Origin of the sequence: Pseudomonas koreensis (assembly GCF_012986595.1) — a bacterium.
Lineage (GTDB): Bacteria > Pseudomonadota > Gammaproteobacteria > Pseudomonadales > Pseudomonadaceae > Aquipseudomonas > Aquipseudomonas koreensis.
This window is the reverse complement of the sequence record NZ_JAAQYM010000001.1, coordinates 284,229-340,797: the sequence shown is the minus strand read 5'-3', so window position 1 is coordinate 340,797 and position 56,569 is coordinate 284,229. Positions and strand designations below refer to the sequence as shown.

The window sequence follows — 56,569 nt, the reverse complement described above, 5'->3', positions numbered from 1 at the left end:
GTCCTTCGGCGGTTTTTTGCTGGCGATGTTCGTCGCGTGGGCGGCGCAGCTCGCCGGACTGCACTATTTGCTGGGCATCGGCGCCGTGGCGCTGATCATTCCGGCGTTCACCTTTGTGCTGCATAACTTCTGGACGTATCGATGACGGGTTCGAACAAGCATCCGGCCTTGGCGCTGTTGCCAATCCTGTTGGGCGCGCTGGCGTTTTTTCTGGTGGTTGGCCCGCGTGCTCTCGACCCGCAAAACATTGCCTGGCTCAAGGACGGTGATCCGGCGACGCATTACCTGGGCTGGGTATTCTTTCGCCATTCACCCTGGACCTTTCCCCTCGGGCTGAACCCGTCCTATGGGATGGAACTGGGCAGTTCGATCATTTTTTCCGACTCCAACCCGCTGCTGGCGCTGCTGTTCAAACCGTTCAGCGCGTGGCTGCCGGAGCCGTTTCAGTACTTCGGAATGTGGTTGTTGCTGTGTTTCGTTCTGCAGGCCTGGTTTGCCTGGAAGCTGCTCGGCCTGATCACCGACAACCCCGTGTTGCGCCTGCTCGGCGCCGGGCTCCTGGTGTTTTCGCCGCCGATGTTTCTGCGTACCGGCGGGCATCTTTCGCTGGTCGGGCACTTCCTGATTCTCGCGGCGCTGTATCTGGCATTGCATCCGGCATTGCAGCGCCGACGTCTGGCGTGGGGTGCATTGCTCGCCGTGACGGCACTGGTTCACGCTTACCTGTTGGGCATGGTGGCGCTGATCTGGGTGGCGGATCTGTTCGGCAAGTTGTGGGCTGGCAAACTTAGTCGCCGTCAGGTGCTGATCGAGCTGGGCGGTTTGTTCGCGCTGGTGAGCGTGTGCTGCTGGCAGGCGGGTTATTTCAGTATTACCGATGGCGCGGCGGGCGGCGGTTTCGGTTTTTATCGAATGAACCTGCTGTCTCTGGTGGATGCAGACGGCTGGTCGTTTGTCTTGCCGGGCATCCCCAAGGGCGCCGGCGATTACGAAGGCTTCAACTACCTGGGGCTGGGTGTCCTGTTGCTGGTGCCATTGGCGGCAATCGCCTGGTACAGAAGTGGTATCTCGTTGAAGGCGTTGTTGTGCAGTCGCCCGTTCTTGTTGTTGGCGTTCATCGGATTGACGCTGTTCGCCCTGTCGAATCAGATCGGTTTCGGCCTGCAGACATTCGGCTACCCGCTGCCAAAATTCGCCCTGCGTGTGGCGAGTATTTTTCGTGCTTCAGGACGCATGTTCTGGCCGGTGTTTTACGCCATCGTGATTTTGCTCACTTATTTGGTGGTGCGCGGTTATCGCCCGCGTATCGCCATGGGCCTGCTGGCGCTGGCGCTGGTGGTGCAAGTCAGCGATACCCGGATTGCCTGGGCCGGCTTGAAAACCGCGAAAATGGTCCCGGAAGCTGCCGCCTGGGTCAGCCCGATGCATGATCCGTTCTGGGACAGTGCAGCGGCGCATTACAAGAGCATCCGTGCCGTGACACCGAAAAATCAGCCGGATCAGTGGCAGGCAATCGCCGATTTCGCCGCCACCCACGGGCTGAAAACCGACGCGGCTTACCTGGGGCGCACAAGCCCCAAAGCGCAGGACAAGCTGCTGCGCACCACGCAAAGCCAGCTCGCCAACGGGCAGTACGATACCGATTCGCTGTACATCCTCGATGACGACGCGCTGGACCAGGCGGTGAAGAGCGTTCACAGCGATACCGATCTTTTGACCCGAGTCGACGACTTTGTCGTCTTGGCGCCGGGCTGGAAACGCTGTGATCAATGCCTGACGATGGTCGACCAGGGCCGGAAGATGTCGACGATACCTTTGAGCCAGCCGGGGCTGGTGCAGACGTTCAATCGCAGCACTCGACAAATGGTCAAGGGTTGGTCTCTGCCGGAAGCCTGGGGTACGTGGAGTGAAGGGCAGGACGCGGAACTGTTGCTGCGCGTCGCTCCCGGCGCGCGTGCGATCGTGATCGATGCCTTGGCGTTTGCCATGCCGCCGAACCTCAGTCAGCGGGTGATCGTCAGCATCAATGGCGTGGAGGCGTATTCGTCGCGTCTGACCCAGGTGCAGGGCAATCGGCTGGACATTCCGCTCAGTGCGGCGCAGGCCGCCGAGGAGTATCTGCATATCCGTCTGCACCTGCCTGATGCCGTCAGCCCGAAACAACTCGGTTTCAATGACGATGCGCGTGTCATGGGGCTGGGCTTGAAAACCCTGACGGTGCAGTGAAATTGTCGAACAAACGGCCAATCGTCTGATAGACGCCAGTCCCCAGGACTTCATACACTGCCGGCAGTCTGGGGATCGGGGGCAATGGATGAATCGAAATGAACTACGCAAGGCCGACATCAACCTGATGGTGGTGTTCGAAACCTTGATGCTCGAACGCAACGTGACCCGGGCGGCGGAGAAGCTGTTTCTCGGCCAGCCGACCATCAGCTCGGCGCTCAATCGCTTGCGCGCGATGTTCAATGATCCGCTGTTCATCCGCGTCGGCCATCGCATGGAGCCAACCGCCCGCGCCGAGGAATTGTTCAAATACTTGTCGCCGGCCCTCGACTCGTTGTCGGTGGCCCTGAGCCTGACCCACGATTTCGACCCGGCCGTGAGCAACATGACGTTTCGCATCGGCCTGTCCGATGACGTCGAATTCGGCCTGTTGCCACCGCTGTTACGGGCGCTGCGCCAAGAGGCTCCGAGCGTGGTGTTCGTGGTGCAGCACGTCGATTACTGGCGAATCCCCGATCTGCTGGCCGCTGGCGACATCACCGTCGGCATCAGCCAGACCCGAGGTTTGCCGGCCAATGCCAAGCGCAAACTGCTGCGGCATATTCAGCCGAGCATCCTGCGCGCCGACGCCTCGGATTCACCGCTGACCCTCGATGAATACTGCTCACGACCGCACGTGCTGGTGTCCCACACCGCCAACATCAGCGGTTACGCCGATGAATGGCTGGCGGAAATCGGCCGCACCCGCCATGTGGTGCTGTCGGTGCCGCAATACAGCGCATTGCCGGCGTTGCTTGCGGGCACCGACCTGATCGCCAGCCTGCCGGACTACACCGCCGAAGCCATGGCCGCTTCTGGCCGGCTGTTCAAGGAACCGTTCCCGTTCAAGACCCCGATGCTGGATCTGTCGATGGTCTGGCTCAGCCATGTCGACAGCGATCCGGCCGAGCGCTGGCTGCGTTCGCGGCTGGAGGCGTTCATGAGTGAACGGCCACTGACCGCGCCCTGATGCCCAACACCAATCTCCTGTAGGCGTGAGCCTGCAAGGGTGTTGCGTTCATCTTCTCCGCCTGCTTTGCTCAATGGCAATGACCCCGGCGGAGACCTGTCCGATGAGCATTTCCCGTTCGTTGCTGCGTGGGCGCGGCAGTCTCGACAGTGGCAAGGTTGGCATGGTCGAGCTGTTTTTCGACCTGGTGTTCGTGTTCGCCGTGACCCAGTTATCGCATTCGCTGCTCGCACATTTGTCGATTCTGGGCGCCGTGCAGGTGGCTTTGCTGATGGTCGCGGTGTGGTGGGTGTGGATCTTCACCTCGTGGATCACCAACTGGCTCGACCCGGAAAAACTGCCGATCCGCCTGGGCTTGTTCGCGCTGATGATCGCCGGCCTGTTGTTGTCGTCATCGATCCCCAAGGCTTTCACCGAGCGCGGGTTGATGTTTGCCTCGGCGTTCGTGTTCATGCAGGTCGGGCGCACGCTGTTCGCGATCTGGGCGGTGCGCGGCGAATCGCTGAGCATGACCCGCAATTTCCAGCGCATCCTGGCGTGGCTGATGTTCTCCGGAGTGTTCTGGATCACCGGGGCATTTCTCGACGGGCAGCAGCGACTGTGGTGTTGGGCGCTGGCGCTGTTGATCGAGCTGGTGTCACCTTCGCTGTATTTCTGGGTGCCGGGGCTGGGGCGTTCGTCGCTAAGCGACTGGAACGTCGAAGGCAATCACATGGCCGAGCGCTGCGCATTGTTCGTGATCATCGCCCTCGGAGAATCGTTGCTGGTCACCGGGGCGACGTTCGCCGAGCTGACACTGAGCGTGACCGCGGTCATCGCCTTTCTGGGGGCAGTGCTGGGCAGCATCGGCATGTGGTGGGTGTATTTCGACAGCGGTGCCGAGCGTGCGCATCACCGCATTGCGCATTCGAGCGATCCCGGGCGGCAGGCGCGGATTGCCTACACCTACCTGCACGTGCTGATCGTCGCCGGGGTGATTGTCAGCGCAGTAGCTGACGAACTGGTGCTGGTGCACCCGGACCACGCCACCGATGCCGGCATTCTGGTGATCGTGGGCGGACCCTGGCTGTTCCTGTTGGGCAATGCGCTGTTCAAGTGGGTCATGTCCGACCGACCGCTGCCGCCGTTGTCGCATGTGGCGGGGCTGGTGTTGCTCACACTGGCGCTGCCATTGGCGTTGAATCACTGGTTTTCGGCGCTGATGCTCGGGGTGCTGACCACGGCGATCGTGGTGCTGGTGGCGCTCTGGGAAACCTTGTCTGTGCGTCAGACGTTAACCTCGACAGCGTCAGAAAAACCCGCAGGAGAGTAGGCCGATGCTGTGGTATACGTACGACTTTTCTGCCGACTGACTGGAGCACCCCATGCCACACCTGCACATGGAATACACCGCCAACCTGCCGCAGTTGAACGCCGACGTGGCGTTGATCCGGCTCAACAATACCCTGGTGGGTTCCGGTCAGTTCGCGGCGGAGTTCGACATCAAGAGCCGGGCGGTGAAGGTCGAGAACTTCAAGGTCGGTACCGGGATGGGCGAGCGCGGCTTCGTCCACGTGAAGCTGGCGCTGCTCAGCGGTCGTTCGCCACAGATCAAGAAGCAGCTCTCGGAGAGCCTGCTGGCGGTGCTGCAGGAGCTGTGCGAGTGGCCGGCCGGGGTTGAAGTGCAGTTGTGCGTGGAGTTGCTCGATATCGACCGCGATTCCTACACCAAGACTGCCATCGGCGTGTAGGACTCAGGCGGCTGCCAGCTCACTGCACACCTTGATCACCTGTTCGCGCAGCCAGAGGTTGGCGCTGTCCTGATCGGCGGCCTGGCTCCACTGCATATCGAGGGTGAACCCCGGCAAGCCGTTCGGCGCTTCGCAGTGGTTGAACACCGCATCGTTGGTCAGCAGACGCTGGATGCGCCGGGGCAGGGTGAGGATGAAGTCGGTGCCAGTGATCATTTTCAGCGCCGCGCTGTAGCTGTTGGAGCGCGCAACGATCTGCCGTTTCTGCGCCTGACGCGCCAGCCAGCCGTCGACCATGTTGGTGGTGGAGGTCCACGGGGTCGGGAACACGTGCCGCCGTTCGGTGAAGGCCTGCAGACTCAGGCGCGGTTCCAGCGGCGTGGCGCGTTTGTCGAAGACACAGACCAGGTCGTCCTCCAGCAGCATCCGCGACTTGAGGTCGGTGTGGCTGCGGTGGAAGTTGGGGCCGAAACAGATCACCAGGTCGAGGCTGCCGTCGCGCAGCTCGTCGGCGGGGACGTCGGTCTCGAACTTGTGCATGTTGACCATCACCGGCAAATCGTCGAAGTCAAACCGCTTCAACAGACGCGGCAACACCAGTTGCTCGAAATATTCCGGAGCACAGATATTGAAGGTCACGGCTTGTTGGGTCGGATCGAACGTCGGGGCGCCGGCGTGGCACAGGTTGATGCTTTCGAGGATTTTCTGCACGTGGCCGTACATGGTGCCGGCCTTGTAGGTGGGGCGCATGCCCGTGCGGGTGTTGATGAACAGTTCGTCTTCGAAACTGGTGCGCAATTTTTTCAGGCAGTAACTGACGGTGGACTGGCTGACGCACAACGTCTCCGAGACGTCCGTGACGCTGCTTTGCTCATACACGGCGATAAACACCATGAGGTCCTGCATGTCGAGCTTTCGAAGCAAGTTACTGTTCAGCATCCGTTCCGTCTCGCTGTGCTCCTTGCGCTGAATCCGCGCAAACGTGTGCGCATGATCGTAGCGGAACGATGGTGCCAGGACAAAGCCCTGTAGGACGATTCAATGTCGGTTGTGGGACAGAAACTTTTAGCAACACGACGTCGCGAAATAAACCGGACAAAGATGGCAAGAGGCCTCTAGCCCGGCGATGACATTTGGGTTCAGCGAATGTATCGGGCGTACTGCCGTGGGTCGAAGCGCAACACCATCAACAACATCACGACCATCACTGCCGTCAGCGACCACCAGGCCCATTCGAAGCTGCCGAGGCGGTCGCGGAGGATGCCCGCCAGCAGCGGCGAAAGCCCGGCGATCAAATAGCCGATGCCTTGCACGAAGGCGGTCAGGCTTCCGGCGCGCTGTGGGTTGTCGAGGTGATCGAGCGAGACGATCAGGCTCATCGGGAACAGCCCGCCAATGCCCAGCCCCAGCAGGCATGGCCACAGCAGGCTCAGGTGTTGTGGGCTGAGGATCAGTCCGCAGAAACCGGCAATGATCAGCAACAGCAACGTTGCCAGAATCACCCGACGATCACGGCTGCGGTTGGCGATCGCCGGCGTCAGCAACCCGGAAATCACCTCCATGGCCGTCAGAAAACCCAACAGCAGGCCGGCGTGCTGTTCGCTCCAGCCTTGTTCCACGTAGTACGGCGCCAGCCAGGCGAGCACACAGGTGTAGGACGCCGTGCCCAAGCCGAAGAAGATGGCGAGCAGCCAGGCGCGGGAATTGCCGAAGAATGATGGTTTTCCTGTCGGCGTGTTCGGTTTGGATGACGCGGCCGGTTGTGTCCACCAGACCAGCAACGCGAGCACGGCCAGCCCCGCCCAGATTGCCAGCCCGATGCGCCAGCTACCGGTCTGCACCCCCACCAGCGGCGCAAACGAGGCGGCCAGCGCGGCGCCGCCCATGATCGAGGTCACATACAAACCCATGCACAGCGCCACGTTGTCGGGGAAGCGTGACTTGATCAGCACCGGCATCAACGCCTGAATCAGGGCGATGCCCATCCCGGCCAGCACCGCGCTGCCAATCAATTGCGCTGCCGAATCGAGCCACAGCCGCGACAGCGTGGCCAACCCGATAATCAGCAGCGACAGGATTACCGTGCGCTGCTCGCCCAGACGCCGACTGATACCAAGGCCGAAAAACATCGCCAGCCCCATTGCCATCACCGGCAGCATGGTCAGCAGCGAAGCCAGGCTGAAACTCAACGGAATGTCAGCGCGTATGGCCGACAGCAAGGGGCCGACGGCGGCCATGGCGGGGCGCAGATTGAGCGCGACGAGCATGATGCCGAGCATCAGCCAGGCAGCGGGGCGAGCGGGGGCGCGAACGTTTTCCATCAGCAGACTCTGGATTGCGGAGGCTGTTGATTAGGCGGCGCAGCGCAAGTATCGGCAAATCAGATTTCCCCAGTGCTATTTAAAAACTAAATAACACTCTCCCCTGTGTAGGAGCTGCCGCAGGCTGCGATCTTTTGATCTTGTTTTTAAAAACCAACGTCAAAAGATCGCAGCCTGCGGCAGCTCCTACACAGGTCACCCGGATTAATCTTGCCAATCTCGCTGTAAGACTATTCTTTCTCTCAGGCAGGACATTTCGTTACAGCTCTGGCCCAGCGCAGGCGCGTAAAACCCCGGCGGCGATATATACTGCGCGCCATTCTTCAAGGGAGAGCCGTGTGGCCATCGATATTCACTGGATTCGCGACAACGAAAGCCTCGCGCAGTTTTGCGCCGAGTGGCAGCAGCTGCCGTTCGTTGCCCTCGACACCGAATTCATGCGGGTCGACACCTTCTACCCGATTGCCGGCCTGTTGCAGGTTGGCGACGGCAAGCGCGCCTACCTGATCGACCCGCTGACCATCGACGCCTGGCAACCGCTGGCGGCGTTGCTGGAAAACCCGGCGGTGCTCAAAGTCCTGCACGCCTGCAGCGAAGACCTCGAAGTGCTGTTGCGCCTGACCGGCAGCCTGCCGGCGCCACTGTTCGACACGCAACTGGCGGCGGCCTACCTGAACCTTGGGTTCTCGATGGGCTACTCGCGGCTGGTGCAGGAAGTGCTGGGCATTGAACTGCCCAAGGGCGAAACCCGTTCCGACTGGTTGCAGCGCCCGCTGTCCGACACGCAGATCAGCTACGCCGCTGAAGATGCGGTGCATCTGGCGGAGGTTTTCGTCCAGCTGCGGCCGAAACTGTCCGACGATAAGTTCGCCTGGGTGCTGGAGGACGGCGCCGAACTGGTGGCCAACCTGCGCCGCGAGACCGACCCGTACGAGGTCTATCGCGAGGCCAAACTGGCGTGGAAACTGTCCCGCGCGCAACTCGCGGTATTGCGCGAGCTGTGCGCCTGGCGCGAGCGAGAAGCCCGCGCGCGCAATCTGCCGCGCAACCGCATCGTCCGTGAGCATTCGCTGTGGCCGCTGGCCCGCACCCAACCGGACAACCTCGCCGCGCTGGGCAAGATCGAAGACATGCACCCGCGTACCGTGCGTCAGGACGGCCAATTTCTGCTTGATCTGATCAAGCGCTCTGGCAGTGTGGGGCCTGATCAATGGCCGCCGGCGGTGCCGGAGCCTCTGCCGGTCGAAGCCGCCGCGCTGATCAAACAACTGCGCGCCCTCGGTCAGGTCGAGGCCGAACGCCTGGGCATTGCGCCGGAACTGATGCTGCGCAAGAAAACCCTCGAAGCCCTGGTCAAAAGCGGCTTCCCCGAGGGTCCTTATCAATTGCCTGAGTCGCTGCGTGGCTGGCGCCGCGAACTCATGGGCCAGAAGCTGCTCGACAGCCTGGCCACCGCCGGAGAACAGCCTTGAAACGTATTTGCTCCATTTACCAAAGCTCGAAGCGAAGCGGGATGTACCTTTATGTGCTCAAGAGCGATGCTCTGGAGCGCGTGCCCGAACCACTGATGCTGGCGTTCGGCAAGCCGAAACATTCCTTCGATCTGGTCCTCTCGCCCGAGCGCAAGCTGGCCAGCGAGGACATCGTCGTGGTCCTGGAAAACCTCGACAAGCAGGGCTATCACCTGCAGATGCCGCCGGCCGAGGACGAGTACATCGAACACTTGCCCGAAGAGTTGCTGCGACGCAACGACCCGGTCTGATCTGCGAGGCCCTGTTCTGGGCCTCTTGCCACCCTGGAACTGATTTTACGGCGACGACCGCCACGAAGGAGCGCGACTCCTTCGGCGGTTGCCTGCACGGTTTGCGAAAGGTTTGAAGATGCGCGTTCTGATTGCTGAACACGACCACGCGGTGTACGCCCGGCTGCTGCGTCAGGCGGCCCCCGAACTTGAAGTATTGACCAGTGGCGACTCTGCCGAACTGGCCCGTCAGGCGGCCGATTGCCCGGTGTGGCTGGGGCAGCCGGACCTGCTGGCGACCCTGTTGCGTCAGGGCCATCAACCGCAATGGCTGCAATCGACCTGGGCCGGCATCACGCCGTTGCTCGCCGACGGTTTGCGCCGCGATTACCGCCTGACCCGCGCGGTGGGCATCTTCGGTCAGGTGATGGCCGAATACGTGCTGACCTACATGCTCGGCCACGAACGTGAAGTGCTGGCGCGGCTGGTCAGCCAGGTCGAGCGCAAGTGGGACAACCGCACCGGTCAGAGTCTGGTCGGGCGCAAGGTGCTGATCGTCGGCACTGGCGATATCGGCCAGAGCGTGGCGCAGTTCCTGTTGCCGTTCGGCGTCGAGCTGTACGGCATCGCCAGCAGCGCGCGCGAGCAGGCGCCGTTCGTCGAGGTCGGTGCGATGGCCGATCTGCCACGGCTGGTAGGCGAGGTCGATTACGTGGTCAACCTGCTGCCGAACACCGCGCACACCCACGATATCTACGACGCGGCGCTGTTCAAGCAATTCAAGCCGACCGGGTTGTTCATCAACGTCGGGCGCGGCGTGGCGGTGGTCGATGCGGATCTGGTGGAAGCTTTGAAGGAAGGCCATCTGGCCGGTGCGGTGATCGACGTCTGCCGTCAGGAGCCGTTGCCACAACGCCATCCATTCTGGACCGCCTGGGGCTTGCTGCTGACCGGGCACAGCTCGGCACCGACGTCGCCGGCGTTGATGGTGCAGTTGTTCGTCGAGAACCTTAAGGCGTATCAGGCGGGAGAGGCGTTGCGCGGGGAAGTGGATTTCGCACGCGGGTATTGAGAGTTCCCCAAAAGATCGCAGCCTGCGGCAGCTCCTACAGAGATCAATGTAGGAGCTGCCGAAGGCTGCGATCTTTTGCTTTTAAAGAGTGAAGCTGCCTTCAGCCGCCAGCTCGCTCAGCGGACGACGCGGGCTTGGCGCTTCACGGGCCTGCAGGTACTCGGCCAGAGTGGCTTTGTCACCCAGCTTGCCGACCGCGACCGCCGCGTGCAGCGCATAACCTTCAGGAATGTTCAGCTCTTTGCGGGTCAGCTCCTGATCGAAACCGGCCATGCCGTGGGTGTGCCAGCCGCTGATGCTCGCCTGCAGCGCCAGATGGCCCCAGGCCGAACCGGTGTCGAAGGTGTGCCACAGCGCCGGGGTTTCTTCGCTGGCGCCGGGGGCGGTGAAGGTGGTTTTCGAAATCACGATCACCAGCGCCGAGGCGTGTTGCGCCCAGCTGCGGTTGAATTCATTCAGCAGGCCAAGAAAGCGCTCCCAGTTCGGCGTGTCGCGACGCGCATAGAGAAAACGCCACGGCTGCGAGTTATAGGCCGACGGTGCCCAGCGTGCGGCTTCGAAGAAGCTCAGCAGGGTTTCTTCCGGGATCGCTTCGCCGGTGAAGGCGCGGGGCGACCAGCGATCGGTGAATTGCGGGTGAATGGCGTAATCGGCAACGCGAGGGTTGGCACTCATCGAAAGATTCCTGGCTGTGTTTGAGTCATGATTTCGTGGCAAAACCCTACTGGGCGGCGATTCGCCTGACAAGCGGGATTTACCGACAGTCGCCAACGCTTGGCCCACAAGGCCTTGGGCACTAGACTGGCGGCCTTTTCACCACCTGATGTTGATGCTTGAGCCATGGCCGCCAAAGTCGAACCGTTCTGGAAACGCAAAACCCTCGATCAACTGGATCACGAGGAATGGGAATCGCTGTGCGACGGCTGCGGTCTGTGCTGCCTGCAGAAACTCGAAGATGAAGAAGACAACAGCGTCTATTACACACGCATCGCCTGCAAACTGCTGGACCTGAAAACCTGTCAGTGCAGCGACTACCCGAACCGCATCCAGTTTGTCCCGGACTGCATCCAGCTCACCCCGGGCCAGGCCGAAGAATTCAAATGGCTGCCGCCGACCTGCGGTTACCGACTGGTCAGCGAAGGTAAAGATCTGCCGTTGTGGCACCACCTGGTGTGCGGCGACCGTGACGCCGTGCACCACGAACGGATTTCCCAGTCCGGGCGCATGCTTGCCGAAGGCAGCGTGCCGGAGGACGACTGGGAAGATCACCTGATTTTCCGCGCAGGCTAACCAATAAATCTGTGGCGAGGGAGCTTGTCGGATCGCCGCACCGTCCCGCTTGAGTGCGCAGCACTCACAAAATAGTTCTGACTGCCACAAGGAGTGTTTATGGCTGTGGGATTGCGGCGAACGCTGGGCGTTGGTCTGCTGGCGCTAAGCGCGCCAGTATGGGCGGCGAAGAAAGTCGATCTGGATTACCACGTGCGTCTGTTGCCGCAAAGCGATCAGGCCGAAGTGCGCCTGACCCTGGCCCAAGGCGAGGTGGTGCGCAGTCTCGATTTTGACCTCGGTGACGGCAGCCATTACAGCGACTTCAAGGCCGACGGCCAATGGCTGCTGACCCCGGGCAAAAACGCACGGGGCGTCTGGCGCCCGACCAGTGACAAGGCCAGCCTGACTTACCGCGTGCGTATCAGCCACGGGCGCAAGAACGGCAGTTTCGACACGCGCATGACCCCGAGCTGGGCACTGCTGCGCGGCGATGATCTGGTGCCGCCGGCCAAGCTCGATCAGCAGGATGGCGTCGAGCTGGTGTCACGCCTTCAATTCGAGTTGCCCAACGGCTGGAAAAGCGTCGAAACCGCCTGGCCGCGTATCGGCAAGAACACATTCCGCATCGACAACCCTTCACGCCTGTTCGATCGCCCGACCGGCTGGATGCTCGCCGGCCACCTCGGCAGTCGCCGCACGCGTCTGGGCGAAACCGAAGTCACCGTGGCTTCGCCGCAAGGGCAGGGCATGCACCGCATGGATGTGCTGACCTTGCTGACGTTCGTCTGGCCGCAGGTGCAAGCAGTCTATCCCCGGCATCCGAAAAAACTGCTGATCGTCGGCGCCAACGACCCGATGTGGCGCGGCAGCCTCGGTGCCCACGAATCGATCTACCTCAACACGCGCCTGCCACTGGTCAGCGAGAGCGGCAGCAGTGCGCTGGTACGCGAACTGGCGCAGGTGTTCGGGCGCATCAACGACGCGCAGCGCAGCGACTGGATCAGCGAAGGGTTTGCCGAGTACTACGCAATCGAACTGGTGCGCCGCGCCGGCGGCATGGGCGATGAGCGGTATCAGGCGTTGCAGGCGAAGTTGACCAAGGACAGTCAGAAGGTGACGACGTTGCGCGGCGAGCAGATCAGCTCAGCGCAGTTGTCAAAAGCGGTGATGGTGCTGCAGGAGCTGGATCGCGAGATTCGCCTGAAGACGCGCAACAAGCGCTCGCTGGATGATGTGTTGCGCGGGGCGATGCATTTGGGGACGGTGAGTACCAAGGAGTTTGTGCAACTGGCCGAGAGTGTTCTTGGCGAGTCCTCCAAAGTCCTTGATACCGCGTTACTACAGTAAAGATCAAAAGATCGCAGCCTTCGGCAGCTCCTACATGTGGAATGCGTTTTCCCTGTAGGAGCTGCCGAAGGCTGCGATCTTTTGCTTTTAAACCATCAAACCCCGGCTTTAGGCGATTTCACTGAATCATTGCCGGTCACCGTCGCGCTGCGGGTCGCCGCCTCGGCATTGGCTTTCAGCTGGCTCAGCTCTTCACCGGCACGTTCGATCTTGGCCCGCACGTTGTTCATGTCCTGGCGGCTTTTCTCCAGCAGGCTTTTCACCGAGCTGTGCCCGGTGATGCCGCGAGCCATCGCCACGCCGCCGATCGCCACCTGAATCAGACCGAACACACCGCCACGGCGCAGGCCCTTGCCGACCATGATCACGCCACCGGCCAGCGAGCCGATGCGCTCCCAGCCTTCGACGTTCTGCTCGGGGTGGCTCTGAAACGGGGTGGATTCGATACGTTGGACACGTTTGAGTTCGGTCATGATCTGTCTCCCAGGCATTGTGCAATAGATAGATAAGCTGACTGCCGCAGCGGCCAGCTCGTTCCATCGGATGTGCGACGTTTCAGCGGAATTTCGGCCCGGAACGAGTGTTCAGGCCCTTGGCCATGCGGTCGTAGAGCACGACGTTGACCGTGGCGGCGAGGTTCATGCAGCCGGTGGTCGGGATGTACACGACGTCTTCGCACCAGTCGCGGATCTCTTTGTCCAGCGAACCGTCTTCCGGGCCGAAGATGTACAGCGCGCGGTCCGGGTGGGTGTATTCAGGCAGCGGGCGGGCGCCTTCGACCAGTTCCACGGCGACCGGTACGCAGTTGAGCGGGAGGATCTTTTTCAGGTCGTCGATGCCGATCAGCGGGATGTCGTAGTGCACGCGCTTGGTGTCCGTGACGAAATCGGCGGCGCGTTCATAACGCTTGCCGGTGTAGAACACCGACGCCACGCCGTAACAGCCTGCAGCGCGCATCACCGAACCGACGTTCTCCGGTGACTTGGGGTTGTACAAACCAATGCAGCTGTAACGTTTGTCTGCCACGAGCGGGGTGCCTTCGGGAAAAAGAGGGCGATTATACGGGGATAAGATCAAAAGATCGCAGCCTTCGGCAGCTCCTGCAGTTGAATGGCGTACACCCTGTAGGAGCTGCCGAAGGCTGCGATCTTTTGCTTTTAATCTTCTTTCTTCATCAACCCGGCCAGGGCGGCAAACGGGTTATGCGTCGCCTTGGCAATCTTCGGCGTGCTCAGCGAGCCGTCGTCGAAGTATTGCTGGTCGGTGTAGCGCGAGTGTTCGTTGTCGTGGCAGTACAGGCACAACAGCTCCCAGTTCGAGCCGTCCTGCGGGTTGTTGTCGTGGTTGTGGTCGCGGTGGTGCACGGTCAGTTCGCTCAGGCGCTTGCCGGAGAACTCACGGGCGCAGCGGCCACACACGTGCGGGTACATCTTCAGGGCCTTGTCGCGGTAGCCCATTTCCTTGTCGCGCTGGTTGTCGGCAAGGATGCGATCGAGCTTCGACGTGTTGGTCGGGGTGGACGAACTCATGGGTTCACCTTTGTAAAAAAGACTAATGACGGTTATGACGCCAGTTTAGCTCAGCCCTTGAGCTTCTCGGCAATCCAGATCGTGTGGCGAGTGCCCTTGTTGCCGTGGGCGAAGACCTGGACTTCTTCGGCCTTGAAACCGGCCTTCTTCAATTTGTCGGAAAACTGCCGGTCAGCGCTGGCCGACCATACGGCGAGTACGCCTTTAGGGCGCAGGGCCTTGGCGCAGGCATTGAGCCCGGCGGCGGAATACAGCCAGCTGTTGGCCTTCTGGGTCAGGCCTTCGGGGCCGTTGTCGACGTCGAGCATGATTGCGTCGAAGCCGTTCGGCTCGCTTTGCAGGACCTTGGCCACGTCGTCCTGACGGATCACCGTGCGCGGATCGAGCAAGGGGCGCCCGGACTTTTCACCCAGCGGGCCACGGTTCCATTCGACGACGCCCGGCACCAGTTCGGCGACCACCACTTCGGCGCTTTTGCCCAGATGCTTGAGCGCCGAGGCGAGGGTGAAACCCATGCCCAGACCGCCGATCAGCACCCGCGAATTTGGCCGGCCGGCGACCTTGCGGCAGGGAATCTCGGCCAGCGCATCTTCGGAACCGTGCATGCGTGTGTTCATCAATTGCCCGCCGTCGCCGCCCTGGATCTTGATGACGAAATCCTCGCCATACTCGAACAGGCACAGGGCGCCACCGTTGTCAGGGATCGGCGTGGTGTCGAGCAGAACGAAACGTTTCATGGAAATCTCTACAAGGGGGAAGGCAAGCAGGCCCGTTGGGAGTAGCCTGAGCGCAGACTAGAGGCCAAACGGAGCCCTTGATGAAGCGCACCATTCTAACGGTCATTGCCCTGGCCGCGCTCTCGATTACTGCAGTGCAGGCGCAACAGACCATTCCGGTCAGCCCGACGCCGCAACCCGGATCGCCCGGTACCGCTACGCCAACGCCGTATCCGCAAATCACCCCGATCAGCGTGCCGAAGGCCGGCGCGGGCAGCGGCAGTCCGCCGCTGGTGCCGATCGAAATGCCCAGCCCGCCGAGCAAGGATCAACCGGTGCCGGGTATCGAACCGAGCGGCACCAAGGTCAAGTCCCCCGGCGGCTAGATCTGCTGCGCCGCCAGTTGGCCGTCGGCCATGCGCAGGCGTTTGGACAGGGACACGGCGAGGGCGCGGATGATTTTGGCGGCGATCTTCGGCGCGTCGTTGAGCATCTTTTCCAGCGAGTCCTTGCCCAGGTTCAGCAACTGGCAGTTGCTCGCTGCGATGCAGGTGGCCGAACGTCGTTCGCCATCGAGCACGGCCATTTCCCCGAACGCCCGCCCGCTGCGCAGGGTCGCCATGGTGATGACCTGGCCGTCGGCCCCGGTCTTCTGCACGGCGACCTGGCCGGTGTGGATGATGCACATGAAGCTGCCGGCATCGCCCTCGCGGAAAATCGCTTCGCCCTCTGCCACGGTGCTGATGCTGAAATAGCCCGAGGCCGCCGCGAAGTCCGCCAGCTGCAATTGATCGAACAGGCCACAATCCATCAGCCAGTCGCGGATTTCGTTGTTCAGTAGGGTTGGTTCTGACATGTCATTGCGGTCTTTTTGTTTTCACTGATTCCAGGCTTACACCATTCCACTGTAGGAGCTGCCGCAGGCTGCGATCTTTTGATTTTGATTTTTTGCAAGACAAGATCAAAAGATCGCAGCCTTCGGCAGCTCCTACAGGGGGTCTGGGTGATATCGGCCTCTTGGGTCTGGAGTTAAGACCCAAGTGACCGACGGAGTTCCTCAGGCCAGGCCCAAAACCTTGAACACGAATGCATATTCGAGCGCTACGTCACGTAATCCCTGATAACGCCCGCTCATCCCGCCATGCCCGGCGCCGAGTTCGGTCTTGAGCAGCAGCAGATTGTCGTCGGTCTTGGTCGCGCGCAGTTTTGCCACCCACTTGGCCGCTTCCCAGTACTGCACGCGGCTGTCGTTGTAGCCGGCGATCACCAGGGTGGCCGGATAATCCTGCGCGCTGACGTTTTCGTACGGCGCGTAAGCCTTGATCCGCTCGTAGACGTCCGGCTCTTCGGGGTTGCCCCATTCGTCGTATTCGGTGACAGTCAGCGGCAGCTCCGGGTCGAGCATGGTGTTGAGCACGTCGACGAATGGCACTTCGGCAATCGCCACGCCAAACAGGTCCGGGCGCTGGTTCAGCACCGCGCCAATCAACAAGCCGCCCGCGCTGCCGCCGCTGATCGCCAGTTTCTCGGCGGTGGTGATGCCGTTGAGGATCAGGAATTCGGCGCAGGCAATGAAGTCGCTGAAGGTGTTGTGCTTGTGTTCCTGCTTGCCGGCGCGATACCAGGCTTCACCCAACTCACCGCCACCGCGTACGTGAGCGATGGCGAAGGCCATGCCGCGATCCAGCAGACTCAGGCGTGCGTGGGAGAACCACGGATCGAGGCTCGAGCCGTAAGCGCCGTAGCCATACAGGTACAGCGGCACCGGCTTGCCGAGCATTTCGCGTTTCATCACCAGACTGATCGGCACCTGCGTGCCGTCCGGCGCGGTGGCCCACAGGCGTTGGCTGACGTAGGCGTCGGCGTCGAACGGGCCGAGCACCGGGGTTTCTTTCAGGACGGTTTGCTCGCCGCTGGCGAGGATCAGCTGGCGCACTTGGGCCGGGCGATTCAGCGCTTCGTAACGCAGACGAATGCGATCGCTTTCAAACTCCAGGCTGTTCTGCACATAGAGGCTGTAGGCCGCGTCCGGCAACTGCACGCGATACGGCGTCAGACCTTGCGGGTGAACTTCGATGACCGGCAAACCGCCTTCGCGCAGGCTCAGGGTCATGGCTTCGGCGTTGAGGGTTACGCCGTCAAGCATCACCGTTTCGCTGTGCGGGATCAGGTTTTGCCAGTCGGCTTCGCTTGGCGCGACACCGGTGTCCGGCGCCTGATACAGGGCGAAGTTGATGCCGTCGCGGTTGGTGCGAATGAACCACGTCCACGCGCCGTCGAGCATGCCGTGGTCGACGTCGTACTCGTGATCCTCGACCCGTGGCGCCAGGCAGGTGAAGGGCTGGTGCGGCTGATGAGCATCCAGCGCCCAGACTTCAGTGGTGGTCTTGCTGCCCAGGGTCAGCAGCAGTTGCTGCTCGGAACTGGAGCGGTAGCAATGCAGGAAGAAACGCCCGTCCGGCTCATGGAACACTTCTTCGGCAGCGGTGCCGTCGAGGCGGTAGCGAAACAGTTTGTGCGGACGATGGGTGTCGTCGAGTACGGCAAAAAACAGGGTCAGGCTGTCGTTGGCCCAGGTCATGCTGCCGTCGCAATCCTCGAATTCCAGTTCGCTGACCTTGTCATTGGCCAGTTCCTTGACGAACAGCGTGTAAATCTCGTCGCCCGAGGCATCGACGCTGTAGGCCAGACGCTGGTGGTCGGGGCTGATGCTGAACGCGCCGAGGGAGAAAAACCCGCCGTTGGCCAGCACGTTCGGGTCGAGCAGCAGTTGTTCGCGACTTTCGTCGAGGGTCAGGCTGTCGTCGGCCGGCCGCGGGCAGCGGTAATGGCGGGCGTATTCATCGCCGGCGGTAGTGCGCGTGTAATACAGGTACGGGCCCCACGGCGAGGGCAGGGACAGGTCGGTTTCGAGGATCCGGCCCTTGATCTCCTCGAACAGGCTTTCGCGCAGGCCGGCCTGATCGGCGGTCTGTGCTTCCTGATAGGCGTTTTCAGCCTTGAGGTAGTCGAGCACCGCGTCGGTGTCGCGCTCCTGCAGCCAGGCATACGGGTCGGCACCGGCAGCCTTGTGGGCTATCGGGGCGCGGATGACGGGGGCGGATTGGGGCATGGAAGGCTCTCGTACAATGTTCGGAATAAAGGTTTTCGCGGATCGTGAAACCGCCGCAGCACCTGTGGGCGCGAGCCTGCTCGCGAAAGCGGTGGGTCAGACAACCCTGTTTTAACTGACCGTCCGTATTCGCGAGCAGGCTCGCTCCCACAGGTCGTGTGTCTATTGGGACAAGCCTGGCGGGCGAAAAGTCGTTACTATAAGCGCCTCTTTGCCTGCCTTGCCATGGACACCATGACCGAGAACGACTATCTGATCGCCTGGGGCCTCTACGCCTTTGCCGCTGTGGGCTGCCTGTTGGTATGGATGCGCCTGACCCGCTGGATGTGGCGCTGGCTGCGCGAGCCGCTGCGTGTGCTGATGGCGGTGTTGCTGTTCAGCCCGACCATCATTGACCCGGTGAAAGCCAAGGTCGCCCCGTCCATCGCCATTACTGCGCTGGATCTGGCGTTCAAGGTCGGCAACAACGCCTGGCGGGCGATTTCCGATCTGTTCATGTACGGCATGATCGCCTTCGGCATCTACCTGATTTTCGTGTTGATCCGCTTCCCGATCGAACGCGCCTCCCGCGCGCGTCGTGAACAGGCCGAAGCCGCCAGGGCCGCGGCCCGTGCCGATGATCGCGACGACGATCAACCGTTCGGCGCTGCCGGCGATGACCGCTACGGTCGTCCGCCGGTGCCGAACAATCCGCAGCGCATGCGCGTCGAGCCGCGTCTGTAATCACGAGAGTCCGCACATGTGTGAATTACTGGGCATGAGTGCCAACGTGCCGACCGATATCGTGTTCAGCTTCACCGGCCTGATGCAGCGCGGCGGGCGCACCGGCCCGCACCGCGACGGCTGGGGCATCGCCTTCTATGAAGGTCGCGGCCTGCGCCTGTTCCAGGACCCGGCGGCGAGCTGTGAATCGGAAGTGGCCAACCTGGTGCAGCGCTATCCGATCAAGAGCGAAGTGGTCATCGGCCACATTCGTCAGGCCAACGTCGGCAAGGTCTGCCTGTCCAACACCCATCCGTTCGTCCGCGAACTCTGGGGGCGCAACTGGTGTTTCGCGCACAACGGCCAGCTCGCCGATTTCACCCCGATCAAGAGTTTCTACCGCCCGGTGGGCGACACCGACAGCGAAGCGGCGTTCTGCGATCTGCTCAACCGTGTGCGTGCAGCCTTTCCAGAACCGGTCGATATAGAAGAGCTGCTGCCGGACCTGGTTGCCGCGTGCGCCGAATACCGCAGCAAAGGGGTGTTCAACTGCCTGCTCAGCGACGGCGACTGGCTGTTCTGCTATTGCTCGACCAAACTGGCACAGATCACCCGGCGCGCACCGTTCGGCCCGGCGCGGCTCAAGGATGTCGATGTGATCGTCGATTTCCAGGCGGAAACCACGCCCAACGACGTGGTCACGGTGATCGCTACCGAGCCTTTGACCGAAAACGAAACCTGGACCCGTTACGAACCGGGCCAATGGAGCCTGTGGCGACGCGGCGAATGCGTCAGCCAGGGCACGACCGAATAAAGGATCTCTCCTCGATGTTGCTCAGTTATCTACGGCTGGTGTTGTTTGCGGCGGGCCTGTTGATCGGTGTCCAGGTGCCGGGTTTCATCAACGATTACGCCAAACGCGTCGAAGCTCACCTGATCGAAGCGCAAACCGGTTTGCGTGGCTTCCAGGGCACGGCCGAGCAGTTCTTCAAGGGCGACCTGCAGGCGTTGGTCGCGCATTACCGCGCCAGCGACGATCCGGTGTTTCGCAGCGATGCCGACAGCCTGAGCACCTTGCTCAACCGACAGATTGCGCTGGATAAACAGTTCCAGGCCATGCAGGGCCCGTGGTACATCCGCTTCCTGCAAGTGGTGCTGGCCGCTGATCCGGATATCCGCAAGGAAACCTGGAACGGCTACAGCTACCAGATCCTGCTGACCCCGGAAGCGATGATCTGGGGCATGAGTGGCGCGCTGCTGCTGTCGTTCGGCATCGAGTGCCTGATTCGTCTGATTGACTGGGTGGTGCTGGGCGGCCGGCGTTTGCGCCAGAGCCGGCCGATTGAAGACCGCGATGTGCGTGGTCTTTAAGGACCGCGCGATCACTGTGGCGAGGGAGCTTGCTCCCGCCCGGCTGCGCAGCAGTCGTAAACCAATGAACTCAATGGTCCTGGATGATTAGGGTGTCTGGTTTTGGGCCTGCTTCGCAGTCCAGCGGGAGCAAGCTCCCTCGCCACAAGGGCTCAGTGACTTAAAACAATGTAGTTCTCGCCCACCTTGCGCGCATAGTCCCCCAGCACCTGCTGACACAGCGTCACCATCTCCTCGACCCATTCCACACCGATCCGCCACGACACCACCACCTGCAAGTTCGGTGGCCGCTGGTCGATGTCGAGCAAGGTCAGTTCGCCCCGGGCCAGTTCCTCGGCCACCAGCACTGGCGGCAGGACGCCGATGCCAAATCCATCGCGCAGCAGCCGGGTAATCGCCGACACCGAGTTCACGCAGTTCAGGCGTGGCGCCGGCACGCCGTTGGCCTGCATCAGTGCCAGCAGGTCCTGGTGCGGTCGGGAGTTTTTCGAGTAGGTGATGATCCGTTCCTGCGCCAGTTCGCCCAGGTCGGCATAGTCGCGGTTGTAGATCGATTGGCTGGCGACGATCCAGCCCAGCGGGTGGCTGGCCAGTTCCAGGCTGCGCACGCTTTCGTGGCGCACCAGATCGGTTTGCAGAATCAGATCGAGAAAGCCTTTTTGCAGCTGATCGCAGAGGTTCAGCGAGGTATCCGCCACCAGTTCGATTTCCACCCGCGGATACAGGTCGGTCATCTTTGCCACCAACGGGCTGAGCCAAGTATGAATCACCGTGTCCATCACCCCGATGCGCACCCGGCCGACCTTGCTCGAACGGGTCTCGATCGATTGCTTGAGCGCGGACATGGTGTCGAGCATCTGCTCGGCGTAATCCAGCACTTTCAAGCCTTCGGGCGTCAGGCTGACGCCGCGTGAATCACGCAGAAACAGCTTCACCCCCAGCTCGCCTTCGAGCACCGCGATGCGGCTGGAAATCGACGCCTGGGTGGTGAACAGCTTGTCGGCGGTCAGGCGAAAACTCTTCAGCCGGGCGACCCAGACAAAGGTCTCGAGAAACTTCAGGTTCATGGCAACGGCTCGGGTGACAAGTTTTTCTTATGCCTAAGGCGGGTTTTTATTCGTTGGACGCAGCAGGGCGGAGCGCCCAAAAATCGGCGCATCCGGTTCCCACGATAGGCGTCGTCGGGGCTACGAACAAGACCAATAAAAAACCTGCGGAGATAAGCCATGAGTGCTCCCGACACCTTAGAAGCATCCACGGCAACGGCGCGTCCGGGGCCGTTCGACTGGTATCGCAACATCAATCAGCAAGAGCGTCGCACCTTCTGGAGCTGCAAGATCGGCTATGGCCTGGACGGCATGGACACGCAGATGCTCAGCTTCGTGGTGCCGACCCTGATTGCCATGTGGGGCATCACCACCGGACAGGCCGGGCTGATTCACACCAGCACCCTGATCGCTTCGGCCATTGGCGGCTGGGTGGCGGGAATTCTTTCCGACCGCATCGGCCGCGTGCGCACCCTGCAACTGACGGTGCTGTGGTTCGCCTTCTTCACCTTCCTCTGCGGCTTCGCCCAGAACTACGAACAGCTGTTGATCGCCCGCACCCTGATGGGCTTCGGTTTCGGCGGCGAATGGACCGCCGGCGCGGTGCTGATCGGTGAAGTGATTCGCGCCAAGGACCGCGGCAAAGCGGTGGGCATGGTGCAATCCGGCTGGGCCCTGGGGTGGGGGCTGACGGCGATTCTGTATGCGCTGCTGTTCTCTGTATTGCCGCCGGAAGACGCCTGGCGGGCGCTGTTCATCCTCGGTATCGTGCCGGCGATCTTCGTGATCTTCGTCCGTCGGCTGGTGAAAGACCCGGAGATCTATCGCGAAGCCAAGGCTGCGCAAACCCCGCAGAACCCGGCAAAGTTCTACGAGATCTTTGCCCCCGGCATGCTGTTCACCACGTTCCGCGCGTCGTTGCTGACCACCGGGGCGCTGGGCGGGTATTACGCAATCACTTCGTGGCTGCCGACGTTCCTCAAGAACGAACGCGGCTTGAGTGTGCTTGGCACCGGCGGGTATCTGGCGATGGTGATCGTCGGTTCCTACGTCGGCTATGTGATCAGCGCTTACCTGACCGACCTGCTGGGACGTAAAAAGAACTTCATCCTGTTCGCGGTCGGTTCGTTCACCATTGTTCTGCTGTATACGCAGCTGCCGGTCAGTAATGGCGTGATGCTGTGGCTGGGCTTTCCGCTGGGCTTTTTCGCCTCGGGGATTTTCAGCGGCATGGGCGCGTTTCTCACCGAGTTGTTTCCGACGCGGATTCGCGGTTCGGGCCAAGGCTTCTGCTACAACATCGGCCGGGCGCTGGCGGCGCTGTTTCCCCTGTTGATTGGTTTGCTCAGTCAGAAAGTACCGCTGAGCGTGGGTATCGGCGCGTTTGCGGCGGTGTCCTACGGGGTGGTGATTCTCGCCGCGCTGAGCCTGCCGGAAACCCGTGGCAAGCAACTGGATGCGCAGTAACTGATAACCTGCGGGGGCAGTGCCCAACGGGGCATTTGTCCTACGGATAGAAAGACAAGAAGCTACAGGAGTGTTTACCGTGAGCCGCCTGTTATTGAATTGCGACATTGGCGAGAGTTTCGGCAGCTGGACCATGGGTCTTGACGCCGAAGTCATGCCCTTCATCGATTGCGCCAATGTGGCCTGCGGTTTCCATGCCGGCGACCCGGGCATCATGCGCAAAACCGTCAGCCTCGCCTTGAGCCACGGCGTGCAGATCGGCGCGCATCCGGCCTATCAGGATCTGGTCGGTTTCGGCCGCCGCTCCATGGCGTATTCCGCGCAAGAGCTGCAAGACATCCTGCATTACCAGATCGGTGCGCTGGACGGCATTTGTCGGGCGCAGGGCGGGCGGGTCAGCTACGTCAAACCCCACGGCGCGATGTACAACGACATGATGGCCAACCCGGCGCAATTGCGCGCGGTGATTCAGGCCGTGGCGGCCTACGATCGCAGTTTGCCGCTGATGTTGATGGCCACCCGCGACAACTCGGCGGCGCAGCAACTTGGTGATGAATACGGCGTGACCCTTTGGTTCGAAGCCTTCGCCGACCGTGCCTACGACAGCGCTGGCAAACTCGTGTCGCGCCAACTGCCGGGGGCGGTGCATCACGATCCGGAAAAAATCATCGAGCAGGCCCTGACCATCGCCCGTGGCGCTGAGCTCGTGGCCAGCGACGGCAGCGCCTTGCATCTGCAGGCCAACACCCTCTGCGTGCATGGTGACAACGCCAGTTCGGTGGCCGCCGTGCAGCGCATTCGCGAGGCCCTGAATCAGCAGAGTGCGCCATGAACCCACGGATTGAAGGGGTGGCCCTGGACTGCCTGATGCTGCGCCTGTTCGATGAAATCGCCGAAACCAACATGCCGTGGATGCTCGCCGCCAGCGAGCGCCTGCGCGCGGTGTTTGGAGCACAGTTGATCGATCTGGTGCCGTCCTACACCACGTTGATGGTGCATTACGACCTGACATTATTGAATCCGGGTCAGGCGCGGGAATTGATCGCTGAAGCGCTGATCGACCTGTCACCGAATGCGCGCGCCGGCGGTCAGTGCCATGTGTTGCCGGTCTGGTACGACTTGAGCGTCGGGCCGGAACTGAGCCTGTTGGCGCAGCGCAGCGGTCTGGCGGTGGACGAGGTGATTCGCCGCCACAGCACCCGTGAATATCAGGTGTTCGCCCTCGGCTTTGCCCCGGGATTCGCCTTCATGGGGCTGGTCGAAGAAGTGCTGGCAGCGCCACGGCTGGACACCCCGCGCAAGAAAGTCGCGGCCGGTAGCGTCGGCATCGCCGAACGGCAGACCGCCGCTTACCCGGTGGTATCCCCCGGTGGCTGGAACCTGATCGGCCGTACGCCGGCCAAACTGTTCGACCGCCATCGCGACGGCTACAGCCTGATGCAGCCTGGCGACACCGTGCGCTTCGAAGCGGTGAGTCACGCCGAGTTCATCAACCTGGGCGGCGACGACACCCCGCTGGAGGCGCAGGCATGAGCCGACTGATGATAGAGGCGAGCACGCCGCTGTGCTTGTTGCAGGACGCCGGACGCTTCGGCGTGCGCCATTTGGGCGTGACCCAGGGCGGCGCGGCGGACTGGTGTTCGATGAGCTGGGCCAACTGGCTGCTGGGCAATGACCTGGACGTGACGGTGATCGAAATCACCCTTGGCGGGTTTGCCGTGGTTGCGCAGGAGGGTTGCGTGCTGGCGCTGGCCGGCGCCGACCTTGGCGCGCAGATCGATGGGCAGGCGCTGGCGCCGTGGCGCAGTTTCAAACTGGGCAAAGGGCAGACGTTACAGTTCACCCAACCGTTGCTAGGCGCCCGCGCATATCTGGCGGCCCCCGGCGGTTTCGACGCGCCGCAGGTGCTGGGCAGTAGCGCTACGGTGGTGCGCGAGGAGCTCGGTGGTCTTGATGGCATGGGTTTGCCGTTGGCCAAGGGCGCGACGCTGAGCTATCACGGCGAAACGCTGCAGGTGCGTGAAGTGCCGATAGTGCTTCGCCCGGATCTGAAGCTCAATACGCCGCTGGATCTGGTGCTCGGCGCACAGGTCGGCCAGTTCAGCGGGCAGAGCCTGTTCGATGTGTTCAACAGTCCGTGGACGCTGGACAGTCGGGCCGACCGCATGGGGATTCGGTTGCTGGGCAAAGCGCTGCAGTATCAGGGCAGGCCGATGATTTCCGAGGGTATTCCGCTTGGCGCGGTGCAGGTGCCGCCGGACGGGCAGCCGATCGTGCTGCTCAATGATCGGCAGACCATTGGCGGTTATCCGCGGTTGGGGGCGTTGACGCCGTTGGCACTGGCGCGGCTGGCGCAGTGTCTGCCGGGCGCGCAGGTGCGGTTGAGGCCGGTGGTGCAGGACGTCGCGCACCGGGAGCATGTCGAGTATTTGCAGCGCTTTGGTTGAAGATCAAAAGATCGCAGCCTGCGGCAGCTCCTACATAGAAACGCGAATTTTTCTGTAGGAGCTGCCGAAGGCTGCGATCTTTTGCTTTTATTTGGACAAGAACCGCATCCCTTCTTCCAACCCACGCAGGGTCAACGGATACATCTGATCCTCGATCAAATCGCGCACGATATTGGTCGATGACGTATAGCCCCACGTGTCCTTCGGATACGGATTGATCCAGATGAGCTTCTTATACTTCTCCATGAAGCGCTGCATCCACACGTAGCCCGGCTCTTCGTTCCAGTGCTCGACGCTGCCGCCGGCCTGGGTGATTTCATAGGGTGCCATCGCAGCGTCGCCGATGAATATCACTTTGTAGTCGGCGCCGTACTTGTGCAGCAAATCCTGAGTCGAGAAACGCTCGGAAGTACGGCGCATGTTGTTCTTCCACACCGATTCATAAATGAAGTTGTGGAAGTAGAAGTATTCGAGATGCTTGAACTCGGTCTTGCAGGCGGAGAACAGCTCTTCACAGATCTTCACGTGCGCGTCCATCGAGCCACCGATGTCGAACAGCAGCAACAGCTTTACCGTGTTGCGCCGTTCCGGGCGCATCTGGATGTTCAACAGGCCGGCGTCCTTGGCGGTGTGGTCGATGGTGCCGTCGATGTCCAGCTCTTCCGCCGCACCCTGGCGGGCGAATTTGCGCAGACGGCGCAGGGCGACCTTGATGTTGCGCGTGCCCAGTTCCACCGAATCGTCGAGGTTCTTGTACTCGCGCTGATCCCAGACTTTCACCGCTTTGCCCTGACGCTTGCCGGCATCACCGACCCGGATGCCTTCCGGGTTGAAACCGCCGGATCCGAACGGGCTGGTGCCGCCGGTGCCGATCCACTTGTTACCGCCGGCGTGGCGTTCCTTCTGTTCTTCCAGACGCTTCTTGAATTCTTCGATCAGCTTGTCCAGACCGCCAAGGGACTGGATCTGCGCGCGTTCCTCATCGGTCAATGAACGCTCGAACTCCTTGCGCAACCAGTCTTCGGGAATCAGCGCCTGCAAGTGATCGTCGAGTTTATCCAGGCCATTGAAGTAGGCGCCGAACGCGCGGTCGAACTTGTCGAAATGCCGTTCGTCCTTCACCAGAATCGCCCGCGACAAGTAGTAGAACTCGTCCATGTCGGCGAAGGTCACGCGCTGTTTCAGCGCGTTGATCAGGTCGAGCAGTTCGCGCACCGACACCGGCACCTTGGCTGCACGCATCTCATTGAACAGGTTGAGCAGCATGACGATGCCCTTATCGAGAGCCGCGACGGCTCATGAACGCCAGACGCTCAAGCAGCTGCACGTCCTGCTCGTTCTTCACCAGCGCACCGGCCAGCGGCGGAATGGCTTTGGTCGGATCGCGTTCGCGCAGCACCGCTTCGCCGATGTTGTCGGCCATCAACAGCTTCAGCCAGTCGACCAGTTCGGAAGTCGACGGCTTCTTCTTCAGGCCCGGTACCTTACGCACGTCGAAGAACACGTCCAGCGCTTCGCTGACCAAATCCTTCTTGATGTCCGGGTAGTGCACGTCGACGATTTTCTGCAGGGTGGTGCGGTCCGGGAAAGCGATGTAGTGGAAGAAGCAGCGGCGCAGGAAGGCGTCCGGCAGCTCTTTCTCGTTGTTCGAGGTAATGATGATGATCGGGCGCTTCTTGGCCTTGATGGTCTCGTCGATCTCGTAAACGTAGAACTCCATCTTGTCGAGTTCTTGCAGCAGGTCATTCGGGAACTCGATGTCAGCCTTGTCGATTTCGTCGATCAGCAGAATCACCCGCTCTTCGGACTCGAAAGCCTCCCAGAGCTTGCCCTTCTTCAGGTAGTTGCGCACGTCGTGGACTTTTTCGTTGCCCAGTTGCGAGTCACGCAGACGGCTGACCGCATCGTACTCGTACAGCCCCTGATGGGCCTTGGTGGTGGACTTGATGTGCCAGGTGATCAGCTTGGCGCCGAACGATTCGGCCAGTTGCTCGGCGAGCATGGTCTTGCCGGTGCCCGGTTCACCCTTGACCAGCAGCGGCCGCTCCAGGGTGATGGCGGCGTTGACCGCCAGCTTCAGGTCATCGGTGGCGACGTAGGCCTGGGTGCCTTCGAACTTCATCTGCTAATCCTCGAACGGTAACGCCGACCTGCACGAGCAGGGCGGGGGCGAAAAATCGGATGCCCTGACTATAACGCGCAGCCCGGTCGACTGTGAACGCAGACGGCTTATTCAGTCTCTGAATGGGGCGTCACATGTTGACTCAGTCTCGGCCTGACGCCAGACATCACGGTTGTGGCGAGAGGGATTCATTCCCGATTTCAAAAACTAACCCGCATCCGGCTTCGGTCGTTCATACCGCGCATTGAAAGCCTGGATGAAACCATTGCGCAAAATCTGCAAAAACGCTTCGAACGCGTTGATATTTTGCTGATGCACGTTGCCACTGAGTTCGACCTTGGTGGCGAACTGGTTTTTCGCCTGGTTCTTCAGCACGGTTTCCGAGCCGCCGACGATGGCCTCCCAGACCGAGCGGAAGATGCTCTTGTTCTTGTTTTCCACGTCCTGCTGCCAGTTGAACACTTCGACGTCGCGCAGCAGGGGCTTGATGTAGCCGCTGACCTGGGCCTTTTTCGCCTGGGCTTCGATGACCACGTCGCCGTGACCTGCATTGAAGTCGAACTTGCCGTAGGCCGAGGCGAAGTCATTCATGCTCTTGAGTTCAATGTCGCGGGCGCGCAGGCGGAACTGGAAATCTTCGAAATTGCTCAGCGGGTCGAAGGTGGCGGTGGTTTCCAGGGGGGCATGCCCCAGCAGCAGGGCCTTGCCTTCGAAGCGGGCGTCGCGCTTGCCCTGTGTGTCGACCACGTTGGTCAGGTTGTAGAGGCTGGCCTCGACCTTGGTGGCATTCATGTTCACCGGGGGGCTGGAGCTGAAGTTGCGGAAGCTGATCTTGCCGTCGTGAATCTGCACCTCGTCGAGGGTGATCGGCACCAATTTACTGAGTTGCGCGCGCCAGTCGGTGCCTTTACCGGTCTGGGAATTTTGCTTGTTGGCCCCGCCATCGACAAAGTTGACTTCGGGATTGACGAACTGCACCTGCGCCACCACGGCATGGTCGTACCACAGCGAGTGCCAGCTGACGGCGAGATCGATCAGCGGTGCGTTGACGAACGGCACCGGCACCTTGCCGTCGACCTTGACGATTTTCAGCCCGTTGATCCGGTAGGCGCCGCGCCACAGGGCCAGATCGACGTCGGTGACTTGGCCGCGGTAATCACCCATGTCCGCCAGTTTGCCGTTCAGATAGTCGCGCACCATGTAGGGCAGGGCGATGTGCAGCGCGATCAGCAACACAACGACGACGGCGAAAATCCCTAGTGGCCAACTGTAGCGACGCTTCATGACGGCAATTCCCTGACGATGTAAGCGATTGACTGTTGCGTGACGCAGACGTTCGACCCGACTGGACTGCGCCAGGCAACAGGCATACCTTGCAAGGCTGAATTCAACGCTGCATAAGGACCCAGCCATGAGCCGTATTTTCGCTGACAACGCCCATTCCATCGGCAATACGCCGCTGGTGCAGATCAACCGCATCGCGCCGCGTGGCGTGACCATTCTGGCCAAGATCGAGGGGCGCAACCCCGGTTATTCGGTCAAGTGCCGGATCGGCGCGAACATGATCTGGGACGCCGAAAGCAGCGGCAAACTCAAGCCGGGCATGACCATCGTCGAGCCGACCTCGGGCAACACCGGCATTGGCCTGGCCTTTGTTGCGGCGGCCCGAGGGTACAAGTTGATGCTGACCATGCCGGCCTCGATGAGTATCGAGCGGCGCAAGGTGCTCAAGGCGCTGGGCGCAGAGCTGGTCCTGACTGAACCGGCCAAGGGCATGAAAGGCGCGATCGAGAAGGCCGCCGAAATTGTTGCCAGCGATGCCGACAAATACTTCATGCCGGCGCAGTTCGACAATCCGGCCAACCCGGCGATTCACGAGAAAACCACCGGTCCGGAAATCTGGAACGACACCGATGGTGCGGTGGATGTACTGGTAGCTGGCGTCGGGACCGGCGGAACCATCACTGGCGTGTCGCGGTATATCAAGAAGACCCAGGGCAAACCGATTCTGTCGGTGGCGGTGGAACCGGTGTCCTCGCCGGTCATCAGCCAGGCGCTGGCGGGCGAAGAGATCAAGCCGAGCCCACACAAGATTCAGGGGATTGGCGCCGGTTTCGTGCCGAAGAACCTCGATTTGTCGATGGTCGACCGGGTGGAGCTGGTCACGGACGACGAGTCCAAGGCCATGGCGCGGCGATTGATGCAGGAAGAGGGGATCTTGTGCGGCATCTCGTGCGGTGCAGCGATGGCGGTCGCGGTGCGGCTGGCAGAAACCCCGGAGATGCAGGGCAAGACCATCGTGGTGATTCTGCCGGACTCCGGCGAGCGCTATTTGTCGAGCATGTTGTTCAGCGATCTGTTCACCGAACAGGAGAATCAGCAGTAAGCCAATTGATTCAGATCAGCCCAGGTTCAGGAGCCTTATGTTAATTAATGCTTTGTTGCGCAATTCTTAACACTGAATCTTGGGTTGGCCGGGTTTTGCCCGAGGCCGGTAGTGTTTATCATGGCCGGCTGCCATGCCGGGTCAAGGGCATTGCGCAGCGTTGTCTTTATTCAAGGAGTCGTTGATGACCTTTTCGTTAGCCGCCAAGGTGTTGGTGTTGCTGCTGTTTGTGGGCAGCATCCTCTATGTGCATTTGCGCGGCAAGGCGCGTTTGCCGGTCCTGCGTCAGTTCGTCAACCACTCGGCGCTGTTCGCTCCGTACAACGCGCTGATGTACCTGTTCTCCGGCGTGCCGTCCAAGCCGTATCTGGATCGCAGCAAGTTTCCGGAGCTGGATGTGCTGCGCGACAACTGGGAAACCATTCGCGACGAGGCGATGCACCTGTTCGACGAGGGCTACATTCGCGCCGCCGAAAAGAACAATGACGCCGGTTTCGGATCGTTCTTCAAGAAGGGCTGGAAGCGTTTCTACCTCAAGTGGTACGACAAACCGCTGCCGTCGGCCGAAACCCTGTGCCCGAAAACCGTGGCGCTGGTCAGTGCAATTCCCAATGTCAAAGGCGCGATGTTCGCGCTGTTGCCGGGTGGCAGTCACCTGAACCCGCACCGCGATCCGTTTGCCGGCTCGCTGCGTTATCACCTGGGCCTGTCGACACCGAACTCCGACGATTGCCGGATCTTCGTGGACGGTCAGGTCTACGCCTGGCGCGACGGTGAAGACGTGATGTTCGACGAGACCTACGTGCATTGGGTCAAGAACGAAACCGAAAAGACCCGGGTCATCCTGTTCTGCGATGTCGAACGTCCGCTGAGCAACCGCTTCATGACCCGCATCAACCGCGCCATCAGCGCCTGGCTGGGACGTGCCACCGCCCCGCAGAACCTTGACGACGAACGTGTCGGCGGGATCAACCAGGCCTACGCCTGGAGCAAGAACTTCAGCGACAGGTTCAGCGGCGTGGTCAAACAGTGGAAACGCCGCAATCCCAAGGCCTACCGCATCATGCGCCCGATCCTCGCGGTGGTGGTGCTGACGCTGCTGGGGTATTGGTTGTTTGGTTGAGGCTGAACGTTGTGATGAAAAAAACCGCTCCTTGTGAGCGGTTTTTTATTGTCTGTGAGTCAGCGGCGTCCAGCAAGAACGTTGGGTTCGTCTTCAATGCCTGTAATCAGTAGCTGCAGAAAGCGCTGCTGATTGGCTGATAGCTCGGATGAAACAATCTTTTCTTCTGCTTTGATTGATCTTTTCTTGGCGGGGGATTTCTTGACCGATTTGCGCATGCTCCCTCCCTCATTGATCATTACTTGAACTGTTTTCACCATACTTTACTCTCCACTGCGAGGACAAGACGACCTTCCAAATCAAATTTGAAGCCGAGCTTTGTATAAACAGGAATTGCTCCTTGCATCGGCTCCTGGACTTCAATGAACGTGCTGCCGATTATTCGGGCGAACTCATCGATGACCATCATCGCCAAGGTCCCGATACGATTTTTCAGCGGGTGAGCATCTCCGGGTCGCCCTTCTAATCGTACGATTCGAATACGTTGGCGGCTTTTGTTCGGATTGACGAAACACAGTCCGCATAGCTGTTCTTCGAACCAGATCGCGATATCCAGGGACAGGGGTTCTCGTGACTTCCATTCGACAACCTCTCGCCAGCAAAAAAGTGGATTCTCCCAGAGCTCGAACGCGCTCAGTGCTACGGCGTCGATGGGTTCGAAGCGTACTTTCGACAAGTCTTGTCGCGCTGGTAGCTGTAATAGAGCTTTGGCGATGCTTGCCTGTTTCCTGGCCTGCGATCTGTACAACTGATACCGCAAATTCGTCCGTTCCCTTGGCATGTGATTTCGAGCATTCCCTGTCTCCCTTCGATGGGCCTATCCGTTGCTCATCAGCCTGTGCGCCTGCCTTCGAGCTGTCCCTGCTGGCCCTTTGTCCAAATCGTTGCAATCCATGTCCCGCGCTGGTTATAGTCGGCGCTCGTGAATCAGGCGATTCACCTTCCAGACCCTCAACAAAGATCAGCCCCAATGCCTGCATCCCTCATCAACGCGGTAGTCGATTCAGCGGTCAACGCTGGCGTCGTGCCGTGCGGGAATCAGCAGCCTGGGCAGATCAGTCATTACCCCCCACCTGTCAGTAGCACGCCGGTGTGCGCAGTCGTATCACCGCCGGGCGTTGGCGTTTCGGGCTGATCGGCATTCTCTGCTGACCCCTGCGCCCGCCAGAAAAACCTACTGAATTTCAGCTTCGGCTGAGTTGGCTATGTGCCTGACTACAGGTGGTATTCATGTTTGTCCTTTCGAAAAAAACCGCGCTCGCGGCGACGTCCACGAGCCTGTTCGTTCTGCTGTGGAGCAGCGGGGCGATCTTCTCCAAATGGGGCCTGGCCCACGCCTCACCCTTCGCCTTTCTGCTGATTCGCTTTGTGATCGCCCTGTGCGGGTTGTTGCTGTTGGCGCCGCTGCTCAAGTTGAAGCTGCCCAAGGGCGGTCGGCCGATGCTGTTTGCGATTGCAACGGGCGTGGTGTTGTTGGGGGCGTATCAGATTTTCTATCTGCTGGCCCTGAACACCAAAGTCACGCCGGGGGTGATGGCGACCCTCATGGGCGTGCAGCCGATCCTCACCGTGGTGTTGATGGAGCGTCAGCGTTCGGCCAGCCGGATGTTCGGTCTGGCGCTGGGCCTGGCCGGGCTGATCATGGTGGTCTATCAGGGGATCGGCCTGGCCGGGATGTCCTGGACGGGCATGCTGTTCGGCCTGCTGGCGCTGGCGAGCATGACCCTGGGCTCGATCATGCAGAAACGCATCACCGACAATCCCCTCGGCACGCTGCCGGTGCAGTACCTGGCCGGGCTGTTGTTGTGCGCAATCTTTGTGCCGTTTCAGCCGTTCCACTTCGAACGTAGCGCAGGGTTCATCGTGCCGGTGTTGTGGATGGGACTGGTGGTGTCGGTGCTGGCGACGCTGTTGCTCTATCGCCTGATCGCCCGGGGCAATCTGGTGAACGTCACCAGTCTGTTCTACTTGGTGCCAGCGGTGACGGCAGTGATGGACTATCTGATTTTCGGCAATCGTCTGGCGGCGTTGAGTGTGCTGGGGATGTTGTTGATCATTGTTGGTCTGGCGTTTGTGTTCCGTAAAACCGGCTGACCTGTAGCGCGATAGCGGCCAAACAGCCGCTATCGCGAGCAGGCTCGCTCCCACAGGGATCCATGCTGTTCCCAGATCCCATGTGGGAGCGAGCCTGCTCGCGAATACGGACGGATTAACGTCACAAAATCATCGGGCTGGCGCTGCAGAAGGCTTCACCACCGCAGGCTTCAACACCAGCCACAACGCCAGCGCAATCAACACCCCGCCATACAGATGCGCCATCGACAGCGGCTCATCCAGCAGCAACGCTCCCCACAACACGCCGAACGCCGGAATCATGAAGGTCACGGTCATCGATTTGACCGGGCCGATGGAGCTGAGTAAGCGGAAATAAATGATGTAGGCGAACGCCGTGCAACCCAGGCCCAGGCCCAGCAGCGACAACCAGACGTTCCACCCACCCCAGCTTGCCGGTGGTGCGGTAATTACGCTGTAGCCGAACAGCGGCAACAGAAACAGCGAGGCGCCGAGCATGCTGCCCACGGCCGAGAGACGACTGTCGAGCCCGCCGCTACGGTCCAGCCAGCGACGCGTGAGGAATCCGGCAAAACCGTAGCAAGTGGTGGCGAGCAGGCAGGCGAGGGCGCCCATCAGCAATTGCAGATCGAAAGCCACCGGCCCTGCACGCGTCAGCACGCCGACACCGAACAAGCCGAGAAACACCCCGGTCAGTTTCGCGACAGTGAGTTTTTCACTGAAAAACAAGCCGCCAATCAGCACGCCCATCAGCGGTGTGGTGGCGTTGAAAATCGCCGAGTAACCGGCTGGCAACACTTGCGCCGCAACCGAATACAGCGTTGCCGGAATCCCCGAGTTGATGACGCCCAGCAACATCACGGTTTTCAGCTTGCCCTTGAAATCCCAGCTGATGCGCATCAGCCCGAGAATCACCAGCAGACCAACGGCAGCAATCGACACCCGAAAAAACGCGGTCGGAATGGTGCCGATCACTGGCGCAATAATGCGCATGAACAGGAAGCTCGCGCCCCAGATGGCCGCCAGCGACAGCATGCGGAAAATATCGACAGCGCTCACGGTGGCACTCCTTCCTTGATCGGGACGAGAGTGTTGCCGAGCGCCCTGTCGATGGCAACCGTCAATCGGGCATTTAATTTTTCATTCAGAGCACGAAGCGCGTGACCAGCCCGTTGAGGTCGATCGCCAGCCGCGACAGTTCCTGGCTCGCGGCGGATGTCTGGGTAGCGCCGGCGGCGGTCTGGGTCGAGAGATCGCGGATGGTCACCAGATTCTGATCAACCTCGCGCGCGACCAGCGCCTGCTGCTCGGCCGCGCTGGCGATCACCAGGTTGCGCTGGTTGATCTGCGAGATCGACGCGGTGATTTTCTCCAGTGCCTGACCGGCACTGTTGGCCCGCCGGAGCGTGTGGCTGGCCTGCTCGGCACTGCTTTGCAAGGCGCCGACGGTGGCGCTGGTGCCTTGCTGGATGCTGCTGATCATCAGCTCGATTTCTTCGGTGGAGTTCTGCGTGCGTTGCGCCAGCGAACGCACCTCATCGGCCACCACCGCAAAACCGCGTCCGGCTTCACCGGCGCGTGCCGCTTCAATCGCAGCATTGAGCGCGAGCAGGTTGGTCTGCCCGGCAATTCCGCGAATCACTTCCAGCACCTTGCTGATGTCCTGGGCCTGAGTGGCCAGGCCTTCGGCCTGTTCCGAGGCGCCGAGCACTGCGCCGACCAGTTCCTGAATCGAGTTGATGGTTTCGCTGACCTGCACGTGCCCGTGCTTGCTGTCCTCGTTCGACGCTTCGGAGGCCTCGGCGCTGGACACCGCATTGGCCGCCACCTCATCCACCGCGGTGCTCATTTCGGTGACGGCGGTGGCGGCCTGTTCGATCTGATCGTTCTGCTGTTGCAGGCCACGGGTGCTTTGCTCCATCACCGAGCTCATTTCCTCGGCGGCGGAAGCCAGTTGCTGCGCTGATTCGCTGATGCCGCGAATGGTTGAGCGCAGGTTGCCCTGCATGTCCGCCAGGGCGTCGAGCAGATGTGCCGCTTCATCGCGACCGCTGCTGACGATCTGGCCGCTGAGATCGCCGGCGGCAATCCGCCGTGCCACCGCAAGCGCCTGGTTGATCGGCGTGGTGATGCTGCGCGTCAGCAGCCAGGCGAGCAGCAGTGTGGCGATCAGCGCGACAACGATGATCGTCGCAACGATCCACAGCGCGCGCTGGTACATTTGCGCCGCAGCCTGCGCAGCGGCGTCGGCGCCTTGCTGGTTGAGGCTGATCATCTGCTCCAGCGTCTTGTCGAGCACTCGGCCCTGGGGCGCCAGCTCATTGTTCAGGCGGGTGTAGGCCTGCTCACTTTGTCCGGCGTCGATCTGGCTGATGATCTGGTCGAGGATGCCCATGTACTTGCCGGTGTCGGCATTCAAGCCTGCGAGCATCGCACGTTCCTCATCGCTGGTGAGCAAGGCTTCATGGTCTTTGAGGCGCTTCAGCAATTCTTCGCGCTGCGCCTTGATCAACCCTTTGCTGCGCTCACGCACCGCGGGCTGGGTGCTGGTGATCAGGCGCAGGGATTCGAGGCGGATGCTGGCGATGTTCGCCGCGGCGTCATGAACGCTCTCGATACTCGGCATCCATGATTGTTCGATGACCGCTGCGCTCTCACGCAGGGTTTTCATTTGACCCAGGCCAAACAGGCCGACGATCACCAACAGACTGGCCAGCACGGCAAAACTCAAACCGGCGCGCAAACCGATGCGCAGATTGCGGATAGACATCAATGTGCTCCTTGATCTTTGAGGGGGGAGGTCGTCCTCGTAGGCCGGGGATCTTGTTGTGAGGAAGAGGTGATGGCGGGGTGTATATCAAAGTGCCACTATTTTGGTAAGACCAATCTGCGGCTCTCGTGTAGCGGCTCAGATGTCGGGAGGGGTGGCGCGAGAGGTGCGGAACAGAGCGCTTAGCGCGCTCATTGGATCCGAAAGCCAATGAATGCGCGGCTCTGCATTGCCCAAGTGGCGGGTGTCCTTGCCGACTGCCCGGGGCTTTTCTGACCGAACGGTCGACTCAAAAAACTTTGATAAAAACTGTGTCGCTGTACAAGCCTGCCGCGCATTTGGCAGAAATTGCACTTCTCCTGCATGGGCATCCGTGGCTAAGCTCAGGCACAGATTTCCACTTGCACGCCGAGGTCTCATCTATGCCGCAGCCATGGCCAGCCACCGACATCGCCCGCATGATCCTCGATGGCTTTGACGATTACCGCGAGCATTTCCGGCGGATCACCGACGGTGCGCGCGAGCGCTTCGAGCAGGCGCGCTGGCAGGAGACACAAACCGCGTCGGCGGCGCGGATCAATCTCTACGAAGAAAAGGTCGGCGAAACCATCGCCCGCCTGCGAGAGCATTTCGACGACGAGACACTGATGAATGTCGGCAGTTGGCCGCTGGTGAAAAGCGCCTACATCAGCCTTATCGACCTGCGCTTCGACGATGAACTTTCCGAGACCTGGTACAACTCGATCTTCTGCGGGCTGTTCAGCCATGACCTGATCAGCGACGGCTGCATGTTCATCCACACCACCCGGCCCAGCCTGCGCCGCGCCCGGGCTGCGCAAACCCGCACCTATAAGCCACAGGGGCAGTTGTCGTCGATGCTCGCCAGCATCTTTGCCGACTACCGCTTCAGCGAGGACTACGCCGATTTGCCCGGCGACCTGCAGCGCCTCGAGTCGCAACTGCGCGAGAACCTGCCGGACTGGGTGTGCAAGGATCCGGAGCTGAGCGTCGAGCTGTTCTCCTCGGTGTTGTACCGCAACAAAGGCGCGTACCTGGTCGGGCGCATCTATACCCGCGACGAACAGTGGCCGTTGGTGATTCCGCTGTTGCACCGTGAGGGCCGCGGGATTCAGATCGACGCGCTGATCACCGACGAAGCCGATGTGTCGATCATCTTCTCTTTCACCCGTTCCTACTTCATGGTCGATGTGCCGGTGCCGGCGGAATTCATCGGTTTCCTGCGGCGCATCCTGCCGGGCAAGCACATCGCCGAGCTGTACACCTCGATCGGTTTCTACAAGCACGGTAAATCCGAGTTTTACCGCGCGCTGATCAATCACCTGGCCAACACTGACGATCAGTTCATCATGGCCCCGGGCGTGCGCGGCATGGTCATGAGTGTGTTTACCCTGCCGGGCTTCAACACGGTATTCAAGATCATCAAGGACCGTTTCTCGCCGTCGAAAAACGTCGACCGGGCAACGGTGATCGAGAAGTATCGGTTGGTGAAAAGCGTCGACCGGGTCGGGCGCATGGCCGATACCCAGGAGTTCGCCGATTTCCGTTTTCCGCTGAGCAAGTTCGATCCGGCGTGCCTTGAAGAACTGCTGGACGTGGCGCCGTCCACGGTCTCGGTCGAAGGCGACACAGTGCTGATCCGCCACTGCTGGACCGAGCGCCGGATGACGCCGCTCAACCTCTATCTGGAAAACGCCAACGACGCTCAGGTGCGCGAGGCGCTGGAGGATTACGGTCTGGCGATCAAGCAGCTGGCGGCGGCCAACATCTTCCCCGGCGACATGCTGTTGAAGAACTTCGGTGTAACCCGTCACGGACGGGTGGTGTTCTATGACTACGATGAAATCTGTTTCCTGACCGAAGCCAACTTCCGCCACATCCCCGCGCCGCGCACCCCCGAGGACGAAATGGCCTCGGAGCCGTGGTATTCGATCGGGCCGCTGGATGTGTTTCCGGAGGAGTTTCCGCCGTTCCTGTTCGCCGATGCCGGGCAGCGCAAGCTGTTCGATCAGTTGCATGGCGAGTTGTATAACGCGGATTACTGGAAGGGTTTGCAGGAGGCGATCCGGGCGGGGAAGGTCATTGATGTCTTTCCTTATCGGCGTAAAGGCCTGGATAACGAGTAATCCCGAAACACGACGAATTTGTGGCGAGGGAGCTTGCTCCCGCCGGGTTGCGAAGCGGCCCGGAAACCACCCACCGCGTCCTGTCAGTGACATCCCGACAACCGAATTACGATTGCTGCGCAACCGAGCGGGAGCAAGCTCCCTCGCCACAGTTGGAGGCAAATCTGCGACAATCGCCCCCCTGCATAAACAGACGACCGAATTGCGTACCCGATGACCGACGAATCGCCCTCCATCGACAAACTGCTGAAAAACCTCGATCACGCCATGCTCGCCGACCGTCACCGGCTGCGGCGGCAGTTGCTCGAGCTGCGCAAGAAACCCGACGAGGCCAAGCTGGCCCAGTGGGTGGCTCGCATGCAGGCGTCCTGTGATCAGGTGCTGGCGCGCCGTGCCAGCCTGCCGGTGATTCGTTACGACGACAGCCTGCCGATTGCCGCCAAGCGTGATGAAATCAAGGCTGCGCTGGAGAAGCATCAAGTCCTGATCATCGCCGGTGAAACCGGCTCGGGCAAAACCACCCAGTTGCCGAAAATCTGCCTGGAAATCGGTCGCGGTCAGCACGGTTTGATCGGTCACACCCAGCCGCGCCGAATTGCGGCGCGCAGCGTTGCCAGCCGGGTTGCCGAAGAACTTGGCACGCCGCTCGGCTCGCTGGTCGGCTATCAGGTGCGATTCGAGGATCAGAGCGATTCCAACACCCTGATCAAGCTGATGACCGACGGCATCCTGCTGGCGGAAACCCAGAACGACCGCTACCTCGAGCGCTACGACACGATCATCGTCGACGAAGCCCACGAACGCAGCCTGAACATCGACTTTCTGCTCGGTTACCTGAAAACCCTGCTGCCGCGGCGTCCGGACCTGAAGGTCATCATCACCTCGGCGACCATCGATCTGGAACGCTTCTCCAAACATTTCGACGATGCGCCGATTGTCGAGGTCTCCGGCCGCACCTTCCCGGTAGAGACCTGGTATCGCCCGCTGACCCTGGAGCAGGACGAGGAGGGCAACCGCGTCGAGGACGACCTGACTGTGGATCAGGCGATCCTCGCCACCCTCGACGAAATCGCCGCTTATGAGCGCAGCGAACGCCGCAGTCCTGGCGATGTGCTGGTGTTCCTGCCCGGTGAGCGCGAGATTCGCGACGCCGCCGACATGCTGCGCAAGGCCCAACTCAAACACACGGAAATCCTGCCGCTGTACGCGCGCCTGTCGCCAGCCGAACAGCAGCGGATTTTCCAGTCGCACCCGGGCCGGCGTGTGGTGCTGGCGACCAACGTTGCCGAGACCTCGTTGACCGTGCCGGGCATCCGTTACGTGATCGACAGCGGCACCGCGCGTATCAGTCGCTACAGCTACCGCGCCAAGGTCCAGCGTCTGCCGATCGAGGCGATTTCCCAGGCCAGCGCCAATCAGCGTAAAGGTCGTTGCGGCCGGGTCGAGCCGGGCATTTGCGTACGTTTGTACAGCGAGGAAGATTTCCTCGGTCGTCCGGAATTCACCGATCCGGAGATTCTGCGCACCAACCTCGCCGCCGTTATCTTGCAGATGCTGCACCTGCGCCTCGGCGAAATCACCGCGTTCCCGTTCATCGAGCCGCCGGATGGCAAGGCGATCAGCGACGGTTTCAACCTGCTGCAAGAACTCTCGGCGGTGGACCGCAACAGTCAACTGACCCCGCTTGGTCGCCAGCTGGCGCGCCTGCCGGTGGACCCGCGCATGGGCCGCATGCTGCTCGAAGCGGCGAAGCTCGGCAGTCTGCAGGAAGTGCTGATCGTCGCCAGTGCGATGTCGATTCAGGACCCGCGCGAGCGGCCGCCGGAGCGGCAGCAAGCGGCGGATCAGGCTCACGCGCAATGGAAAGACACTGATTCCGACTTCGCCGGGCTGGTCAATCTGTGGCGTGGCTTTGAAGAGCAGCGCCAGGCGTTGACCGCCAGCCCGCTGCGTAATTGGTGCCGGAAGAATTTCCTCAACTACCTGCGCCTGCGCGAGTGGCGCGATTCCCACCGCCAGTTGAGCCTGATCTGCCGCGACATGCAGCTGAGCCTCAATAAAGAGCCGGCGGATTACCCGAAACTGCACAAAGCGGTGCTGGTCGGCCTGCTCAGCCAGATTGGCCAGAAAACCGAGGACGGCGATTACCTTGGCGCCCGTCAGCGGCGTTTCTGGATTCACCCGTCGTCGGGCATCGGCAAGAAGCGTCCGCAATGGCTGATGACCGCCGAATTGGTGGAAACCACCAAGCTCTACGCGCGCATGGTCGCCAAGATCGACGCCGACTGGATCGAGCCGCTGGCCGGCCACCTGATCAAGAAAAACCACTTCGAACCGCACTGGGAAAAGAAGCGCGGCCAGGTCGTGGCCTACGAACAGATCACCCTGTTCGGGCTGATCGTGGTCGGCCGTCGCCCGGTGCATTACGGCCCGGTGGACCCGGTGGTTTCGCGTGAGCTGTTTATCCGCGAAGGCCTGGTGCGCGGCGAGATTCAGTCGAAAGCCAAGTGCCTGACCGCCAACAAACAATTGCTCGAACAGCTCGACGAACTGGAAGCCAAGGCCCGGCGCCGCGACATTCTCGCCGACGAAGAAACCCTCTACGCGTTCTACGACGCACGCTTGCCGGCGGAGATTCACCAGACCGCGACCTTCGACAGTTGGTATCGGGTCAACAGCCAGAAGGACCCGCAGCTGCTGATCATGCGCGAAGAAGACGTACTGGCCCGCGAGGCCAGTGAAGTCACTGCGCGTGACTACCCGGACACGCTGCACATTGGCGATCTGGAACTGGCGCTCAGCTACCACTTCGAACCCAATCACCCACGCGACGGCGTGACCCTGCGGGTGCCGGCACCGCTGCTGCCGATGCTGCCGCCGGAGCGCCTGGAATGGCTGGTGCCGGGGCTGATCGAGGCCAAGTGCATTGCCCTGGTACGCAACCTGCCAAAAGCCTTGCGCAAGAACTTCGTGCCAGTGCCGGACTTCATTAAAGCGGCGTTGCAGCGCATGACCTTCGCCGAGGGCTCGCTGCCCCAGGCACTCGGTCGCGAGTTGCTGCGCATGACCGGCGCGCGGGTCAGCGATGAGGCGTGGGCGGAAGCCGCGCAGCAGGTCGAAGGGCATCTGCGGATGAACCTTGAAATCGTCGACGGCCAGGGCAAGTTCCTTGGCGAGGGCCGCGATCTGGCCGAGCTCACCGCGCGTTTCGCCGAAGCCAGTCAGGCGGCGTTGGCAGTGCCGCAAAGTGCGAAAAGTCAGCAACCGGTGGAGGCCAAGGTCTTCGCCCCGGTGGCGGAAAAGACGCAGCAGAAGATCGCCGGGCTGTCGATGACGGTGTATCCGGCGCTGGTCGAAGAGGGCGGCACGGTCAAGGAAGGACGGTTCTCGACCCCGGCCGAAGCCGAGTTCCAGCATCGCCGCGCCTTGCAGCGTCTGCTGTTGCAACAACTGGCGGAACCGGCGAAGTTCCTGCGCGGCAAGCTGCCGGGCATCACCGAGCTGGGCCTGCTCTATCGCGAGCTGGGTCGGGTCGATGCGCTGGTCGAAGATATTCTGCTGGCAAGCCTCGACAGCTGCATCCTGGAAGGCGAAGACCCGCTGCCGCGTGACGGCGCCGGGCTCGCCGCATTGGCCGAGCGTAAACGCGGCAGCTGGACCGAACACGCCGAGCGCGTGGCGCGCCTGACGCTGGAGATCCTCAAGCTGTGGCACGGTCTGCAAAAGCGCTTCAAGGGCAAGATCGATCTGGCTCAGGCCGTGGCGCTTAACGACATCAAGCAACAGCTCAGTCATCTGGTGTATCCGGGGTTTGTCCGGGAAACGCCGATGCAATGGCTCAAGGAGTTGCCGCGTTACCTGAAAGCGGTCGAGCAGCGCTTCGAAAAACTCGGTGCACAGGTGCAGAAGGATCGGGTCTGGAGCGGTGAACTCGCCGGCCTCTGGGCGCAATACCAGACCCGCGCCGCCAAACATGCACAGGAAGGCAAACGCGATCCGCAGCTGGAGCTGTACCGCTGGTGGCTGGAGGAATACCGGGTGTCGCTGTTCGCCCAGCAACTGGGGACAAAAGCGCCGATCTCCGACAAGCGGCTGAGCAAGCAGTGGAGTCAGGTCGAAGCCTGATCCACAGGCCTGCACAATGCCCCCTGTGGGAGCGTAATGCTGTTCACTTAAGCCCGACACTGTGACTGTGGCGAGGGAGCTTGCTCCCGCTGGGCTGCGTAGCAGTCCCTCTTTTGGGGCCGCTTCGCGACCCAGCGGGACGGTGCGGCGATCCGACAAGCTCCCTCGCCACAGAGATAATGCCCCACGGCCCGACAGGCGTTGATCTTGAGAAAGGCGCCAAAACCTCGGGTTTATGGCAAACTTCGCGACCATAAATGCCGTTTTCGTGACCCAGAGCCTTCGGCAAGGTCACGGGCGGCCATAAAGATGCCAGGTCAGCGTCCCCGGACGGGAATAGACCCTTTGTGTGTTGGTACGTCGGTGCCAGCGCTTTCTGCCTGAACAGATTAGAGAAACGACCATGCATAACGTCGTCATCAGCGGCACCGGCCTCTACACCCCGGCCAACAGCATCTCCAACGAAGAGCTGGTGCAGTCTTTCAATACCTATGTCGAGCAGTTCAACGCCGACAACGCCGAAGCCATCGCCAGCGGCGAAATCCAGGCCCTGACCGAATCCAGCGCCGCGTTCATCGAAAAAGCCTCGGGCATCAAGAGCCGCTTTGTCATGGACAAGGACGGCATCCTCGACCCGCAGCGCATGGCCCCGCGCCTGCCGGAGCGTTCCAACGACGAATGGTCGGTACTCTGCCAGATGGCCATCGGCGCGGCCGAACAGGCCCTGCAACGTGCCGGCAAAACCGCCGCCGACATCGACGGCGTGATCGTCGCCTGCTCCAACCTGCAACGCGCCTACCCGGCCATCGCCATCGAAGTCCAGGAAGCGCTGGGCATTCAAGGCTTCGGTTTCGACATGAACGTCGCCTGCTCGTCGGCCACCTTCGGTATCCAGCAAGCCGCCAACACCGTGCAACTGGGCCAGGCCCGGGCGATCCTGATGGTCAACCCGGAAGTCTGCACCGGTCACCTGAACTTCCGCGACCGCGACAGCCACTTCATCTTCGGTGACGCCGCGACGGCGGTGATCATCGAGCGCGCCGACCTGGCGACCTCCAAACACCAGTTCGACGTGGTCAGCACCAAACTGCTGACCAAGTTCTCCAACAACATCCGCAACAACTTCGGCTTCCTCAACCGCGCGGCGGAAGAGGGCATCGGTGCCCGCGACAAATTGTTCGTGCAGGAAGGCCGCAAGGTGTTCAAGGACGTCTGCCCGATGGTTGCCGAACTGATCGGTGAGCACCTGGAAGAGAACAAACTCAACGTTGGCGACGTCAAGCGCTTCTGGCTGCACCAGGCCAACCTGAGCATGAACCATCTGATCGTGCGCAAGCTGCTGGGCCGCGAGGCCACCGAAGAAGAGGCGCCGGTGATTCTCGACACCTACGCCAACACCAGCTCTGCAGGTTCGGTGATTGCTTTCCACAAGTATCAAGACGACCTGGCCGCCGGTTCGCTGGCCGTGCTGAGCTCGTTCGGCGCCGGTTACTCGATCGGCAGCGTGATTCTGCGCAAGCGCTGAGTTCGCCATAAAAGATCGCAGGCTGCGCCAGCTCCTACACTGACGGTATTAAATCCGCTGTTGTAGGAGCTGCCGCAGGCTGCGATCTTTTGCTTTTCGAACATCTGAAAACGAGGCGTCAATGGCCGCAACGGACGACACCCAACTGCTCGAACGCCTGTTGGCGGGTGAACAAAAAGCTTTCAAGGAGCTGGTCAGCACCTACCAGAGCGCCATGCGCGCCGTGGCGTACGCCATCGTTGGCCAGCGCCATGTCGAAGAAGTGGTGCAGGACGCCTGGCTGTCGGTGGTGCGGCATATCGGCGGCTTCGAAGGGCGTTCCAGCCTCAAGACCTGGCTGCTGACCATCACCGCCAACTCGGCCAAGAGCCGCTACAAGCAGAACCGCCGCGAAGTGTTGCTGGATGACCTGCCATCGCCCCACGGCACCATCGACGATGATCGTTTTTCGCCCGGTGACGGTCATTGGCTGGTGGCGCCGTTCGCCTGGCATCAGGACACGCCGGAAGCCTTGCTGACCGAAGGTGAATTGCGCGACTGTCTGGAGCACACCCTGCTCGGCCTGTCGGAACTGCAAAGCAGCGTTCTGCTGCTGCGCGAGCGCCAGGGGCTGGAGCTGGAGGAGATCTGTAATCTTCTGGAGATCTCGCTCTCCAATGTCCGTGTGCTGCTGCATCGTGCGCGGCTGAAAGTCTTCGCCACGGTGGAGCATTTTGAGGAGACCGGCGAATGCTGACCTGTAAGGAACAAGTGGCGCGTTCCAGTGATTATCTCGATGGCCAGCTGAGCTTTCGCGAGAAGCTCATGGTGCGCCATCACTTGATGTTCTGCCCCAATTGCCGGCGCTTCATCCGTCAGATGCGGCTGATGCAGGCCACGCTGAAGGCGATGCCGGAGAAACCCCAAGAGGGTGTGGATGCGCTGGCTGAGCGTCTGGCCGAGCAGCGCCGCAAGGAAAAATAGACCCCCTGTAGGAGCTGCCGAAGGCTGCGATCTTTTGATCCTCAAAAACAAGATCAAAAGATCGCAGCCTCCGGCAGCTCCTACAGTTTTTTGCATCCTGCAGAAATAGCCCGGCGCCGGCGAAACGAACGGATGATGGGGATCGTTTCGCCTGTGCCAGGCTATCGGGTGACGCTTTTTTAGAACTTCGCTTCGGCATCCAGTTGCAGGGTGTTGATGTCGGAGTCGGTCTTCTTCAGGCTGGCGTTGGTGTAGTCCGAGTTCGCCATGAAGTAGGTGGCACCCAGCGTGAAGTTCTTGTCCAGCTCGTAGCTGACTTTCAACTTGCTGCCGCGCGAGCCGGTGTAGCCGTTGGCGAAGTCGGAGTCAGTGAAGGCACCGACCACCGCATTACGCTGCACGTCGCGGTAGTTGTAATCGATCCCGAAGCCATAAACCTTGGTCTTGACGCCGGCCAGCCAGCCAGTGTCCTGGTCGTTGCTGGCGTCTTTGTTGTTGACGTACTGACCGTAGATCGACAGCGGTACTGGCAGGTTGGCGATGTCCAGTTGACCGAAGCCTTCGTACAGTTTGAAGGTTTCGTTCGGGCTGTTGCCGTTGACGGCCAAGGCGCATGGCGCCGTCACGGTGCCGGTGGTCGGGCAGGCGCTGTCCTTGTCGTTGTCGTAGGAGTAGAGACTGCCGCCCAGGGTCAGTTTCAGGCTGTCGGTCAGTGCGAAGCGACCGCCCAACTGGCCGGCGTACAGACGCAGGTCGTGCTTGAACTGCACGCCTTCGCCGTCGACGTTGTCCTTGAGGGTGTAGTGACCGGCGCTACCGAACAGCTCGGTGCTGCCGCTCAATGGATACTTGTAGGTGACGGCCAGACCTTCCGGGTTGATATCGCTGTCCCAGATGATGTCGCCCATGCTGACCCATGGCTGGTTCATTTTACCGGCGATCAGGTGCAGGTTCTTGATCGCGTCAGGGTGATAGTCGACGTAACCCTGGTCGAGCCAGATCTGCTTCTTGTCGAAGTAGTTGTTCAGGTCCTGGTTGGTGGAGCGGGCGTCGTCGCTGCTGCCGGTGGCGATACGGATACCGGTGTCCACCTGCGGGTTGATTTCGGTGTAGGCACCCAGACGGGCACGAATGCGTTGACGATCCTGGTCCTTGGCGTTCGGTACGCCATCGTTCTTGACGGTCTCCTGACGGAAACGCACATCACCCTTGAACTGAGTCTTGGCAGCCCAGGCAAGTTTCTGGTCGAAGGAGCTCAGCTCATTGGTTTTCTTCGCGGTCGCCGCGATTTGCTCGTTGGTCTCTTGCTGCGCCTGCTGCGCGATTTGCTGAGCCTTCTGATCCTTGGCCAGTTCAGTTTGCAGTTCTACGTACTGCGCCTGGGAAATGGAACCGTTAGCCTTGAGCATGTCGAGCAGTTTGGCGTCGACTGCAGCACTGGCCGGAACGCTCATGGCCAGCAACAGGCCACCGCACAGGGCCGCTGCAGTTTTTGTGGAAGCAAGACGCATAGCAATCTCCGAAGATGAGAGGGGATGGCTGAGCCATCCTGGGCACACCGACGCGGACGTCGGAAAACAGTGTCCGGGTAGAACCCGGCGCTCTAAAAACAGGAGCGAGTATCGCGATGGTTTATGACAGAGCAGTGGCTAAGTGATGGCAGGTTAATGACTATCGGGCGCTTGACCACACAGTTCGCCAAAGGTGGCAAGAACGATAAATATCTCTATCGATTATTAAATTGGTGAATCGATAAACCTGTAAGTTCTGACAGTGGCTGACAATGCTGGATTGATGTTTCATTTGAAGGGGAAATTTATTGTTTTCGAGCATTTCTTCTATCTGCCGAAAACAGCCAATCAATCCAGAAAGTGAGGTCTTCAAATGAATAGTAAATTTAGTACTTTAATTTTATCGGGTGATCTTGATGAAAGTTTCAACGGCGGTCACGTTCTGACCTTTCGTTTTGACGAGGGTGATTTAGCTGTCGCATTCGATATTGCAATAGGTCCCGATCGACGTATTTACATTGCCGGTACTGTTGTGGGGCGCTTTGCGATAGTCGTTCTGAATCCAGACGGCTCTTTCGCTGAAGATTTTGCCGTTAACGGTATTCTGATGGATTCCTTTTTCGGAGCTGAACTTTCGACCGGTTACCGGATTGCAGTAGACGACGATCGGGTGCGAATTCTGGGGACGACTCAAGTGTTGAAAGAGGGTGTTATCAGATATTGCCCAGCCGTTGCCAGCTATCGGCTGAATGGGGATCGGGACATTGCATATGGAAGTGATGGGTACCAGCTTATCGATCCAGATTTTGAGGATGGAGGTCCTGATTTCATGCTGCCAAAGTGGGCGCCAAACTGGTCTGTCGATAACGGGAAAACCTACATAGCGGCATTTCGTGTTATCGGCGGAGTGTCTACTATTTTGACGTGTCTGGACCGCAATGGCCAATTTGATAAGCAGTTCGGAGTTGCCGGAACCGGGACTGTCAATATAAAACATCCTCGTGGCGCACAACTTGAGAATGTCCGAGCAACACCGGAGGGCATTTATCTGGCAGGTACCGTCGATGGTGCAAGTGCTGTTGGGGCGCTATGCAGACTCTCTCTTCGTGGGGAAGTTGATTCAAGTTATAGCGAGGATGGGTTCACTTTTTTTGAAGGTCATTATTCGGATATCATGAGTCTACCTGGCACGGGTAATCCAAAATTATTAACGGTAGGGCGCCACGCTCGTATTGAGAGCGGAGAAGTTTTTATACGTCATCGGGGTGCGTTGCGTAGTTTTATTCTTGATGGTTCACCTGATAAACAATTTAATAACGGTAATCCGGTGTTTACCGAAATAAACTACTCAACTGCTTGGTATCGGGGAGCGGTACAGGCTGACGGGGGAATTCTTGCATTGGGTTATGCGTCGGATCCACGAAGTTCAGAGGTGCGGCGGTCCGGAGATGTTTTGACTCCTGCTCGTTATAACGAAATGAGAGAAAACATGGCATTGCCCTCACCAAGCTTTGTACTTTGTCGCTTTCTGGGTGATGGCGCTTTGGATACCAGTTTTGGTAGAGAGCGTAAGGGATGGATTACCTTCAATATTAATGAAAACGCCTATATCGAAGGCATCGCAGTGCAGGAGGACAATGCAGTCGTCGTTGTAGGAGTCACTGGTGACGGTCGTGTGTTCGCCGTGCGATTCAAGGGCTAACACTCGGGCTCCCTGACTTTGATCCATTTCTATGTGGTTTATTGTTTTGGCTTGGATTGAAGATCGGGGATACTCGGTGGTGAGAGGGCATCCATCGAGAAACGAAATGACGCTGCATGTTTATGAAAATTTATCCGAGTTAGCAGCCGAATGCTGGGATGCGTTGGTGCCCGAAAGTCAGCCGTTCTTGCGCCATGCGTTCCTCAGCGCACTGGAAGACAGCGGCAGCGTCGGCCCGCACACCGGTTGGCAACCCGAGCATCTGCTGCACATTGAAGACGGCCGATTGATCGCCGCACTGCCCAGTTACCGCAAGTGGCATTCCTACGGCGAGTACGTGTTCGATCACGGTTGGGCCGACGCTTGCTCCCGGGCCGGCATCGATTACTACCCCAAGTTGCTGACGGCGGTACCGTTCAGTCCGGTCAGTGGCCCGCGCCTGCTGGCGGCGAATGTCGAGGACGGTTTCGAACTGCTCAAGAGTCTGCCGGGTTATCTGGAGATCGAAGGGCTTTCCAGCGCGCACATCAATTTCACCGACCCGTTCACCGACGCCGCCATGGCCGAGCAGCCGGGTTGGCTGCAGCGCATTGGCTGTCAGTATCACTGGCAGAATCGCGGGTATCGCGACTTTCAGGATTTTCTCGACGTGCTCAGTTCGCGCAAGCGCAAACAGATGCGCAAGGAACGCGAGCAAGTGGCGGGGCAGGGCTTTGCGTTTGAATGGCTGGAGGGGCGCGAGCTGGACGAGGCACAGTGGGATTTTGTCTACGCCTGTTACGCCAATACCTATGCGGTGCGTCGGCAGGCGCCGTACCTGACGCGGGAGTTTTTCAGTCTGCTGGCTGAGCGGATGCCGGAGTCGATTCGGGTCGTCTTCGCCAAGCAGGCTTCACGTCCGGTGGCGATGGCCTTCAGTCTGGTCGGTGGCGACAGTTTCTACGGACGCTATTGGGGCTGTCTGGCGGAGTTTGATCGACTGCACTTCGAGACCTGTTTTTATCAGGGCATGGATTACGCGATTGCGCAGGGCTATCAACGCTTCGATGCCGGCGCTCAGGGCGAGCACAAGTTGATTCGTGGCTTCGAGCCGGTGATTACCCATTCATGGCATTACTTGCGTCATCCTGGGCTGAAAGCGGCGGTGAAGGATTTCCTGAAACAGGAACGCGCCGGCATCCTCGCCTATGCCGAAGAAGCAAAAACGGCCTTGCCCTATCGCCAAACCTGAATCCCCTGTAGGAGCCGCCGAAGGCTGCGATCTTTTGATCTGGTTTTTTTTGAACATCAAGATCAAAAGATCGCAGCCTTCGGCAGCTCCTACAAAGGGAGCTCAGGCATCCCTCAGGTTTCTTCTTTGCCCAACCAGCGATAGATCCCGCCACCGACCACCGCGCCAATCAACGGCGCGACCCAGAACATCCACAACTGCGCGATCGCCCAGCCGCCGACCATCAGCGCCGGCCCGGTACTGCGCGCCGGGTTGACCGAGGTGTTGGTGACGGGAATCGAGATCAGGTGAATCAGCGTCAGGCCCAGACCGATGGCGATCGGTGCCAGCCCCGGTGGTGCGCGTCTATCGGTCGCTCCCAGAATGATGATCACAAACATTGCCGTCATCACCAGTTCGGTGACAAACCCCGCCGCCATCGAATACTTGCCCGGCGAATGTTCGCCATATCCGTTGGAGGCCAGGCCGGCGGCGATATCGAAACCCTCCTTGCCACTGGCAATGTGTGCAATCAGCGCCGCTGCGAGAATCGCGCCGAGCACCTGCGCAATGATATAGGCGGGCAACTCTTTGGCCGGAAACCGACCGCCGACGAACAGACCGACCGAGACGGCCGGGTTGAGATGACATCCGCTGATGTGACCGATGGCGAACGCCATGGTCAGCACCGTCAGACCAAACGCCAGGGCTACCCCCAGCACTCCAATGCCCAACGGCGAAGACGCTGCAATGACCGCGCTGCCACAGCCACCCAGAACCAGCCAGAACGTACCCAACAACTCCGTAACTGAACGTTTGAACAGAGACATGAGAGAGTCCTTGATAGCCCATGCTATCGAGACTGTATTGCGTTGTGCGTCCCTGCAGATTTACGACAGGTTCCCTGCTGGAACCTTGGCTGAGTACAGCACGCTTTGGATGAATTTCCAGCAGGCATGAAAAAACCGCCAGAGCCCGTTTTTGGCAGGCTCTGGCGGTTTCCTGGCGGGCAAACACCGTGTGGCGAGGGAGCTTGCTCCCGCTGGACAGCGAAGCTGTCTCAAAACTATCTACGCCGGTAGTGTCAGACTTTCACGGTTGGCGGGTTCTGCGACGGCTGCGCAGCAGAGCGGGAGCAAGCTCCCTCGCCACAACAGCTCACAGCTTCGGGTTTTCTGTGGTCAATCGATCCCGACAAACCCCCCGGTCTGGTGCGCCCACAACCGCGCATACAGCCCGCGGTGGGCCAGCAATTCAGCATGGGTGCCGCTCTCGGCGATCTTGCCGTTTTCCAGCACCACCAGCCGGTCCATACGGGCGATGGTCGAGAGGCGGTGGGCGATGGCGATCACAGTCTTGCCTTGCATCAGGGTTTCCAGGCTTTCCTGGATCGCCGCTTCGACTTCCGAGTCGAGTGCCGAGGTCGCTTCGTCCATGATCAGGATCGGCGCGTCCTTGAGCAGCACCCGGGCAATCGCGATGCGCTGGCGCTGACCGCCGGACAGTTTCACCCCACGCTCGCCGACATGCGCGTCGAACCCGGTCCGGCCTTCAGCGTCCGACAGCAACGGAATGAACTCATCGGCGCGGGCCTTGTGCACCGCGTCCCACAACTCTGCATCGGTGGCGTCAGGCTTGCCATACAACAAGTTGTCGCGGATCGAGCGGTGCAGCAAAGACGTGTCCTGAGTGATCATGCCAATGCGCGCACGCAGGCTTTCCTGACCGACTTCGGCGATGTTCTGCCCATCGATCATGATCCGTCCGCCCTCGACGTCATACAGGCGCAGGAGCAGGTTGACCAAGGTCGATTTGCCAGCGCCGGACGGCCCGATCAAACCGATTTTCTCGCCTGGTTTAATGTTCAGATTGAGGTCGCCGATGATGCCTTTCTTCTTGCCGTAGTGAAAATCCACGTGCTCGAAACGCACTTCGCCACGGGCCACGGCCAGCGGTTTGGCCTGCTCCCGGTCGGTGACGCTGACCGGTTGCGAGATGGTCTGCAGACCGTCCTGGACCATGCCGATGTTTTCGAAGATGCCGGTGACCACCCACATGATCCAGCCGGACATGTTGACGATGCGGATCACCAGACCGGTGGCGAGGGCGATAGCGCCGACCGTGATCAGCGACTGCGTCCACAGCCACAGCGCCAGCGCCGTAGTACCGACGATCAGCAAACCGTTCATGGTGGTGATCGCCACGTCCATGCTGGTGACCACGCGGCCGGCCATCTGCGCCTTGACCGTCTGTTCCTCGATGGCTTCCTTGGCGTAGTGCTGTTCGAAGTTGGTGTGGGCGAACAGCTTGAGGGTGGCGATGTTGGTGTAGCCGTCGACGATCCGTCCCATCAGTTTCGAGCGCGCGTCGGAGGCTTCCACCGAGCGTTCTTTCACCCGTGGCACGAAGTAATACAGCGCGCCGATGTAGGCGGCGATCCACGTCAGCAGCGGGATCATCAGGCGCCAGTCGGCTTCGGCGAACAGCACCAGCGAACTGATCGCGTAGATCACCACGTGCCACAGCGCATCCACCGCCTGCACCGCCGAATCACGCAGCGAGTTGCCGGTCTGCATGATGCGTTGGGCGATGCGCCCGGCGAAGTCGTTCTGGAAGAAGTTCAGGCTCTGCTTGAGCACGTAGCTGTGGTTCTGCCAGCGAATCATGCTGGTCATCCCCGGGCTCAGGGTCTGGTGCACCAGCAGGTCGTGCAGGCCGAAGAAAATCGGCCGCAGTACCAGCGCAACCACCAGCATCCACGTCAGTTCGAGGGCGTGGTCGCTGAAGAAATTCGGGTTGGGCGTGCCCTGCGCCATGTCAATGATGCGGCTCAGGTAACTGAACAGCGCCACTTCGATCAACGCGGCAAACAGGCCGACCACCAGCAGGGCTGCGAAGCTCGGCCAGACTTGTTTCAGGTAATAGGTATAGAAGGGCCAGACACGATCTGGAGGGGACGCCGTCGGAGCGTCGCGGAATATGTCGATCAGTTGTTCGAAACGGCGATAGAGCATCAGATAACCGCCCGGGAGCCGGGCTCTCCTTTTATCGGTGTGAACGGCGTGAGGTCGAATTCACGCCGCTCGAAGCGCCCTGTACAGCTTAGTCGATGACTTTGGCCGACTTGATGATCACAGGGTCGGAAGGCACGTTCTGCATGCCCTGTTTGGTGGTGGTTGGCGAGTTGACGATGATGTCGACCACGTCCATGCCTTTGACCACTTTGGCGAACACCGCGTAACCGGCATCACGACCCGGGTCGAGGAATGCATTGTCAGCCACGTTGATGAAGAACTGGCTGGTGGCCGAGTCAGGGTTGGAGGTGCGCGCCATCGACAAGGTACCGCGAACGTTATGCAGGCCGTTGCTGGCTTCGTTCTTGATCGGCGCCTTGGTGTCTTTCTGTTGCATCTGCTGGGTGAAACCGCCGCCCTGAGCCATGAAACCCGGGATCACACGATGGAAAATGGTGTTGTTGTAGAAGCCGCTGTTGACGTAATCCAGAAAGTTTTTGGTACTGATCGGCGCCTTGACCGGATCCAGTTCGATTTCGATCTGACCGTTGGTGGTGTCCAGCAATACGTGCGGCGCTTTGGCCGGGGTGGCAGCCATCAGGTTGGCAGCAAACAGCACGGTACCGGCGGCGAGGGCGAGTTTTTTCAGCATGGGTCAGTGATCCTGAGATTGAATATCGGCTGCGGCGAGAAACTCCAGCAGCGTTTGGTTGAAGCGTTCGGGTTGATCGAGCGGGGTGGCGTGGCGCGAATCGGCGATCACCACCAGCCGCGCATCGGGCAGCAGTTTTACATAGGTTTCTTTCAGCGCTACCGGCGTGTAGTCACGGTCGGCGCTGACGATGAGGGTTGGACAGGTCACCCGGGAAAGTCGTTCCTGAACGCCCCAGCCAACAATCGCATCGAAGCTGGCGAGATAAGCACGTTTGTCGTTTCTTGCCCAGCGTTCGGCCATTTTCTGCCGCAGATCGGCCTGTTCGGGTTTCGGAAAAAGTTTGCCGCCCAGTGCTTTGCCAATGGTGGCCAGGCTGAGCACGCGCATCAGGCTCCAGCGCTTGAACCACTGCCAGTAATCGTCGCGGCTGCGGATTTTGACTTCGGGGGCGCTGTTGACGATGGTCAGGCTCTTGAGCATTTGCGGCTGATCGACGGCGAGCTGAAAGCCGATCATCCCGCCCATCGACAGCCCGACGTAGTGCACCGGGCCGAGGTTCAGGTGCTCGATCAGCGCCAGCAGATCAGCACTGAAACCGGCGATGCTGTAGCGCTCGCGAGGTTTGTCCGAGCGACCGTGACCGCGTATGTCCGGGACGATCACCCGGTAATGGGCTGACAGCGCCGGGATCTGCATTTCCCAGTCCAGGGTGCTCGAGCCGAGCCCGTGAACCAGCAGCAACGGCGTACCGTGGCCATATTCCTCGTAGTGCAGGTTGCAACCTTCATGCTCGAAATACGCCATCGGTGAACTCCGTGTCAGGCTTGTTCAGGGGCGGCGAACGGTGCGTCCAGCGGCAAGGTGTCGAAGGTGCGCAACAGCTCGATGAGGATTTGTGTCGCCGGGCCCAAGGGTTTGTCCTTGTTCGAATACAGATAGAAGCTTGGGTTGCGGCTGCCGCCCTGATCCAACGGTAGCAGCTTGAGCGAACCTTCCCTCAATTCGCGTTCGATCATGTGTCGCGGCAGCCAGGCAAAGCCCAGACCGCTGCTGACAAAAGTGGCGGCGGTGGCGAGGCTGCCGACAGTCCAGCGCTGTTCGGCGCCGAGCCAGCCGACGTCGCGCGGCTGCTGACGCCCGGAGTCGCGGATCACCACCTGCATCTGGGTTTCCAGGTCCTGGAAGCTCAGTTCGCGGTTGAGCCGATGCAAGGCGTGATCCGGGTGGGCGACGGCGACGAACTCGACGTCGCTCAATTCCGCACCGAGGTAGCCGGGAATGCTCAGGCCGGTGATTGCCAGATCGGCGACCCCTTCGAGCAAGACTTCCTCGACCCCCGACAGCACTTCTTCGCGCAGACGCACGCGGCAGCCACGACTCTGCGGCATGAACGCGGTCAGTGCCCGGACGATACGGGCGCTCGGGTAGGCCGCATCAACCACCAGCCGCACCTCGGCCTCCCAGCCTTGCTCCATGTGATGGGCGAGGTCTTCCAGTTGGCTGGCCTGTTTCACCAGTTGCCGCGAGCGACGCAGCAGCACGCCACCGGCTTCGGTGAGCACCGCCTTGCGCCCGTCGATGCGCAGCAACGGCACGCCGAGCTGGTCCTGCATGCGGGCGACGGTGTAACTCACCGACGACTGCGAACGGTGCAAGGCCTCGGCGGCCTGGGCGAATCCGCCATGGTCGACCACCGCCTGCAATGTTCGCCATTGATCAAGGGTCACGCGGGGCGCTTTCATCAATAGCTCCTCTTGTCCTAAGCTGGCCGTCCCTCATGGAGACTGGCGAATGAAAAAATTCTGTTGTGTGGTGTTCGCGCTATTGCCGCTGACGGCATTTGCTTACCCGATCGATGTGCAGAAGAACCTCGATGGCGTGAAGATCGACTACGAAACCTATGACACCGACAAGGACATCGGCTCCATAAAAGTCACCAACTTCGGTGAAGTCGACGCGAACTGCAAAGTCGTTTTCAACAATGGTCCGGAAGCACCGCGTACGCGCAACATCGAAGTACCGGCCGGCAAACACAAAAATGCCACCGCCAAGTTCTCCCGCGAGATCATCAGGCTGCGGATCGAACTGACCTGCAACCCGAAATAACGGCGATCCCCTGTAGGAGTGAGCCTGCTCGCGATAGCGGTGTGTCAGTAACCCTAATGTGTCTGACACACCGCTATCGCGAGCAGGCTCACTCCTACAAGGGTACGTGTCAGCATCTAAACGAATTATTCGATGCTTTGCAGCAATTATTTGCGCTTTTTCATCGATTCGACTCTGTTTAACCTTCACTCCATCGACCTACAACATTCTCGGATGGAGACTACACACCATGTCCCGCGTTCTGATCATCGAAAGCAGCGCCCGCCAGCAAGACTCGGTTTCCCGTCAACTGACCCAGACCTTCATCGCTCAGTGGAAAGCGGCGCATCCCGACGATCAGATCACCGTGCGTGACCTCGCCGTGAACCCGGTTCCGCACCTGGACATCAACCTGCTGGGCGGCTGGATGAAACCTGCTGAGCAGCGCAATGCCCTTGAGCAATCGTCGCTGGACCGTTCCAACCAATTGACTGATGAGTTGCTGGCCGCCGACGTGCTGGTGATGGCTGCGCCGATGTACAACTTTGCGATCCCGAGCACCCTCAAGGCCTGGCTCGACCACGTACTGCGTGCCGGCGTGACCTTCAAGTACACCGAAACCGGCCCGCAAGGCCTGCTCAGCGGCAAGCGTGCCTACGTGCTGACCGCTCGCGGCGGCATCTATGCCGGCGGCCCGGCGGATCACCAGGAACCGTACCTGCGTCAGGTCATGGGCTTCATCGGCATCCACGACGTGACCTTCATTCACGCTGAAGGCATGAACCTGGGCGGCGACTTCCAGGAGAAGGGCCTCAACCAGGCCAACGCCAAACTGTCCCAGGTCGCTTGACATGTTAATCGCCAGATAATCGCTGGATGGTCTAGTGAGCTGGCGCAACCCCTTCAAGGCTCTACGCGCATCGAACCTCCCTTTGCACTTGTTGCTCCTGAGTGCTGTAGCCCGATTGAACGCTTTAGCGAGATCGGGCTTTTTTTTGCCCGGAAATTCTGTAGCTCACACCCAACCCTTTGTAGGAGCTGTCGCAGGCTGCGATCTTTTGATTGAAAAAAACAAGATCAAAAGATCGCAGCCTGCGGCAGCTACAACACGGGATTTGTGTTGGTTGCAGGATGTAAAAACCGCTATCGTCGTCGCCATTCGAAACAGAGGCGACCATGGGCTATCTACTTTTTGTCACGCTGATCCAGGCGTTTTCCTTCAGTCTGATCGGCGAATACCTCGCCGGGCATGTCGACAGTTATTTCGCAGTGCTGGTGCGTGTGGTGCTGGCCGGGCTGGTGTTCATCCCGTTGACCCGCTGGCGCTCGGTAGAGCCCGCCTTCATGCGCGGCATGCTGTTGATCGGCGCGTTGCAGTTCGGCATCACCTACGTCTGCCTGTACCTGAGCTTCCGCGTGCTGACGGTGCCGGAGGTGTTGTTGTTCACCATCCTCACGCCCTTGCACGTGACGCTGATCGAAGATGCGCTCAACCGCCGTTTCAATCCTTGGGCGCTGGTGGCCGCGCTGGTCGCGGTAGGCGGTGCGGCGGTGATTCGCTTCGACAGCATCAACCCGGACTTCTTCATGGGTTTCTTGCTGCTGCAACTGGCCAACTTCACCTACGCCGCCGGGCAAGTACTGTACAAGCACCTGGTGGCGAAACACCCCAGCAACCTGCCGCATTACCGGCGTTTCGGCTTCTTCTACCTCGGCGCACTGGCGGTGGTGTTGCCGGCATTCCTGCTGTTCGGCAAAGCCAACTTCCTGCCGGAAGCGCCGCTGCAGTGGGGCGTGTTGCTGTTTCTCGGGCTGGTCTCGACAGCGCTGGGGATGTACTGGTGGAACAAGGGCGCGTGCATGGTCAATGGCGGCACGTTGGCGGTGATGAACAACCTGCATGTGCCGGTGGGGCTCCTGCTGAACCTGTTGATCTGGAATCAGCATGAAGAACTGGGGAGGTTGTTGCTGGGCGGTAGCGTCATCCTCGCCGCCGTATGGATCAGCCGATTGGGCATCCGACGCACCGCATAACCCGGTGTAGGAGCTGCCG

At 60.4% G+C, this 56,569-nt stretch carries 54 protein-coding genes (1 of these 54 running past the window's edge); 31 read left to right on the top strand and 23 right to left on the bottom strand.

Annotated features, from left to right (window positions below):
• The 5 genes from HBN98_RS01535 to HBN98_RS01515 form a co-directional block, all read left to right on the top strand.
• Positions 1-145 carry the final stretch of a GtrA family protein gene (locus HBN98_RS01535; RefSeq protein WP_064586434.1) on the top strand. It extends 242 nt beyond the left edge of the window, so 145 of the gene's 387 nt are visible here — the last part of the coding sequence; its start codon lies beyond the left edge, outside the window; it ends in the stop codon at positions 143-145.
• Positions 142-2,226 (top strand): DUF6311 domain-containing protein, encoded by a 2,085-nt coding sequence (locus tag HBN98_RS01530; RefSeq protein WP_083366698.1) that lies wholly within the window; start codon positions 142-144, stop codon positions 2,224-2,226. The genes HBN98_RS01535 and HBN98_RS01530 overlap by 4 nt, the downstream gene beginning before the upstream one ends.
• 88 nt (positions 2,227-2,314) lie before the next feature.
• On the top strand, positions 2,315-3,235 hold the full coding sequence (locus HBN98_RS01525) for a LysR substrate-binding domain-containing protein (RefSeq protein ID WP_007963299.1): 921 nt from the start codon (positions 2,315-2,317) through the stop codon (positions 3,233-3,235).
• Positions 3,236-3,338: 103 nt separating this feature from the next.
• A complete protein-coding gene (locus tag HBN98_RS01520; protein WP_083366697.1) occupies positions 3,339-4,547 on the top strand; it encodes a low temperature requirement protein A in 1,209 nt (402 codons plus the stop codon).
• Between the two features lie 52 nt (positions 4,548-4,599).
• A complete protein-coding gene (locus tag HBN98_RS01515) occupies positions 4,600-4,965 on the top strand; it encodes a 5-carboxymethyl-2-hydroxymuconate Delta-isomerase (RefSeq protein WP_083366696.1) in 366 nt (121 codons plus the stop codon).
• Between the two features lie 3 nt (positions 4,966-4,968).
• Here HBN98_RS01515 and HBN98_RS01510 read toward each other — a convergent pair whose 3' ends face one another.
• Positions 4,969-5,904, bottom strand: coding sequence for a LysR family transcriptional regulator (locus HBN98_RS01510; protein WP_064586438.1), 936 nt, complete (start codon positions 5,902-5,904; stop codon positions 4,969-4,971).
• 200 nt (positions 5,905-6,104) lie between these two features.
• Positions 6,105-7,286 (bottom strand): cyanate transporter, encoded by a 1,182-nt coding sequence (locus HBN98_RS01505; RefSeq protein WP_083366695.1) that lies wholly within the window; start codon positions 7,284-7,286, stop codon positions 6,105-6,107.
• A gap of 338 nt (positions 7,287-7,624) precedes the next feature.
• Between HBN98_RS01505 and rnd the strand changes: the two genes are divergently transcribed.
• The 3 genes from rnd to HBN98_RS01490 all read left to right on the top strand — a co-directional run bounded on the left by rnd (position 7,625) and on the right by HBN98_RS01490 (position 10,099).
• Positions 7,625-8,758 carry a ribonuclease D gene (rnd, locus tag HBN98_RS01500; RefSeq protein WP_064586440.1) on the top strand — a complete coding sequence of 378 codons (1,134 nt, stop codon included), beginning with the start codon at positions 7,625-7,627 and terminating at the stop codon, positions 8,756-8,758.
• Entirely contained in the window at positions 8,755-9,048 is a 294-nt protein-coding gene (locus HBN98_RS01495) for a YcgL domain-containing protein (protein ID WP_047598109.1), read from the top strand. Before rnd ends, HBN98_RS01495 begins: the two co-directional genes overlap by 4 nt.
• A 118-nt stretch (positions 9,049-9,166) precedes the next feature.
• Positions 9,167-10,099, top strand: coding sequence for a D-2-hydroxyacid dehydrogenase (locus HBN98_RS01490; protein WP_083366694.1), 933 nt, complete (start codon positions 9,167-9,169; stop codon positions 10,097-10,099).
• An 81-nt stretch (positions 10,100-10,180) separates the two neighbouring features.
• Here the strand turns inward: HBN98_RS01490 and HBN98_RS01485 are convergent, their stop codons facing one another.
• Positions 10,181-10,774, bottom strand: coding sequence for a nitroreductase family protein (locus tag HBN98_RS01485; protein ID WP_083366693.1), 594 nt, complete (start codon positions 10,772-10,774; stop codon positions 10,181-10,183).
• Between the two features lie 165 nt (positions 10,775-10,939).
• Between HBN98_RS01485 and HBN98_RS01480 the strand changes: the two genes are divergently transcribed.
• Entirely contained in the window at positions 10,940-11,389 is a 450-nt protein-coding gene (locus tag HBN98_RS01480; protein ID WP_064586443.1) for a YcgN family cysteine cluster protein, read from the top strand.
• A 99-nt stretch (positions 11,390-11,488) separates the two neighbouring features.
• A complete protein-coding gene (locus tag HBN98_RS01475) occupies positions 11,489-12,718 on the top strand; it encodes a hypothetical protein (protein WP_083366692.1) in 1,230 nt (409 codons plus the stop codon).
• A 95-nt stretch (positions 12,719-12,813) separates the two neighbouring features.
• On the opposite strand, the gene HBN98_RS01470 is transcribed toward HBN98_RS01475, so the two are convergent.
• The 4 genes from HBN98_RS01470 to HBN98_RS01455 all read right to left on the bottom strand — a co-directional run bounded on the left by HBN98_RS01470 (position 12,814) and on the right by HBN98_RS01455 (position 14,984).
• Positions 12,814-13,191, bottom strand: coding sequence for a YgaP family membrane protein (locus HBN98_RS01470; RefSeq protein ID WP_064586445.1), 378 nt, complete (start codon positions 13,189-13,191; stop codon positions 12,814-12,816).
• An 82-nt stretch (positions 13,192-13,273) separates the two neighbouring features.
• Positions 13,274-13,744 carry an RNA methyltransferase gene (locus tag HBN98_RS01465; protein WP_007911337.1) on the bottom strand — a complete coding sequence of 157 codons (471 nt, stop codon included), beginning with the start codon at positions 13,742-13,744 and terminating at the stop codon, positions 13,274-13,276.
• Positions 13,745-13,875: 131 nt separating this feature from the next.
• On the bottom strand, positions 13,876-14,247 hold the full coding sequence (locus HBN98_RS01460) for a YajD family HNH nuclease (protein WP_064586446.1): 372 nt from the start codon (positions 14,245-14,247) through the stop codon (positions 13,876-13,878).
• 50 nt (positions 14,248-14,297) lie between these two features.
• The gene (locus HBN98_RS01455) at positions 14,298-14,984 is read right to left on the bottom strand and encodes a spermidine synthase (protein ID WP_047598150.1); all 687 of its coding nucleotides are present in this window, start codon (positions 14,982-14,984) and stop codon (positions 14,298-14,300) included.
• Positions 14,985-15,064: 80 nt separating this feature from the next.
• On the opposite strand from HBN98_RS01455, the gene HBN98_RS01450 reads away from it, so the two are divergent.
• Positions 15,065-15,349, top strand: a complete 285-nt coding sequence (locus tag HBN98_RS01450; RefSeq protein WP_083366691.1) for a hypothetical protein — start codon at positions 15,065-15,067, stop codon at positions 15,347-15,349.
• Here the strand turns inward: HBN98_RS01450 and HBN98_RS01445 are convergent.
• Together HBN98_RS01445 and HBN98_RS01440 are read right to left on the bottom strand one after the other, a co-directional pair.
• Positions 15,346-15,819: a cyclic nucleotide-binding domain-containing protein gene (locus HBN98_RS01445; protein ID WP_083366690.1), complete on the bottom strand. Its 474-nt coding sequence runs from the start codon at positions 15,817-15,819 to the stop codon at positions 15,346-15,348. The two genes, HBN98_RS01450 and HBN98_RS01445, sit on opposite strands and share 4 nt — an antisense overlap.
• Positions 15,820-16,020: 201 nt before the next feature.
• Entirely contained in the window at positions 16,021-18,075 is a 2,055-nt protein-coding gene (locus tag HBN98_RS01440) for a S9 family peptidase (RefSeq protein ID WP_083366689.1), read from the bottom strand.
• Between the two features lie 225 nt (positions 18,076-18,300).
• On the opposite strand from HBN98_RS01440, the gene HBN98_RS01435 reads away from it, so the two are divergent.
• From HBN98_RS01435 to HBN98_RS01425, 3 genes are read left to right on the top strand one after another with little or no spacing between them, the layout of a single operon-like run.
• On the top strand, positions 18,301-18,798 hold the full coding sequence (locus HBN98_RS01435; protein WP_083366688.1) for an MFS transporter: 498 nt from the start codon (positions 18,301-18,303) through the stop codon (positions 18,796-18,798).
• A 16-nt stretch (positions 18,799-18,814) separates the two neighbouring features.
• Positions 18,815-19,591 carry a class II glutamine amidotransferase gene (locus tag HBN98_RS01430; RefSeq protein WP_064586451.1) on the top strand — a complete coding sequence of 259 codons (777 nt, stop codon included), beginning with the start codon at positions 18,815-18,817 and terminating at the stop codon, positions 19,589-19,591.
• A gap of 14 nt (positions 19,592-19,605) precedes the next feature.
• On the top strand, positions 19,606-20,148 hold the full coding sequence (locus HBN98_RS01425; protein WP_064586452.1) for a DUF2937 family protein: 543 nt from the start codon (positions 19,606-19,608) through the stop codon (positions 20,146-20,148).
• Positions 20,149-20,300: 152 nt separating this feature from the next.
• Here HBN98_RS01425 and HBN98_RS01420 read toward each other — a convergent pair whose 3' ends face one another.
• Positions 20,301-21,215 (bottom strand): LysR family transcriptional regulator, encoded by a 915-nt coding sequence (locus HBN98_RS01420; RefSeq protein WP_083366687.1) that lies wholly within the window; start codon positions 21,213-21,215, stop codon positions 20,301-20,303.
• Between the two features lie 159 nt (positions 21,216-21,374).
• Here HBN98_RS01420 and HBN98_RS01415 point away from each other — a divergent pair, with 159 nt between their 5' ends.
• From HBN98_RS01415 to HBN98_RS01400, 4 genes are all read left to right on the top strand, one after another.
• A complete protein-coding gene (locus HBN98_RS01415) occupies positions 21,375-22,661 on the top strand; it encodes an MFS transporter (RefSeq protein WP_083366686.1) in 1,287 nt (428 codons plus the stop codon).
• A 79-nt stretch (positions 22,662-22,740) separates the two neighbouring features.
• The gene (locus HBN98_RS01410; RefSeq protein ID WP_083366685.1) at positions 22,741-23,493 is read left to right on the top strand and encodes a 5-oxoprolinase subunit PxpA; all 753 of its coding nucleotides are present in this window, start codon (positions 22,741-22,743) and stop codon (positions 23,491-23,493) included.
• Entirely contained in the window at positions 23,490-24,194 is a 705-nt protein-coding gene (locus HBN98_RS01405; protein WP_083366684.1) for a 5-oxoprolinase subunit B family protein, read from the top strand. The genes HBN98_RS01410 and HBN98_RS01405 overlap by 4 nt, the downstream gene beginning before the upstream one ends.
• Positions 24,191-25,108: a 5-oxoprolinase subunit C family protein gene (locus HBN98_RS01400; RefSeq protein ID WP_083366683.1), complete on the top strand. Its 918-nt coding sequence runs from the start codon at positions 24,191-24,193 to the stop codon at positions 25,106-25,108. The genes HBN98_RS01405 and HBN98_RS01400 overlap by 4 nt, the downstream gene beginning before the upstream one ends.
• A gap of 87 nt (positions 25,109-25,195) precedes the next feature.
• On the opposite strand, the gene HBN98_RS01395 is transcribed toward HBN98_RS01400, so the two are convergent.
• From HBN98_RS01395 to HBN98_RS01385, 3 genes are all read right to left on the bottom strand, one after another.
• Positions 25,196-26,374, bottom strand: a complete 1,179-nt coding sequence (locus tag HBN98_RS01395; RefSeq protein ID WP_083366682.1) for a vWA domain-containing protein — start codon at positions 26,372-26,374, stop codon at positions 25,196-25,198.
• A gap of 10 nt (positions 26,375-26,384) precedes the next feature.
• On the bottom strand, positions 26,385-27,230 hold the full coding sequence (locus HBN98_RS01390) for an AAA family ATPase (protein ID WP_025110627.1): 846 nt from the start codon (positions 27,228-27,230) through the stop codon (positions 26,385-26,387).
• A gap of 207 nt (positions 27,231-27,437) precedes the next feature.
• Positions 27,438-28,514 carry a DUF748 domain-containing protein gene (locus tag HBN98_RS01385; RefSeq protein WP_064586459.1) on the bottom strand — a complete coding sequence of 359 codons (1,077 nt, stop codon included), beginning with the start codon at positions 28,512-28,514 and terminating at the stop codon, positions 27,438-27,440.
• Between the two features lie 127 nt (positions 28,515-28,641).
• On the opposite strand from HBN98_RS01385, the gene cysK reads away from it, so the two are divergent.
• A complete protein-coding gene (cysK, locus tag HBN98_RS01380; RefSeq protein ID WP_064586460.1) occupies positions 28,642-29,616 on the top strand; it encodes a cysteine synthase A in 975 nt (324 codons plus the stop codon).
• Positions 29,617-29,800: 184 nt separating this feature from the next.
• Positions 29,801-30,739: an aspartyl/asparaginyl beta-hydroxylase domain-containing protein gene (locus HBN98_RS01375; RefSeq protein WP_064586461.1), complete on the top strand. Its 939-nt coding sequence runs from the start codon at positions 29,801-29,803 to the stop codon at positions 30,737-30,739.
• A gap of 59 nt (positions 30,740-30,798) precedes the next feature.
• On the opposite strand, the gene HBN98_RS01370 is transcribed toward HBN98_RS01375, so the two are convergent.
• On the bottom strand, positions 30,799-30,957 hold the full coding sequence (locus tag HBN98_RS01370; protein WP_169841042.1) for a hypothetical protein: 159 nt from the start codon (positions 30,955-30,957) through the stop codon (positions 30,799-30,801).
• A gap of 35 nt (positions 30,958-30,992) precedes the next feature.
• A complete protein-coding gene (locus HBN98_RS01365) occupies positions 30,993-31,415 on the bottom strand; it encodes a hypothetical protein (RefSeq protein ID WP_308425223.1) in 423 nt (140 codons plus the stop codon).
• Positions 31,416-31,969: 554 nt separating this feature from the next.
• Between HBN98_RS01365 and HBN98_RS01360 the strand changes: the two genes are divergently transcribed.
• The gene (locus HBN98_RS01360; RefSeq protein WP_083366679.1) at positions 31,970-32,833 is read left to right on the top strand and encodes a DMT family transporter; all 864 of its coding nucleotides are present in this window, start codon (positions 31,970-31,972) and stop codon (positions 32,831-32,833) included.
• Between the two features lie 129 nt (positions 32,834-32,962).
• On the opposite strand, the gene HBN98_RS01355 is transcribed toward HBN98_RS01360, so the two are convergent.
• Both HBN98_RS01355 and HBN98_RS01350 read right to left on the bottom strand, forming a co-directional pair.
• A complete protein-coding gene (locus HBN98_RS01355; RefSeq protein ID WP_083366678.1) occupies positions 32,963-33,871 on the bottom strand; it encodes a DMT family transporter in 909 nt (302 codons plus the stop codon).
• 85 nt (positions 33,872-33,956) lie between these two features.
• Entirely contained in the window at positions 33,957-35,582 is a 1,626-nt protein-coding gene (locus HBN98_RS01350; protein WP_083366677.1) for a methyl-accepting chemotaxis protein, read from the bottom strand.
• Positions 35,583-36,004: 422 nt separating this feature from the next.
• Here HBN98_RS01350 and aceK point away from each other — a divergent pair, with 422 nt between their 5' ends.
• The 5 genes from aceK (at position 36,005) to HBN98_RS01325 (ending at position 44,339) form a co-directional block, all read left to right on the top strand.
• Positions 36,005-37,726, top strand: a complete 1,722-nt coding sequence (aceK, locus tag HBN98_RS01345; protein ID WP_083366676.1) for a bifunctional isocitrate dehydrogenase kinase/phosphatase — start codon at positions 36,005-36,007, stop codon at positions 37,724-37,726.
• A 213-nt stretch (positions 37,727-37,939) separates the two neighbouring features.
• On the top strand, positions 37,940-41,851 hold the full coding sequence (gene hrpA, locus HBN98_RS01340) for an ATP-dependent RNA helicase HrpA (protein WP_064586467.1): 3,912 nt from the start codon (positions 37,940-37,942) through the stop codon (positions 41,849-41,851).
• 403 nt (positions 41,852-42,254) lie between these two features.
• Positions 42,255-43,376, top strand: coding sequence for a beta-ketoacyl-ACP synthase III (locus HBN98_RS01335; protein WP_064586468.1), 1,122 nt, complete (start codon positions 42,255-42,257; stop codon positions 43,374-43,376).
• Positions 43,377-43,497: 121 nt separating this feature from the next.
• Entirely contained in the window at positions 43,498-44,112 is a 615-nt protein-coding gene (locus tag HBN98_RS01330) for an RNA polymerase sigma factor (RefSeq protein WP_064586469.1), read from the top strand.
• Positions 44,106-44,339 carry an anti-sigma factor family protein gene (locus HBN98_RS01325; RefSeq protein ID WP_064586470.1) on the top strand — a complete coding sequence of 78 codons (234 nt, stop codon included), beginning with the start codon at positions 44,106-44,108 and terminating at the stop codon, positions 44,337-44,339. The genes HBN98_RS01330 and HBN98_RS01325 overlap by 7 nt, the downstream gene beginning before the upstream one ends.
• Positions 44,340-44,518: 179 nt before the next feature.
• Here the strand turns inward: HBN98_RS01325 and HBN98_RS01320 are convergent, their stop codons facing one another.
• Positions 44,519-45,850, bottom strand: a complete 1,332-nt coding sequence (locus HBN98_RS01320) for a putative porin (protein ID WP_064586471.1) — start codon at positions 45,848-45,850, stop codon at positions 44,519-44,521.
• A 373-nt stretch (positions 45,851-46,223) separates the two neighbouring features.
• Between HBN98_RS01320 and HBN98_RS01315 the strand changes: the two genes are divergently transcribed.
• Together HBN98_RS01315 and HBN98_RS01310 are read left to right on the top strand one after the other, a co-directional pair.
• Complete coding sequence (locus HBN98_RS01315) at positions 46,224-47,552, top strand: hypothetical protein (RefSeq protein ID WP_151101458.1); 1,329 nt, start codon at positions 46,224-46,226, stop codon at positions 47,550-47,552.
• Between the two features lie 106 nt (positions 47,553-47,658).
• A complete protein-coding gene (locus tag HBN98_RS01310; RefSeq protein WP_083366673.1) occupies positions 47,659-48,783 on the top strand; it encodes a GNAT family N-acetyltransferase in 1,125 nt (374 codons plus the stop codon).
• Positions 48,784-48,896: 113 nt separating this feature from the next.
• Here the strand turns inward: HBN98_RS01310 and aqpZ are convergent, their stop codons facing one another.
• From aqpZ to HBN98_RS01285, 5 genes are all read right to left on the bottom strand, one after another.
• Positions 48,897-49,592, bottom strand: coding sequence for an aquaporin Z (gene aqpZ, locus HBN98_RS01305; RefSeq protein ID WP_064586473.1), 696 nt, complete (start codon positions 49,590-49,592; stop codon positions 48,897-48,899).
• Between the two features lie 351 nt (positions 49,593-49,943).
• A complete protein-coding gene (locus tag HBN98_RS01300; RefSeq protein WP_083366672.1) occupies positions 49,944-51,776 on the bottom strand; it encodes an ABC transporter ATP-binding protein in 1,833 nt (610 codons plus the stop codon).
• Between the two features lie 88 nt (positions 51,777-51,864).
• Positions 51,865-52,428: a peptidylprolyl isomerase gene (locus HBN98_RS01295; RefSeq protein ID WP_083366671.1), complete on the bottom strand. Its 564-nt coding sequence runs from the start codon at positions 52,426-52,428 to the stop codon at positions 51,865-51,867.
• Positions 52,429-52,431: 3 nt separating this feature from the next.
• Complete coding sequence (locus tag HBN98_RS01290; RefSeq protein WP_083366670.1) at positions 52,432-53,235, bottom strand: alpha/beta fold hydrolase; 804 nt, start codon at positions 53,233-53,235, stop codon at positions 52,432-52,434.
• 14 nt (positions 53,236-53,249) lie between these two features.
• The gene (locus tag HBN98_RS01285; protein ID WP_083366669.1) at positions 53,250-54,173 is read right to left on the bottom strand and encodes a PA3225 family LysR-type transcriptional regulator; all 924 of its coding nucleotides are present in this window, start codon (positions 54,171-54,173) and stop codon (positions 53,250-53,252) included.
• A gap of 49 nt (positions 54,174-54,222) precedes the next feature.
• On the opposite strand from HBN98_RS01285, the gene HBN98_RS01280 reads away from it, so the two are divergent.
• The 3 genes from HBN98_RS01280 to HBN98_RS01270 all read left to right on the top strand — a co-directional run bounded on the left by HBN98_RS01280 (position 54,223) and on the right by HBN98_RS01270 (position 56,550).
• Positions 54,223-54,537 carry a 3-phosphoglycerate kinase gene (locus tag HBN98_RS01280; protein ID WP_083366668.1) on the top strand — a complete coding sequence of 105 codons (315 nt, stop codon included), beginning with the start codon at positions 54,223-54,225 and terminating at the stop codon, positions 54,535-54,537.
• 229 nt (positions 54,538-54,766) lie between these two features.
• On the top strand, positions 54,767-55,366 hold the full coding sequence (locus tag HBN98_RS01275; protein ID WP_083366667.1) for an FMN-dependent NADH-azoreductase: 600 nt from the start codon (positions 54,767-54,769) through the stop codon (positions 55,364-55,366).
• Positions 55,367-55,692: 326 nt separating this feature from the next.
• Positions 55,693-56,550, top strand: coding sequence for a carboxylate/amino acid/amine transporter (locus HBN98_RS01270; RefSeq protein ID WP_083366666.1), 858 nt, complete (start codon positions 55,693-55,695; stop codon positions 56,548-56,550).
• The last annotated feature ends 19 nt before the right edge of the window (positions 56,551-56,569 follow it).

Coding starts and splice junctions, on each gene's coding strand:
- HBN98_RS01520 (WP_083366697.1), top strand. CDS start 3,339: ATGAGCATTTCCCGTTCGTTGCTGCGTGGGCGCGGCAGTCTCGACAGT.
- HBN98_RS01490 (WP_083366694.1), top strand. CDS start 9,167: ATGCGCGTTCTGATTGCTGAACACGACCACGCGGTGTACGCCCGGCTG.
- HBN98_RS01505 (WP_083366695.1), bottom strand. CDS start 7,286: ATGGAAAACGTTCGCGCCCCCGCTCGCCCCGCTGCCTGGCTGATGCTC.
- HBN98_RS01470 (WP_064586445.1), bottom strand. CDS start 13,191: ATGACCGAACTCAAACGTGTCCAACGTATCGAATCCACCCCGTTTCAG.
- HBN98_RS01350 (WP_083366677.1), bottom strand. CDS start 35,582: ATGTCTATCCGCAATCTGCGCATCGGTTTGCGCGCCGGTTTGAGTTTT.
- HBN98_RS01445 (WP_083366690.1), bottom strand. CDS start 15,819: ATGTCAGAACCAACCCTACTGAACAACGAAATCCGCGACTGGCTGATG.
- HBN98_RS01270 (WP_083366666.1), top strand. CDS start 55,693: ATGGGCTATCTACTTTTTGTCACGCTGATCCAGGCGTTTTCCTTCAGT.
- HBN98_RS01475 (WP_083366692.1), top strand. CDS start 11,489: ATGGCTGTGGGATTGCGGCGAACGCTGGGCGTTGGTCTGCTGGCGCTA.
- HBN98_RS01530 (WP_083366698.1), top strand. CDS start 142: ATGACGGGTTCGAACAAGCATCCGGCCTTGGCGCTGTTGCCAATCCTG.
- HBN98_RS01285 (WP_083366669.1), bottom strand. CDS start 54,173: ATGAAAGCGCCCCGCGTGACCCTTGATCAATGGCGAACATTGCAGGCG.
- HBN98_RS01400 (WP_083366683.1), top strand. CDS start 24,191: ATGAGCCGACTGATGATAGAGGCGAGCACGCCGCTGTGCTTGTTGCAG.
- HBN98_RS01485 (WP_083366693.1), bottom strand. CDS start 10,774: ATGAGTGCCAACCCTCGCGTTGCCGATTACGCCATTCACCCGCAATTC.
- HBN98_RS01510 (WP_064586438.1), bottom strand. CDS start 5,904: ATGCTGAACAGTAACTTGCTTCGAAAGCTCGACATGCAGGACCTCATG.
- HBN98_RS01330 (WP_064586469.1), top strand. CDS start 43,498: ATGGCCGCAACGGACGACACCCAACTGCTCGAACGCCTGTTGGCGGGT.
- HBN98_RS01375 (WP_064586461.1), top strand. CDS start 29,801: ATGACCTTTTCGTTAGCCGCCAAGGTGTTGGTGTTGCTGCTGTTTGTG.
- HBN98_RS01480 (WP_064586443.1), top strand. CDS start 10,940: ATGGCCGCCAAAGTCGAACCGTTCTGGAAACGCAAAACCCTCGATCAA.
- HBN98_RS01335 (WP_064586468.1), top strand. CDS start 42,255: ATGCATAACGTCGTCATCAGCGGCACCGGCCTCTACACCCCGGCCAAC.
- HBN98_RS01440 (WP_083366689.1), bottom strand. CDS start 18,075: ATGCCCCAATCCGCCCCCGTCATCCGCGCCCCGATAGCCCACAAGGCT.
- HBN98_RS01420 (WP_083366687.1), bottom strand. CDS start 21,215: ATGAACCTGAAGTTTCTCGAGACCTTTGTCTGGGTCGCCCGGCTGAAG.
- HBN98_RS01430 (WP_064586451.1), top strand. CDS start 18,815: ATGTGTGAATTACTGGGCATGAGTGCCAACGTGCCGACCGATATCGTG.
- cysK (WP_064586460.1), top strand. CDS start 28,642: ATGAGCCGTATTTTCGCTGACAACGCCCATTCCATCGGCAATACGCCG.
- HBN98_RS01415 (WP_083366686.1), top strand. CDS start 21,375: ATGAGTGCTCCCGACACCTTAGAAGCATCCACGGCAACGGCGCGTCCG.
- HBN98_RS01455 (WP_047598150.1), bottom strand. CDS start 14,984: ATGAAACGTTTCGTTCTGCTCGACACCACGCCGATCCCTGACAACGGT.
- HBN98_RS01435 (WP_083366688.1), top strand. CDS start 18,301: ATGGACACCATGACCGAGAACGACTATCTGATCGCCTGGGGCCTCTAC.
- HBN98_RS01295 (WP_083366671.1), bottom strand. CDS start 52,428: ATGCTGAAAAAACTCGCCCTCGCCGCCGGTACCGTGCTGTTTGCTGCC.
- HBN98_RS01300 (WP_083366672.1), bottom strand. CDS start 51,776: ATGCTCTATCGCCGTTTCGAACAACTGATCGACATATTCCGCGACGCT.
- HBN98_RS01460 (WP_064586446.1), bottom strand. CDS start 14,247: ATGAGTTCGTCCACCCCGACCAACACGTCGAAGCTCGATCGCATCCTT.
- hrpA (WP_064586467.1), top strand. CDS start 37,940: ATGACCGACGAATCGCCCTCCATCGACAAACTGCTGAAAAACCTCGAT.
- HBN98_RS01290 (WP_083366670.1), bottom strand. CDS start 53,235: ATGGCGTATTTCGAGCATGAAGGTTGCAACCTGCACTACGAGGAATAT.
- aqpZ (WP_064586473.1), bottom strand. CDS start 49,592: ATGTCTCTGTTCAAACGTTCAGTTACGGAGTTGTTGGGTACGTTCTGG.
- HBN98_RS01325 (WP_064586470.1), top strand. CDS start 44,106: ATGCTGACCTGTAAGGAACAAGTGGCGCGTTCCAGTGATTATCTCGAT.
- HBN98_RS01360 (WP_083366679.1), top strand. CDS start 31,970: ATGTTTGTCCTTTCGAAAAAAACCGCGCTCGCGGCGACGTCCACGAGC.
- HBN98_RS01370 (WP_169841042.1), bottom strand. CDS start 30,957: ATGCGCAAATCGGTCAAGAAATCCCCCGCCAAGAAAAGATCAATCAAA.
- HBN98_RS01315 (WP_151101458.1), top strand. CDS start 46,224: ATGAATAGTAAATTTAGTACTTTAATTTTATCGGGTGATCTTGATGAA.
- HBN98_RS01280 (WP_083366668.1), top strand. CDS start 54,223: ATGAAAAAATTCTGTTGTGTGGTGTTCGCGCTATTGCCGCTGACGGCA.
- HBN98_RS01405 (WP_083366684.1), top strand. CDS start 23,490: ATGAACCCACGGATTGAAGGGGTGGCCCTGGACTGCCTGATGCTGCGC.
- HBN98_RS01320 (WP_064586471.1), bottom strand. CDS start 45,850: ATGCGTCTTGCTTCCACAAAAACTGCAGCGGCCCTGTGCGGTGGCCTG.
- HBN98_RS01425 (WP_064586452.1), top strand. CDS start 19,606: ATGTTGCTCAGTTATCTACGGCTGGTGTTGTTTGCGGCGGGCCTGTTG.
- HBN98_RS01395 (WP_083366682.1), bottom strand. CDS start 26,374: ATGCTGCTCAACCTGTTCAATGAGATGCGTGCAGCCAAGGTGCCGGTG.
- aceK (WP_083366676.1), top strand. CDS start 36,005: ATGCCGCAGCCATGGCCAGCCACCGACATCGCCCGCATGATCCTCGAT.
- HBN98_RS01515 (WP_083366696.1), top strand. CDS start 4,600: ATGCCACACCTGCACATGGAATACACCGCCAACCTGCCGCAGTTGAAC.
- HBN98_RS01390 (WP_025110627.1), bottom strand. CDS start 27,230: ATGAAGTTCGAAGGCACCCAGGCCTACGTCGCCACCGATGACCTGAAG.
- HBN98_RS01275 (WP_083366667.1), top strand. CDS start 54,767: ATGTCCCGCGTTCTGATCATCGAAAGCAGCGCCCGCCAGCAAGACTCG.
- HBN98_RS01525 (WP_007963299.1), top strand. CDS start 2,315: ATGAATCGAAATGAACTACGCAAGGCCGACATCAACCTGATGGTGGTG.
- HBN98_RS01450 (WP_083366691.1), top strand. CDS start 15,065: ATGAAGCGCACCATTCTAACGGTCATTGCCCTGGCCGCGCTCTCGATT.
- HBN98_RS01385 (WP_064586459.1), bottom strand. CDS start 28,514: ATGAAGCGTCGCTACAGTTGGCCACTAGGGATTTTCGCCGTCGTCGTT.
- HBN98_RS01310 (WP_083366673.1), top strand. CDS start 47,659: ATGACGCTGCATGTTTATGAAAATTTATCCGAGTTAGCAGCCGAATGC.